We start from the raw sequence: 57671 nt of genomic DNA, 5'->3' as shown, positions 1-57671 counted from the left end.
CTTCGGGGTAAAACCGCAACGGCAAACACCTACATAGGTGGCGCTAACTTCGTAATTAATAAAATTGATCTTTTTGCCACCAGCCTTATAGCTTTCAAACGGAACCGTAAGGCTTACGCCGACAAACTTGCTCCATTTGGAGGTATCGGCCTCGGCAACCTTAGCGGTGTCTTCAACTTGAGCCACTTCAGCAACCGGAGCGGCCACCGGTTCTGCAGCTTTCACCGTATCGACCTTAGCCGTTTCTACAGCGGGAGCAGCCACTTTAGCCGTATCGGCAACTGGAGCAGCAGCATTTGCAGCTTCTGCAGCAGGAGCAGCAACAGGCGTTTCAGCCGGAGCTACAGTCTGAACACTATCCGTATTGGCAACAGGTGCCGGAGCAGCAGCCGGAGCAACAGCAGCTTCTTGAGCAAACAGAGCTGAGCAACAAATAGCAGCCGCACAGAAAATCATCTTTTTCATAAAGGTTCCCCTGGAAATTTTTAAAGATTTATCAGCTTGTATTACCTAGTATTAGCTAGTAACGGCAAGTAAAATAGTTTTTTTAGGGACTTTTGTCATTTTGTGCCAAAAAATCGATAGTATATTTGGAGCTCAGAGATGACATCAAAATAAAGGGTAAAGATGAAGCTAATCCACACGGCAGACTGGCATTTAGGCAATTCCATGCACGATATTGACAGGCTCGAAGAAACAAAGCAGTTTCTAAGCTGGCTCAAAGGACGCATTGAAGAATTCGGCGCAGAATGCCTTGTGGTTGCAGGCGACATTTTCGACACGACAAACCCGTCCGTCGAAGCGAGGCGCCAGTATTTCCGATTCCTGGCATCGCTTTTAGATACATGTTGCAAGAACATCGTGCTCGTTGGCGGCAACCACGACTCTGGAGCCATGCTAGATGCACCACGAGATTTGCTTGACGCGCTCAACATCCAGATGGTCGGTTCACTTGGCGATCGCCCTATCGATGAACTTGTCAAGGAATTAAAGGACGATTCAAACAACGTGATTGGAATTAGCGTTGCCGTCCCGTACGTGCGCGAGCAGGAGTTGCGCCGTTTTAAAATCGAAGGTGATGACAATTTTGTCCAAAGCACGTATAAAGGATTATATCAAGCCGTGTACGAAGCCGCAGAGAAATTGCGCAACGGCCGACAAATTCCAATGATAGCCACAGGGCACTTGTACGCCTCCAACTTAGAAGGCCGCCCCGAAAACGACAACGGCAGCGATGCCAAGGGGCACGGCATGCGCGACATCGTCGGGAACTTGGGGACTGTCCCCGCGTCATCATTTCCGGAAGGATTTGACTACGTCGCGCTCGGGCATATTCATTACAGTACCAAAGTTGCAGGGAATCCGAAAATCCGCTATTCCGGTTCGCCATTCATCCTCGGCTTTGACGAAGCCGAAAGAGCGCACCACATTTTGGCGATTGACTTGCAGAAAGGCGTGGAACCTTCTGTACAAAAAATCGAGACGCCACAATACTACAGTTTCAAGCGCATTTCGGGATCGATCGAAAGCATCACAGCCCAACTCAAGCAATTGCGGAAAGAGGCCTCCCCCAAGCCGTTAATGATCGAAATCGAGTACGATTACACTCCAGGCGTAAACATCCACGAAGCGCTCTTGCCTGTACTCGAAAAAGCACCGTTTGAAGTCGTAAGCTGGAAAGTCAACCGCAATAACGCTCTTGGCGCCAACAGTTTCTCGGACGAGACACTCGAATCCGTTGACGTGCTTGACGATGAAGAAATTTTCAGGCGCCTCCTGATGAGCAAAATCGGCATCACAGAAATGAACGACGACATCAAGAAAGATTTCGAAAACTACCTCCCGCTTTTTAGGCAAGTGGTTGAAGAAGTGAAAAGCGAGGAGGCATAACCATGAAGATCCTAAAAGTCGAATTTGAAAATATCAATAGCCTCGCCGGTGAATGGTGCATAGACTTTACCGACCCTTCATACAAGGAACTGGACCATAGCCTTTTCGTCATTAGCGGAAAAACGGGCATGGGAAAGACTAGCATTCTCGATGCCATCACGCTTGCCATTTATGGAGCCACCCCTCGCCAGGAATTAATTTACAATGGCGGCAACGGCAATGCCGTCATGACTTCGGATAAAGGCACATGTTACGCACGAGTCACTTACAGTTGCAAAAAAGGGACTTTCGTATCGGAATGGAGCCAGCGCAGAGCCCGCGACAAGGCCGACGGGAAATTGCAAAATGCGCAGGGTACAATATACGCCATCGACAATCCGCACCATTACATCTTTAACGGAAATACCGGTGCAAAAGGAGAACTGGGCAAGGCAAATGCAGAGCTCATTCAACTCGACTATTCCCAATTTTGCCGTTCGATAATGCTTGCACAAGGGGAATTCAGCAAGTTCCTGACAAGTAACGAAAGAGAACGCGCCGACATTCTCGAAAAGCTGAACGGGACGGAAAGATACCGCCGCATCGGCCAAAAAGTTGGCGAGCACAGAAGCCTCGCGAACCGCGCAAAAGAAACCGCACAGACGGCATTCAACACCTTGAGCGAAGCACTCCCCAAGGCCGAAGAAATTGCAATTGACGAAACTTTGCTTAAAGATCTCGCCGACAAGCAAAAGAACCTTGCTATCCAAAAATCAGATTTCGAAGCGAGAATCAACTGGCGGAATTCACTGAACAGCAGCCAAGATCGCTTGAACAAAGCCGAAGCAGAACTATCAAAGGCAAGTTCAAACAAGTCTAGCTTTGCGGAAAAAGAAACGCAACTTGCTCAAGCGGAAAAAGCTAGGGAATGCGTATCGCTCTACACGGAGCTGCAAGGTTTACGCGCCCGCAAAAGCGCCGATGAATCCGCACTTGTCAAACTGCAGGGTGAATTCAAGACATCGACAGAAGCATTGAGCCTTATTCGCGAGAAAAAAGCAACACTCGAAAAGGCCAAAAACGATGCAGAACAATTTATCGTTGAAAGCGAACCTCTCTGGAACGAGATTCGCAAGCTCGACGAGAACTTGAAAAACGCAGCAGGAATCAAATCAACGGCGGAAAGCCGCAAGAACCGCGCCGCCCAAGAACTCACCAAAGCAGAATCTGGCTTAAAAAAAGTCCAAGCAGAAATCCTCACTCTTGAGCCCAAAGTAACAGGCCTCAAAGAAATCCAGGACAATAACGCCAAGGATGCAGAACTGCGCGGGATTGTACCGCAAAGCGAGAATCTTGTCTCCACAATTCGAAAGCAACTTAAGGACATCAGCGATGCCGTAAATGCGAAAGTTGCCGCCGAAAAAGACTTCACAAAAGCGGACGACAAGTTAAAGGCCGCCACCAAGCGCAAGCAGGAACTTTTCGAGGAACAGCAGAAGCTGTTTGAAAACGATATTTTGGTACTCGCCGACATCATCCAGAAGCACCTCGTTGAAGGCGCCCCGTGCCCGGTCTGTGGTTCCAAAGAACACCCTGCCTGCAACCAACAAGCAGGAAGCATTTCCATTGATGAGTCTAGCGCCTCGAGCGTTGCCGATAAAATCCGCGATTTGAATCTTCGATTGCAAAAAGCAGACGCGTTCATGGCACAATGCGAAATCGACAAGAACCGTGCAACGACTGCCCAAAACGCAGCCATCGAAAGCATTGATGCATTGAACCATCAAAAGAACGAAACCGCAGAACAAATTGCAGCTCTGTGGAAGCCATGGGCCGAATTCAATATTGAAACCGCAACTGCAATTCTAAACGATTTAAAGCAGAGACAGCAACAATTCGAGACGCGCCAAGCCGAACTAGACGATTTGTCTAGCAAGCTCGCCATAGCACGCAACAATGCGACCATTTTCGAAGACGCTGTCAAGCAAGCCAAAGAAAATCTCGCATCCGAATCTAGCGCCTTTGACAAAGCGGGCGACGAGTTTGAACAAATTCAGAAAACGCGAGCAAGTAAATTCGGCGACAAGAACGTAGAAACCGAAGCCAGCACGGCTGCATCCAAAAAGAACGAAGCGACGGCCGCATACACCAAAGCGGACAATGAGTTCCGCAACGCCGAAAACCATTGCATCGATTTGGAATCCAGAATCAAGTCTACGAGCGAAAGTATTGCAGCAACCGCAGAAAAAATCGTCAACGCCTCTGCAAATTTCACAAGCGCCATCACGTCCAAAGGCTTTACCGACGAGGCAGCCTATCTTGCAGCCTCCATGCCAGAAGTGGAATTTTCACAGTTGCAATTGCAAAAGAAATCTATTGACGAAGCATTAGCCTCTGCAACACGATTGCGAGAAGAAGCTATTGATGCCATCGAGAAGATAAAGTCTGAACGTTCCGACGACATTCCGCTCCAGGATTTACTCGATCAAAAGAAGGCCGTCGAAGATGAACTGAATGCGCTCCAGCAAAAATCAGGCGCCGCACAAGAAAGAGTCAACCGTTATAAAATGAACTTGGCAAAACTGCAGGAACTCGAAAAAGACCTGAACGAAAAGAAGGCCGAAGCAGCCCGCTGGGATGCTATGGGCGACTGGTTCGGTGTCAAGGACGGCAGCGACTTTGCCACATTCGTTCAGGGGCTCACTTTCAAGTCGCTCCTCAAGCTTGCCAACAGGCACCTGCAAATCGTCAAGGACCGTTTCAGGCTCGTTGCCAAAGGAAACCTGGGCTTCGAAGTGGACGATGCTGAATTCGACACACCGCGCGGAATTTCCAATCTCTCGGGTGGTGAAAAATTCCTGATTAGTCTTTCGCTTGCGCTCGGAATTGCAGACTTTGCCAGCAGAAACGTCCGCGTCGAATCACTCTTCATGGACGAAGGTTTTGGAACGCTCGACGACGTGACCTTGGAAGACGTGATGAACTGTCTGAGAAGCCAGCAGCGCGAAGGAAAAATGCTCGGCATCATCACGCACGTTGAATCGGTCGTGAACAGCATCAATCAAAAAATTGTACTTGAAGCGGCACAACACGGTCATAGTATCATCAAAGGACCTGGCGTTAGCCAAAAACGTTAAAATATGTATATTATACCCTGAACATTTTTTTAGGGTTTATCCAGTGGGGAGCTTTATGGATATCAAAAATATGTCGTCCTGCAGTTTCAGGTTTCCTAGCCTGTCTAAAACGATAGGAATAACAGCTGTATTATGTTTATCTATGACACTTGCAGGCTGCAGTGACGGCAATTCTTATATTGCACCGGAAGAATCAAACAACACCCCCCTCGCCGAAAATACCGCCCCCACCTTCCTCAAAAAAGGAGACAAAGTCGCACTACTTTCCCCCGCTTACACGACAACAGAAGATGTTGTCCAAACGACCGCAGACATCCTCAAGGACTGGGGCTATAAACCGGTCATCGGCAAAAGCGTAGGTAAGGTTGAAGCAGGCAAATATGCAGGCACGGCAGAAGATCGTGCCAAAGACTTTGAAGAAGCGCTCAAGGACACAAGCATCAAGGCGATTCTTTGCAACCGCGGTGGTTACGGGACCATCCAGCTTGTCGATTTGATTGATCCGAAGCTTGTAAAAAAGAACCCCAAATGGGTTATCGGCTATAGCGATGTGACCACGCTACATGCCATGCAAACAAAAGCAGGCGTCATGAGCATCCACGGCACCATGAGTTCCAGCATGGCTAAAAGCGAAGGAAAGGACATCAACAGCACGCTCCTACGCGATTTGCTCAAAGGCGAAGTCCCGACATACAAAGTACCAAAACACAAGTACAACCAGAAAGGCAAAGCCGAGGGTATTCTTGTTGGTGGCAACATGGCGACATTCGTACCGCTCATTGGCGCTAGCGATATCGATGTTTTCAGGAATGACGGCATCATCCTCTTTATGGAAGAAATCGGCGAGAACCTGCGCAACATCGACCGCATGTTCAATTCCATTCAACTTCACGGCGTGATGGAAAACGTGAAAGGCGTTATCCTTGGCGAATTTGTGGATTCGGGAACAGACCTTGATTACGAAAGCACCGAAGCCATGCTCTCCCAATATTTGAAAGAGTACAACATTCCCGTGATGTGCGGATTCCCGGCCGGGCACGACGATATAAACGTGCCGATTGTAATGGGCGCCAAGGTGAACATGGAAGTAACGGACAAGGGTGCAACACTATCCTTCAACATCAAGGGCAAAGAGAAGAACGTCGAGACAGACAAACTCACAGCAATAACGAAACTTTCGAAAGCATTGCTGAAAATGTTTGCCGGCAAGACGTTTAATGTTGAAGAATAAGTCTTGAGGGTATTTTATGTTTTACAGGAAACATGTTATTTCGAGCGTCATTGGGTGTGCAGCGACCGCACTATTTCTAGCAGCGTGCGGGAACGATTATTCGAGCGAGCCCTCGGCAGAAGATTCCGCCATCCAGAAGATGTCCCTCCGCGAGAAGGTCGGGCAGATGTTCTTTGTGCGCCCCGAAGCGCTAGATACAAGCATCCATTGGAACGAATACGCTGAGCTCCCCGATTACAAGCTCCAAAAAGTCAACAAGACCATGCGTGCGGTCAACAAGGACTACCCCATTGGCGGCATGATTCTTTACGCACATAACATTGTCGATGAGACCCAGCTTGGGAAATTCATCGATGAAATCAGGGAACTCAACGGTTCACCGCTCCTTGCGATTGACGAAGAAGGCGGTCGCGTGGCGCGTATTGCAAATAATGAAAATTTCGATGTTCCCAAATACGAAAGCATGGCCGCTATCGCAGAATCCAGCGATCCGGATGACGCTTACGAGGCAGCATTCACCATCGGAAGCTACGTCAAGAAATACGGATTCGATATTGACTACGCGCCAGTCGCCGACGTAAACACGAATCCAGACAACATCGTCATCGGCCCACGCGCTTTTTCGGACGATCCAAAGACTGCTGCAAAATTTGTAGTGAGCTACCTGAACGGTCTAGAATCCGCAGGCGTTATCGGCACGCTCAAGCACTTTCCGGGACATGGCGACGTGAGTACAGATACGCATTATGGCTACGCCTCGACCGACAAGACCTGGGACGAAATGCTCAAATGCGAAATGATCCCGTTCAAGGCAGGCATCAAGGCTGGCGCCCAGATGATTATGACCGCCCACATTGCCGCCCCGAATGTTTCAGGCGACGATTTGCCAGCAACGCTTTCGTCAGTGATTCTGCAAGACAAGCTCCGCGGAGAGCTCGGTTTTGACGGTGTTATCGTGACTGACGCGATGGACATGGGAGCCATCACCAAGCAGTTCAGCAACACCGAAGCCGCGATCAAGTCAATTCAAGCTGGCGTTGACGTGGTGCTTTGTTCCAGAGAATTCACGCAAGTATTTGACGCCGTTGTTAAAGCGGTCGAAAAAGGCAAAATCAAGGAATCGCGGATAGACGAAAGCGTCAAGCGAATCTTGAAGCTTAAGAAGAGCAAATAAGGGTGATGCACGCTTCCTTCGACTGTGCTCAGGACAGGCTCTGGCGGGAATGACATACAATACAAAAAGAAGCCGTAGATGCGGCTTCTTTTTTGCTTAATGACGAGAGGGAGATTCCCGCTCGGAGGCGGGAATGACAAATGCGCGGGAAAGCCCGCGCATTTTCAATTACTTCACGATTTCAGCGTCCTTGACGTTCTTGCCCTTGAGCTTGGAAGAAGCGGCGGGCTTGTTGCCGTTAACCGGCGGGAACTTGCTGTAGATGTACTTGTACTGAGCAATGCTCCAGATGTTACCGATAATCCAGTAGAGCACGAGACCAGACGGCATCACGGCGCTGAACAAGAGCATCATGGCAGGCATCATCCACACCATCATCTTCTGCTGGGCAGGATCCATGCCGGCGTTGGAGCTCATCGTCACCTTGGTCTGGAAATAGGTCGTTGCCACCATGAGCCACGGGAGGATGGCAAGGCCAGACGGCATGATGATAGGAATGCTGATACCGTTCCAGACAACGTCACTGCGGCTGAGGTCAGAGATCCAGAGGAAAGCCGGAGCGCCACGGAGTTCGATTGCACGGCCAAGCACAAAGAAGAGGCCCATGAAAATCGGCATCTGGATGAGCATCGGGAGGCAGCCACCCGTGCAGCTTGCGAGCGGGTTGATGTCGTTCTTGCTGTAGAGTTCCATCATAGCGGCCTGCTTCTTCTGCGGGTCGGTACGGTACTTCACGTTGATTTCATCGAGCTGCGGCTTGAGAGCGGCCATGCCACGCGTAGACTTGATCTGCTTCACGGTGAACGGAGTCGTGATACCGCGAACGATGAGCGTCACAAGGATAATAGCAATACCGTAGTTCGGAATGATGCTGTAGAAGAGGTTCAAGAGCTTGAGGAGCATCTTGCAAATCCAGACGAACCAGACGTCTGCACCGCACCAGCTCCAACCACTCACGATAATCTTTTCGTAGTCCTTGTCGAGAGCAGAGAGTTCATCCCACTTGAGCGGGAGAATCATCAAGTCGTAGCTGAGGGACTGAGCACCGCGGAAATCGTCGGCAATCGTAAGCTTGTACGTACCCGGATCGACTTCGCTATCTTCGACCTTCATCGGCTTTGTCTTGAGCACAGCCGGAACAGCTTCGTCGAACTGGACCGTCATGGCCACGTACTTGCGACGCAGCCCTGCCCAAATGACCTTGCCTTCAGTTGCGTTGAAAGAAGCCTGTTCGCGCGGCATTTCGCGTTCCACAGAATAGCGGTCATTGAAGACGACTTCGCTGAAGTAGTAGGTGCCACCACCGCCGATGCCCATGATGCCCTTGGACTTCGGAATATCTTCAGTTTCCTTGAGGCCGCCCTTCCATGCGAGTTCGTAAGCATTCGGTTGGAAGCCGATAAACTTGTTTTCTTGACGGACTGCCGGGCCTTCCTTGGTGAAACCGTAAGAACGGATGACCTGGTTGCCGTTTGCGTCCTGGAATGCGAACTGGACCTTTGCGCTGTCGGTCACGACAATCTTTGCAGGCGCGTTGCCGAGTTCGAACATCGCTTCGCTCAAGTCTGCGTTGTCGAGCTTCAAGTCAAAGGCGCCAAGCGTCGTATCCTGGATGAGTTCCGGGAACTTGCCGGTAGAATCCGGAAGAGCCTTCACGATAACACTCTTGACCTTAGCACCCTTGTTGGTGAGGGTCATGATGAACTTGTCAGTTTCGACCGTCACGGAGCGTTCTGCAATTTCAGCCTTCGGGGCGACCGGAGCAGCGCTATCGTTTGCCACAGCCGTAGCGGCAGCGTTTTCAGAACCACCGAGAACCGGTGCAGCCTTGATTTCAGGCGTCTTGCTCGGAATCACGAGCGACTTTGCAGAATCTGCAGCGACCTGCTTTTCGGTTTTAGCCTTAGCCTGTGCGGCACGGGCAGCGGCCTGCGCCTCGGCGTTAGCGTTATTGACAGCCATCCACCAAATCACGATAACCGCGATAAGGATGGAACCAATGAGTGTATTCTTGTTCATTTTTTATCCTTAGGGGGCGGAACCGGGTCATAGCCGCCCTTGCAGAAGGGGTTGCATCTTAAGACTCTAAAAACCGCAAGATAGAAACCTTTGATGGGCCCGTGGAGGCGTAAAGCTTCAATTGCGTAGTTTGAACACGTAGGCTGGAATCTACAGACCCCATGAAAAAAATAGGGGTGTACCAGTTGGTATAGACGGATGGGGGCAATCAAAGCCGCCACCAGAGCATTTTTAAGCTTCTGCCACATCCGGTTGCTTGTCCCATTCCATCTTGTGGAAAATTTTCTGGGCGGATTCACGGAAACGTTCAGAGGACATTTCCTTGGAATTGTCGCTCACGATAATCATTGCCCAGACGGGCTTTTTGATATTCGGGACAATACCATAAAACAGTGGACGTAGGATCCTACGGCACTTATTGCGATACACGGCATTTCCGTTCTTCTTCTTGGCTAAGAAGCAGAAACGACAAAAACCGTCCGGAGCTTCAATCCATCGCATGCTAAAAGCAGGTGCGCGGAGGAACTTTCCTTGGACGGCTACTTGCCGGTAAGCGGGCTGATTGGGCAGCCGATAAGAACGCAGAGTGGCTATAAGCCAGCCCCGACTTACTTCTTATAGATTTCGTCGCTAACGGTGAGGACCTTACGGCCCTTAGCACGGCGACGGCTCAAGACAGCACGACCCCAACGGTCTTCCATACGGGCCATAAAACCGTGCTTGTTAACGCGCTTACGATTGTGAGGCTGGAATGTTCTTTTCATGATAAAAACCTTTCTATGAAAACAGAATTTTTTTGAGACTCAAATTTAGTAAAATGTCGGTATTTATCAAGGGGTTACAACCGACCTAAAGGGTAATTTTTCACCCTTAACGGGACTCAAACAAAAAGCGTTCAACGAAAACACAGCGTATTAACAAGATGTAAACAGATATTTTTAAAGAGCGATGCATGTCATTCCCGCCTTGAGCGGGAATCTCCATTCCATATTGTCAAAAGGAGATGCCCCGTCAGGCGGGGCATGACAGCGCACAAGGCATGACAACATGCATCCTTTTTATATCTTTTACTTATATAATAGATTATAGCGTAAAAGCAGGATTTTATGGAACTCACTCCGCTTGATATCAGAAACCAGACATTTCATAAAAAATCTTTTAAGGGGTACGATCCGGAAGAGGTGAAGGCTTTTCTGGAAACCACGGCGACCGCGTTTGAAAACATGTTCCGCGACCGCACAAACCTGACCGAGCGCCTGAAAGTTGCCGAAGAACGCGTGAACTACTACCGCCAAATCGAAAAGACGATCCAGGACGCCGTTGTGACGATGCAGCGCACGATTAACGAGGTGAAGGCATCCGCCGAAAAGGAAGCGGAAATCATCATCGCCGAAGCAAAGGCACGCGCCATGCGCGAAGTCGAAAGCATCAAGCGCGAAAGCGAAAACCTCCGCACCGAAATCGAACAGCTCCGCCAGCTTCGCACAAACTACTTTATCCGTTGCCGAGCCCTCATCCATAGCCAGGACGAGCTCCTCTCCGCTATGGAAAACGACCAGCAGAGAGAATTCGAAGCGCCGGCTGCGATACAGAACGACGGCATCGCTCTCACTTAATGCGCCATGAGAATCAACATCAAGGTCCACGCGCGCAGCAAGCGCGAGAGCGTCACGCCACAGCCTGACGGAAGCTACAAAGTCGAAGTCAAGGCCCCGCCGGTCGACGGCGCCGCAAACGAAGCCATTTGTGAACTGATTGCCGATTACTTTCACGTCCACAAGCGCGATGTTTCAGTCGTCATGGGGTCAACAAACAATAAAAAGGTCATCGAAATTTTGGGGAAATAGATGAGACGCCAGTTTAGAGCAACGATACAGACAAAAGTACTGACATTCGCACTTTCGGGTCTAGTCCTTTGCGTACTTGCTCTAGGCGGCCTTTGTTTGTATACCACAAATAAAGTTACGCACGACAACACCGAGCGCAATCTCCACAACCTCACCAATACCGAGACCATTAAAATCAACAACCGCCTCAAGAACGTTGAGCAATACGTCAATACGCTAGAAATTGCGATTAGCGGAATGCTGGACAGTCTCGGGCAATTGACTGACGAAAAACAGCTCGACGAATTCACAGAAAAGAGCCGGGAACTCATCAGGCTCACCATCGGCAATACCGAAAAAGCAGTAGCGGTCTACTTGCGATTCAATCCGGAATTGACTCCGCCGACTTCCGGCATTTTCATGGCGAAAACGGCGAGAGACAACGAGCTCAAGTTTACAGAGCCCACAGACTTTTCGAAATACGATCCAAGCGATATCGAGCATGTCGGCTGGTATTACACACCGATCAAGACGAAAAAGCCGACTTGGATGATGCCCTACCTGAACAAGAACATCTCTGTCTACATGATTTCGTATGTCATTCCGTTGTTCAAATTCGATACGGAAATAGGAGTTGTCGGCGTAGACATTGACTTCGATTACCTCACCCGGGAAATCGCCTCGATCCGGCTTTTCGACAACGATTATGCTTTCCTCGCCGACAAGAACGGCAACATTCTCTTCCACCCCAGCATTCCTAAGGGCCATCCATTTACATTACCAGAAAACAGTTTGTTCATTCATAACAAACTCGAAAACGGGATGGACTTGACATTTGTAATCCCCAAGGAATCCATAACCGCAGACCGAAATAAACTTATTCAGAATCTTATTCTCATCACGATGCTGATTTTAGTGGTCTACATTTTAGCATCGCTCATATTTGCAAATTCGATTACAAGATCGCTCAAGCAACTCACCGACTACGCCAACAGACTCATCGATGGCAAAATGGGTATCGAACTCAACATCAAACGGAATGATGAAATCGGCGATTTGGCGACAAGCTTTGTCAAGGCCAAGATGCGTCTCGCCGAGACGATGGGTCACATCAAGGGGCTTGCGTTCAGGGACCCGATCACAAGCGTACGCAACCGCAATTCATTTGACCATTACATTGGCGAATTCAGCATCAGAGTTTCTACAGGAGATATCAAATCTTACGGGATTCTCGTCGCAAGAGTCGACAACCTTTTCAAAATCAAGAATAAGTTCGGAAATTCCAAGGCCATCGCATTGTTACAGGTTGCAAGCAAACTCATTTGTACCACATTCGATCATAGCCCTGTATTCAGAATCAACGAAGATGAATTCATCGTGGTGCTCATGAATAGCGATTTAAAGAATTGCAACGGGCTTCTGGAAAAACTGGAAGAAGGCGTAAAGAGCTCCGCTCAAGCAGAAAATCCTTGGGAATGCGTCAAGCTCGCTGTCGGCATTGCCATTTGCAAAGATTCAAAATCTTCGTCGCTATCCGAGCTGCTTTCTAGCGCCGAAAACAACATGTTGAAAAATCGAAACGATATTGAGTAGGTGACCATGAGATTTTCGATTCAATCAAAAATTTTAATTCTGTCGTTATCGACCACGCTCATCGGAACGCTTTCACTCGGCGTTCTTAGTACGTTGTTCATCAGCCGGACCACCCAGCGCAACTCCATGCAGTACATGAAGGACCAGGCGAACAACGAAGCCGCCAAGCTGAACTACCTGTTCGAATCCCATGAAAAATACACGATGGCAGCCGCCGCGGGAATTTATTCGCAAATCAAGGACGACTCTACCTTTTTGACGGATCCACAAAATTTATCCAGGAACATTGATGGCATTAGGGAACGCCTCAAATCCACCATTTACAACCTTTCAAATACCAAAAGCGTATTCGTCGTATTTAATCCAGACATCACACACTCTAGCGAAGGCGTTTACCTCGTTCGAAATACAGCAGACGGATTGTTCGAAAATCACGCTACGACAAACATCAAGCAGTTCAGCCCTTCTGACGTAGAACATGTAGGATGGTACTATAAGCCCATTATGACCGGGAGCCCGGTCTGGCTTCCGCCTTATTACAACAAGAACATCAACGCATACATTATTTCTTACGTTATCCCAATGTTCCTGGACAACAAGGAAATTGGCGTCACCGGCATCGATATCGATTTTGACCAAATGACAAAACAGCTTTCACAGGTGCACTTTATGCAAAGCGGTTTTGCATTTTTGGAAGACGCAGAAGGGACCGTCGTTTACCATCCGACCCTCCCCAACGGTCTAACATTCAAGCCAGAAGAAGACCAAGTCAAGATTTTCATCCCGCTCATCAACGGCATGACTCTTGTGACAATCGCGCCGGTTCTAGAAATTAATGCCCAGAGAGACAGGCACCTCAAACAAAGCATCATCTTTATTTTACTCCTCCTTGCATTCACGACCGCCATCACGATTTTCTTCTCGAGAAGCATTACAAAGCCGCTCAAGGAGCTCACTAAAGAAGCCAAGAAGATGATTACGGGCGATATGAATGCAGAATTCAACATTCGCCAGAACGACGAAATTGGAGAACTTGCCAAGAGCTTTGCCGCAGCGAAATTCCACATCAGCCAGCACATGAAGCAGATGCAGGGGCTTGCATTCCAGGATTCACTTACCGGCGTACGCAACAAGATGGCATACGACAATTACCGTGCCAAGCTCAGCGACCGCATTGAAAGCGGCGAAGTAAAATCGTACGGGATTGCCATTTTCGACACGAACAACCTCAAGGAAATCAACGATACGTACGGTCACGAAAACGGGAATGCCTACCTTATAAATTCTTGCAAGTTGATTTGCCAAATTTTCACACACAGCCCCGTCTTTAGAATTGGCGGTGACGAATTCCTAGTCGTCCTTACCGGCAGGGATTTAGACAACCACCACGAGCTTATGAGCCAGCTTAAAGAAAGCATGGACTTGACCAAGAAAGCATCGTTCCCATGGAAGCAAATTTCGATTGCATGCGGTCTTGCAATAGCATCTTACGCCAAGGCAACGACAATCGCAGACACGTTCAACAAGGCAGACAAGAACATGTACATCAACAAGCGCGAAATCAAAATCGCAGAACACAGACCGCTTAGCCGCGATGAAGAAATGCACGAAGAGAAACACGCCGCAAACGAAGCCCAGGAACCGGGAACAACTGACGAAAACGCATAACGAGATGCGCTAGCAAAACGCTGCGAGTGTTGCGAGATGCGTCGCAAAATATGCGCAAGAAGCGCCGCAGACTAGATCTTGTTTTTGTATTCCTTAGGCGAGCAGCCAGTGTATTCCTTGAACGCTTGCGCAAACTTGCTGGAGTTTGTATAGCCCACACGGCTTGCGACTTCGGCGACATTGAATTTGCCATCTAGCAAGAGCTGGGTGGCTTTTTTCATGCGGTACGTTTTGAGGTACGAATAAATGGAATCACCGTACGCCAGCTTGAAATACTTTTTCATTTGCGTCGGGCTCATTTCAATTTGCTTGGAGAGCTGTTCGAGCGTCAAATGCTCTTCGACATTTTCGCGGAGGATTTCGCGCAGGAGTTCCATTTTACCTTTATAAGCGCTCGGGATTTGCGCAGCGGTCTCATACTTGGCTTCGGAATCAAGGCGGCTCAAGAAGAGGATGAGTTCAAGCACCTTGATTTTAAAATACGGCAAACGGATGTTTTTCGGGAGCCTGTAGAGTTCCGAGAAAATGTGGCTCACGTGCTCGCTAGACGGAAGCTTTAACGGGAGTGTAAGCGGCTGGATTTTTTCGATAAGGGCCGCAAAGTCAACACCGACCGCCTTGAACATGTTCATGAGTTCGCACTGGCAGCGTTCCATAGAAAACACGACTGAAATCCCGTGATAGCAATGCACCGGGAATTTAAACGTCTTGCTTGCCGGCATATTGTCGAGCAAAACGAGGCCATTCTCTTCCATGGATTTCGGCATGGATTCCGAATTCAGCCATTCTGCGCTGCCGTTATGGCAATGGAGCACAATCAAGTTCTTGCCTTGATTCTCAAAATTGAAGGTAAATTCCTTGAGATGGAAATTGCTGTAGAAGACTTGCAGCCCAGGCAATACGTTATATGTTAGAAGGTGTCCCGTCCCCGTTTTATTTTGTAACATATAATGGGAAAAGAAATCTGTATTCTGAATCAAAATCAGATTTTTATCGGGTACGGGTTTAATCATAATATCACTCTCAAAAAATTAGACCAGACCAAGTATTTTAGTTCAAACCAATTTAATTAGATTAAACTAACTTAGTCTAGCCTAAATTTAGGCAATTTTATTTAAAACGGCAAGTGACTCAACTAAAAGAAATACTTACCTTTTACCCATATTTGCGTATTTTTCTTGTAAGTTTTAAACGTACCGCGCCTTCCGCCAAGCCAATCGCCGCCTAACGAAATCGTTATTTGGTCATTCAGGAGGTAATCTGCCGCCGGACGCACATAGAAACCGACATTATCGACATCGAACATCCCGTAAACAGAAAGTTTAAGCGTATTGTTCAGGACTTCCTTAGAGATACGAGCCGTAAGCATAGAGGTATTCTGTTCCATGCCAAGCACGCTCTGGTAATCCATGATAATCTTATGCATGTACTGGAACATGAAAGTCCAGTTATCGCCAGCATACCAGTCAACACCGAGCAAACCGTTGAAAGTCTTTCGCAACCAGTAATCGCGAGAATTTTTCAAGGCAATGGGCTCGCCAAAGTACGCCGCCACCTCGCCACGAATCACAATTTCGCCCACCGGGATGGAGACATCGCCACCGACAACATTCATCGGCTCGTAGATGCCCTTAATCACGGCAGATTTCGTTTCCGGATCGAAGCTCGCAATCGTGACAGGCGACTTGTTGAAAGTTCGTAACGCGGTAAGCGAGAAGTCGAGATTTTCAAGGAAGAATCGCAAGCGGCCGCCCACTTCGCTGTTCTTGAGGCGCTTTTCGGGAGTACCGCTCAAATCCATGCTCGTATTCGCAGGTAACGGCATGGTCCACGGATTGTCTTCACCCGAGGGCATCACGAAATACTCCGGAACCGGCACAAAGACGAGTTCGGCGGAGAAGCTTTCGCCAGGATACTTGAGGTTGATGGCATTCACAGGCACGCGAATGTCGTCGTAATCGTTCGCCATGAATTCCGTGTAGTCCATGGGCGAAATCAAGTCCGTAATGCGGAGCCCATCGGCAACGCCCCACGTGATAATTTGACGACCCGCCTTGACTTCAAGGTATTTGCCGGCGTAGTCGAAATACGCTTCACGAAGGAACGCTCCCGACTGGTCTTTGATGAGGCTGTTGTACGCGAGATTGACACTCGAGAAAAGCGAAGCCTCGCCGTAATTCGCACGCATTTCAAGACGGAGACGCGTCCGCGAAGACATGATCTTATGCGGATGTTCCACCTGCAACGCGTGATACGAATCCACAAAGCCGTTCAGTTGCAGAGAAAGCTCGTCTTCCTGGGCGTGTGCGGATAAGGCGAACGCTGCAGACAACGCCAATGAAATCATAGATTGCTTCGTCACTTTGTTCCTCGCAATGACGTGTTTTATCATTTTTCCTCCTTAAAGGGAGATGCCCGCGCAATGGCGGGCATGACATTCAAGACTTAACTGGATCCTTCGTCCCTACGGTCCTCAGGATGACGTAGAATGCGTCTCCCCCTAATTATTACAACCCACGTTCCAACTTGTTCACAGAGAAGATCTTGGAATCGAGCTGGATGTTGTATTTCGGATCGAGGAAGAGGAGTTCCGTGGAGTGTCCCGTCTGCACGTTCTTCATTTCCATCTTGCCGACAGTCCAGAAACCGTCAACCTTCTTGATGTCCGAAGAAACCATCTGGCGATGGAGCTTGCCGAGCTTGTCGTAGAATTCGACCTTGGCGACGACATCGCAATCCTTGCGGATCCAGACGAGTTTCTTGGAGAAGATTTCGCCTTCCTTCTTGGGAGTCGATTCGACGACGTAGTAATCGAAACCGTCTGCCGATTCTTCGCGCAAGAGCTTGTGCGTATCTTCATCGACATTGCGCTTACCGATATCATCGTACGTGAAATCGGAACCCATGAAGTAATCAGTTTTGGAACTCTTTCCGCTGATGCGGCGGGTCTTCTTCAAAGCCGGGAGATAGAGCCACTTGTCGTCTTCCTTGTTGACGTCATCGTAGTTCACGGTCAAGAAACCCGTGCCTTTCACGTCGTTCGGGTAAAGGAAGAACATGATGGTCTTGGTATCTTCGCCCACGTCCATTGCATACGAAGTAATCTTGCGGACACGGGTGTTACCGCTCTTATTCACGAGCTTCATTTCCATCGAGGAAGAACGCGTGTCGCCATCCGGGCGGTTCTTGACCTTGACCATAATGTCACGGGCATTCGTCTGAGCCATAGACATTGCACTGAGAGCGATAACGAGCGTCGCAGCAATTTTTGAAATTTTCATAATATCCTCCTATTTTCCGAAAATTTTAAACTTCTTGATTAAAAGCGGTGTCACGAACAGGTCGGCAAGTAAAGCCGAGACAAGGCCCACAAACACCACAAAGCCAAAATTGAACATCTGCGTTGCCTGCGAAGTCGTAAAGCCCGCAAATGTCGCCACCATGATAATCGTCGTCATCACAAGAGCCGGGCCCGCAGCGCGGAACACCTTGAGAATGGAATCCGTGTAGTTCTTGCTACGGTCAAATTCCACATGACCGTGGTTGATGAAGTGGATCGTATCGTCCACGGAAAGGCCGATAATCATCGGGATAAGCGTTGCCGTCATCATGTCGAGCGGGATGTTGCTAAAGCCAAGATAGCCGCCCACGAAAATACCCGGAGCGATGTTCGGAATCATGCCAATGAGACCCGTACGAACGCTGCCGAAGACAATCATCAAGAGCACCGCAACAATCACGACAGAGATGAGGAAGGACGTCATCTGACCTACTTCCAAATACTGCTGCATAGCGGTAAACTGCGGCAAGTTACCCACAGCCGTCACCTTCGCATTCGGATAAAGTTCACGAGCGAAGTTCTGCAAATCTTCGATTTCCTTCTGGAGTTCGTTGGAGTTGTAGCTAGAGATTTCGACCATCAAGCGGAGCTTCTTGTAATCGTAATCCATCCAGTAGCTTGCTTCGGAACCACCGGCATTTTCGTACAGGAGCAAGAGCTGGGCCACCTGTTCTTCCGTTTCCGGGATAGCGTACATTTCCTGGCGGTTTTCATTCAAGGTGCGGTCCAAATCCTTCAGGATGTCGAGAATGGAAGTGGAACGTTTTGTCAGCGGATACTTTTGAGCGTGATCCTGCAGCTGTTCCAACTTCTTGAGATTATCGACTTCCTTAGCCTTGTCATTTTCGCCAAAGTCAATCACCAAGTCGTAAGAGTAGAAGCTACCGATTTCAGATTCGGCAACGTAAAGCATCTTGTTCACGTATTCGACCTTGCGGCCCATCGTGCGTTCCACGTCAAACGCGGGTTCCATCTTGGTGACGCCATAAATCGAAATTGCGGTAATCACAGCAAAAATAATGGCAATCGGCTTTCCGTGAGTCAGAACAAACTGACCAAGATTATTGAGGATGAGGCCCATACGCGTATCGCCCTTTTCGAGCACCTTGGCGTTCGGCTTTTTATCCTTGCCAAAGCTCAGGAGAATCGGCGAAACTGTAAGAGCCACAAGGAGAATGAAGCCAACAGCGATAGAAGAGAGGATGCCCACGGAGCGGATAGGCTTAAGCATCACCGACAGGAACGACAGAAGTGCCACAATCGTTGTGAGTCCCGAGAACAGCACTGACCAGCCGGTTTCTTTCATGGCGTAAAGCACAGATTCCTTGCGCTTACCCGTGAGCATCATATTCTTGCGGAAGAAAGAATGGATATGAATGTTATACGCAATGGAGACGGCAAACGCCAAGATGACAGGCACCATGATGTTGGTCGCATCCATATAAAGACCGAGATAGCCGACCAAGCCAAAAGTCATGATGACGCCCGCAAACGTGGTAATCAGCGGAGAAACGATTCCGCGGAGAGAGCGCGTCACGAGGAACATCACGATGATGGAGCAGAGAATCGTAATGAGGAAAATACGGCTCATTTCTTCGCCGATGTACTTGAGTTTCTGATGGCTCAAGTAAGGCATACCCGTTGCAAGAGGGTGCAGCGGAGCGTACTTTTCCTTGGCGATGATTTCAGAGGTTTCGCGGCCCGTCTTCATGTCCGGAGCTTCAGCTTTAACGCCCTTCGCTTCGCCTTCAGCCTTCCACACAGAATCTTCCGGGAACGGACGGAGCTTCACGTTAATAAAGGCCTGCTTGCGGTCCTTAGAGATGAGCTTTTTTGCAAGTTCCGGCTTTGCGGCGAGGCGCTTTTCAATTTCGGCAAGGCCCGCTTCATCTGTCGGGATTTCTTCCGGCACGATCTGCACGATTTCCATGCCTTCATCCGTGCCGAGCATGTATTCCAAATCGACAATCGATGTTGCCTTACCGTCAGAATACGAGAGGCTATCGCGCAATTCGTTCGAAAGCTCGCGCAAAAGCTTCAAGTTTTCCGGCGTTAAAACAGACTGTTCCGTTTCGACCATCACGCCTACGAAATAGTCATTGCCGAACGTTTCCTTGAACTTGTCCGTTTCGACAAGCATCGGGTCGCCTTCAATAAAGTAGCTATCCCATGATGCTTCGACGTAAATTTTTTTCATGCCCACGATAGAAATCGCAAGCAAGGCTATAAACGAAACAAGAAGCAAGGCCCTGTGCGAAATCAGGAACCTTGCGAAGTTTTCAAATTTTTCGTTCACCTTTTCGATATTTATTCGAATACGTGACATCTTCTCACTCCTTTTTTAATTCATTGACGAATTGTATGTTGTAAATCTTTTCCATCTGGAGAACATCCAAGACTTCTGCGACTTTTTCGTAAGGAGTCTTTTTGTCGATTTTCAAGGCCACCGGCGCTTTTTTGTTTTGCACGGCGGCACTCTTGTTCTTCAAAATTTCAACTGTCGCCAATTCACCGTTGATGGCGATTTCGGTTTCTGAAAGTTCTATAAAGAATCCTTCAGAAACTTCCTGCTTGACTTCGCTCGAAGTTTCGGGCAATAAAAGCTTGAGGACAGATTTGTCCTGCTTAAAGACAGACGTCACCAAGAAAAAGACGAGCAGCAAAAATACGCAGTCAATTAAGGGCGTCATGTCCAGCGATATGCGACGACGTCTTTTAGCCATTGCGGGACTCCGTTCTCTTTGCGTCACGTTCCTGCAAAGTCTTGCCCAAGTGCAAAAGCACCTGGTTTTCGACTTCGTCCTGTTCCTGCTCCATGCGGGCATTCAGGTAGTTGAACGCAATCACGTGCGGGATAGCGACCACAAGCCCAAGGACCGTTGTCACGAGGGCAAACTTAATGCCCGTCGCAAAAGCGGATGGATCATCAAGGCCAGAGGCCGCTATCACCGTAAATGCGTTGAAAATGCCCACCACCGTACCGAGGAGGCCAAGCATTGGAGAAATCGATGCGATATTTTCGACTGTCGTAAGGCCCTTCGTGAGCGGAGAGAAGGCAAGGCCGATTTCAGTGCGGATACTTTCTGTAATGATGTGATGGTCGGTATTGCAGGTCACCACGCGATGGATAACTTTATCTGTCAAACGCGGCTGCACGGTTTTATTAAAGACAATTAGCGAAATCACCTTCCAGATAATGATGGCGTAACCGATAAAGTTCAGTGCAACCAGGATGTAGCCGATGTAACCGCCCTGTTTGACAAAGTCGAGAATGAAGTTCATTACGATCTCCCTGCATTAAGTTTGTACTGGATTGGAATTTCGATTCTCCAGCGTTCTTTTTCTAAAAGTTTTGGAATAGGTTGAAATTTGCCCATGTTGGCAACGGCTTCCAAGGCACTATTGTCCAGCGACGAATAACGGCTTGATTCCGAAACTTCGATTTGTTCAATCTTGCCATCGGCGAGGATGGTAAACCGCACACGTACCGTGCCTTCCTGCTTTAGGCGCTTAGCCGTCGCAGGGTAATCCTTGATCTGTTCCAATTGCTTTTTGAGCGAGCGCAAGTACGTGCGGGTCACCATTTTCACAGAATCAGCCGAAGGTTTGGGCGGTTCCTTGACCACAGGGGGCGCAGGAGGCGCTTCGACAACAGGTTCCGCAACTGCGACTGGTGCCGTTTCTGTTACCGGTTCCGGAATCGGTTCCGGTTCAGGAGGCTGTTCTTCAACCGGTTTTTCGACCACCTTCGGGATAATTTTAGCACGAACGACCTTTTTCACGACCGGAGGCGTTTCTGGAGGCGGAGGGGGCGCGATATAGACCTTTTCCGCATGCATTACGGGAGCATCTGGACGCTGAGTCGAGATTTCTTGTTTCTTGAAATACGGGTTTAAAAGTGTGGCGATATGGATAAGGATTGCAACTGCAAGCCCTATATAAAAGGCCTTGTTGAAAGACAAAGCTGAATAGATTCGTTTCTGAGTCATTTGAACCACACAATTGGACGGACAAAAATAAATCAGAACACCCCCTATATTCTACTCTAAACGGTTTAAAAAAGCTCCAATTAGACTAGAGTAACATTTTTAAAATTTTGAACAAAGCGAGATAAAAAAATATGACGCACCGCATGAATCAACAATTGGCACGCCATACTTTTTCTTCTATGGGAGTCTGGATCAGAAGAGTAGGAGTCTTAAATCCTAAATTAATTATTCCTTAATCGGAACGATGTAGTAAGCAGTTCCCGTCTTAACGCTCATTTCCTTTTTGACCTTGCCAGAAGCAATGTCGTAGCGGTAGATGGCACCACCCTTGCTGTCAGCATGGCCAAGCAAAACGCTCTTGCCATCGGCATCCAAGTGGATAGACGGTGCAAACCACGGAATCGTCGGGCTCAAGTCAAGCTTCTTGATGGTTTTCTTGTAAACATCAACCACCACAAAGTACCATTCATAGTTATTGAAGTTCGTCGGATCTTCAAAATTACCAAAGAAACCCATGAACTTACCGTCACCCATATAGGTTCCGCCAACCATCAAATGATTGTCGTTCGTCTTCTTGCCATCGTATTCAGCTTCATTCATGCGGAAAATCCAATCCTCGTCAAATTCGGATTCGCCCTTCTTAATGCGCACCCAACCTTCCTTATAGCCTTCAACAAAGCCGTAAGAAGCATTGGAGTAGAAGTAGACATCGCCCTTTTCATCAACAAAAGAAGCCGTGCCATTCATATCGTCCATGCCACCGACAGCAGAGACCTTGTCGCTATAGACAACCTTCTCGACCTTGTCGGTCTTGGTGTTAATAATAGCGACGGATGCACGCGGGCCAGCAATCATGTTTGTAAAATCAACAAACTGGTTCAAGCAAACATACATCTTGTCTCCGCTAATCACAGCAGAACCCGGAACCGTACTCAAAGCACCGCTTTCTTCATCGATGTAGCTAGAAAGATCAATATTTGCAGTTTCCTTGAGAGTCGTCGGATCCAAAGCGGTAATCACGTCACCCAAAGCCTGTTCAACATACATCTTATTCTTGTCGACAAACTTCATTGCAATAGACTGCGTTCCCGTGAACTTAGCCGTAGCAGAAGCTTTGTCAGCCATCTTGCCGTCCTTAACTTCATAGCGGGAAAGCGTACTATTCATGGCATTGTCAGCAGCGAGCACATAGACAGAGCCATTGAAATACATGACAGAACCAGAATTCGTTGCTTCAACAAAGTTCTTGACAACCTTGGACTGGTCATCAGAAAGCGAAGCAATACCCACATACTGAGAAGTTTCCATCATGAAAGAAAGAACGTACTTCTGATCTTCAGATTTCTTTCCTTCCTTAGAAGAGCTGCTAGACTTAGCCGAAGAGGAGCTCTTTGCAGACGAAGAAGAACTCTTGTTTTCTTTCTTGACAGAAGAAGAGCTCTTTGCCGTCTTTTCTGAAGACGAAGAGCTTTTCGGTTCATCAGCTGGAGCATTGGAACCAGAATCATCGCCGCAACCAGCAAGCATCAGACCGAGTGCAGCTGTAAGAATAAGGGACTTGTAGGATTTCATTTTTATTCCTTTTTGTTATTTGTTAAATCTTTCGTCTTGTCATGCCTGCGGGCATTCCATTAAAGCGAGAACTTCACCTTCGTCGCAAAAGCGCGACCCGGCTTAGATTCTCCATACTTGTCATAGACAAGTTCATCCGTAAAGTTCTTGACTTCAAAACTCCAAGAGAGCTTATTTGCCATAATGCAGTATTCAACACCTAAATCTTGCGAGAACGAACTCGGGATTGTACGATCTTGTTTTGCCGAAACTTTCCAGCCGTAATAATATTCATCCGTATAATTTGCAAACCAATAAAGCTTGAAAAAGTCATCGCGGAAGAACAAATCACCAATATGGAATTCTGCTCCAAAATTCATATAGAACGTCGGCGTATTCGGAACAGTAAGACCTTTCGCAATACCAAACGACATATCCGCTTCGCGGCTTTCTGCATCCTGCTTCGTCAAGTTAAACGAGAGCGCAACATATTCGTTCACATCAATCGCAGCGTCAATTTCAAATCCTGAAGTTATCGTACCGACGCTATTATAATACGGGCGCGGAATAGAGGCATAATTATTCCAATAAATCCGATCTTCCATCAGCAAGTAGAACCAGTTGAATTCCAAGTGCATTTTAAGCAAAAGGGGAATCTTATCCAAATCAAGTTCTGCACCGGCAGTAAAATTATCCGATTTTTCAGGTTTCAAATTCGGAGCACACTGCACATACATTCCATCGCCAAAAATTTCTTCACGAGTCGGGAAACGCAAGCTATGCTGGTATCCACCTTTAATCGCAAACGGTTCAAAAATCTTGATACGTAAGTTTTCGCTATAGCCAACATCCTTATTTGTGGCATCGTCATCCGTTAAACGTTTCAGTTTTCCGTCAACATTATCGGCAGTAATGGAGTAATAATACACCTTAAATCCCGCCACATTCTGGATTCGCTTATTCCAGAAATTATTTTCAGAAGAAAGACCAACCACCAACGAATTGCTATTTCCAGGGAATCCCGCATTATTCAGGAGTTGTCCCTTAGCCGCCAACTTGTCTTTCGGTTCCTGTGATTCATAGCGATAAAGTCCGCTAAGCAAAAGAGAATGATTATCATCGAAATCGTAACCGATATTCCAAGGCATCGTCAACGTATAATTTTTGCGTTCAACGAAAGTGGCGCTCCCCATGGACATTTCACCGGAAGAACGTTTCATCTCCTTATAATTATTCTTATCCCATCCAAAGTAATACACATGGCTTGTGTCAACGACACGATCCTTGCTGTAATTAAAACCGACAGACAATCCAGCAGAAAGCCCCTTCACAAAAAGATCTTTCTTCTCAAGCCCTAAAGAAACGCCATAGCCCCAAGCCTCGGCAAACGCATCTTCAACACGATGCGCCGTTGACTGAATTTCTTTATTCATTCCACCAAAGCTTGCGCCCAACGAAATACGCTCAAACCAAAAACGGTTCAAGTTCACAAACGGAGCAATGCTATAGCTGTAATAACGATCGTGTTCACGCGTCACCGTCGTATCCATATACGGCGTGGTAAATTCATAATCGTTATCGGAATAGTTGTAATAAGCCGAAATGCCCGTTTCTACAGAGCGCTGATTTGCAGAATCGACCGCCCAAACATATTTCGCATCTAACGAAGCCTTGTGCGTATTGAAACTTCCAATGGAATACGACCCAGCAATGGAACTTTCGGGCAAGTTATGCGTCACGATATTGATGACGCCGCCCACGCCATCCGTCGCAAAACGTTCTGGCACATAGCTCTTGTAAACTTCAATGCGGTCAATTTTATCTATCGGGATATCATTTACAGACAGGCTTCCATTACCATTATCGACAGGCACGCCATCGACAAGGACTTTTACGTTTTTGCCTTCCATGCCGCGAATATTGATTTTACTTTCGCAGCCAAGACCACCTGATTGACGAACCTTCACGCCACTTGAGCGATTTGTTGCATCGGCAATTGTTGCACTGGAGCCTTGCAATTCCTTTGTATCCAAAACTTTGACGGATTCTGCTTTCGTTTTTGTATCGACAGGAGTAGCTTCAGCTTCGCTTTCGTCTTCGACAGACAAACCATCAAGAATCGTAACATCAGAGGACTTTGAGGAATTCTTGGAAGGCGTTTCTGCAGCACCTTCAGTTTTCGCTGCAGTTGGAGCAGACGTTTCGCTCACTGCCGCGGGTTCATCGAAAAATGCATCGTCGTAGCTTGTAACTTCATCGCTCTGCGCAATCGCACAAGCAGAACATAACGCAACAGAGAACGCAATTTTCTTTTTCATTTTTGAATGCCCCAATTCCAACATAGACGAGTAAAAATAAATTAAGCACCTATAAAGGTTCTACTCTAAATAGTTTTAAAACAATCCAATTAGACAAGGGTAACTTTTTTCGTGCGTCATCCTGAATGCGTAGCATGAAGGATCCAGTTAAGTTCTGCACTGGATTCTTCGCGTTGCTCAGAATGACGAGACGCGAAAACAAGTATGGCGCACCGTTCGGCACGCCATACCCGCTTCTATTGTAGTCTGGGTTTTGTGAAGAAGTCCTAAAGCACCCACAGCGCAATGTGGTAAACGATAAACGCCAAGCCGAGCGAAATTGCAAAGTAGTAACCCGCAATCGCAAGCATCCACTTAAGGGAATGCGTTTCACGATACGTTGTACCCATTGCTAGTACACAAGGGATATTGAACATGGATGCAAAAATAAATGCAAGAGCTTCCGGGATTGTCACCACGGCACGCATCATTTCGCCAAGATTTGCACCCGCCTCATTACGGGCAACAAGCGAGAACGCATCCGTTGTACTCGAGAAGACAACGCTCATCACGCCAAGCGACGCTTCCTTACTAAAGATTCCGCCGATATACGAAATAAACAGTTGCCAGCGCATACCGAAAATCTGCGTAAATGGTTCAATCGCATTGCCAATGGTGTAAAGTACGCTATGTTCCACATTTCCATCTTTCGAATACGAAATAAGCCAGAACAAGAGGGACACAAACCAAATAACTGCAATCGCCTTCTTGAAAACCGCCCAGACATTGCGAGCAACCGTCTTGAGCAAAATTTTCCAATGTGGCTTGTGGTACGGCGGGAGTTCCATAATCATGCCCACGCGTTCATTCACCGGCATCAGCTTATTTCCGAAAAGTTTAGACGAGAGCCAGAACGATGCAAAAATCATCGCTACATAAACCAAGCCAAACAACGGAGCCGCCGAGCCAAAGAAAACAGAAGCAAGGAAAAGCACTACGGCAACTTTTGAGCCGCACGGGATCGACCACAAAAGCACCATCGCAAACAAGCGCTGTCCACGTGTATCCAACACGCGCGTACCGCAAACGGCGCCGCCCGTGCAAGCAAGCCCAGAGAACAGCGGCATAAATGCCTTGCCATGCAAGCCAAGCCTTGAAAGCCACGAGTCAAACACATACGAAGATCTCGCCAAGTAGCCTGTATCTTCCATCAGGCCAAATGTCACGAGAATCGCAAAGACAAAGCTCATCATAGCGACAGTCACAGATAGACCGCCAATGATAACGCCATTGATGAACGACGCTACAGAAGGCCACCAGCCAAACTTTTCGCACATTTGAACCACAAGCGGTTCTGCAACATGCTGGAGTCCAAAGCAGCTTGCAATAATCGGGACTGCAATCATCATGCTCACGGCAAGCGTAAGCACGAGAATAAAGAACGCGACAATTTTACCCCAGATGCGGTGCGTCGCAATTTTATCAAAGCGAGAAAGCTTCATCGACTTTTCTTCGCCTTCAGACGCATCACGGAGAACTTCAGAGACAAAGCGGTACTTCGCTTCACCCGTCAAAAGTCCGCCATCAGAACCTTCAGCATCCAGAATTTCCTTGATTTGCTTCCAATGTTCCGGTGTCACCGCCGTTTCGACTTCCGAACGCACGAGCGAATCATTTTCCAAAAGCTTTGATGCAACCCAGAATCTTTCGCGATTGTCAAATTTTAGAGATGCAATCAAATCTTCAAGCTTTTTCAGATTTGTAACACGCGACTTTTTGCCATCGCGTTCAACAATATCACGAATTTTATCCGACGAAATCGTCGCCTTCTTTTCAAGCGCACGATTCAGCGTTTCAAAGAATTTCGGATAGTCGTCCAAATTTGCTGCCGTAAAGCCAAGCACCGGAATGTTCAAAAGTTTTTCGATTTTCTGGACGTCAATCTTTTTGCCCTTCTGCTCGGCAACATCCATCATGTTAAGCACAAGCATCACCGGGCTTTTAACGCCTGCAAAATCTGCAAGCATGTAAAGGCTGCGTTCCAGCTGCGAAGCGTCAACGATAATGCAGACAATGTCGGCATAACCGTGTTCAATGTAAGTGCGCGTTACAACTTCTTCGGCAGAGTTTGCCGTAAGCCCATAGCTACCCGGCAAATCAACAACGCGATAAAGTTCTTCGCCCTGCGTGAAAAAGCCTTCCGCCCTTTCCACCGTTTTCCCAGGCCAGTTACCGACATGCTGATGCGAGCCCGTCAATGCATTAAAAAGAGTGGACTTGCCGGAATTCGGCTGTCCCAGCAAAGCAATCGTTCTCATGCCATCTCCACGTCAATCTGCATGCATTCTTTGCGGTTAATCGCAATCATCGTATCGTGCGAATACACGAGAACCGGAGTACGCCCATCATTTTGCAGCACCAAGAACGGACTGCTCGGCGGAAGTCCCATCGAAACCACGCGAGAAATAAAGCGGGAATCCCCGTTAATCTTTTGAATCAAGCCCTTTTGATTTTCCTGTAATTCAGACAAACACATTCTTACAAACTCCTTCTATTTAAAACTGTAGCGAATCTTTGTTGCAAAACTTCTACCCGGTTTACTTTCACCAAACTTATCGAACGATTCGCTATCCGTGATATTATCGACTTCAAAGCTCCAGCCCAGTTTATTATCCCAAATGGAATATTCAACGCCCACGTCTTGCGTGAACGAAGCTTTAATTTTACGGCTCTGGCGGGAGCTAATCTTCCAGCCGTAGAAATATTCATCCGTATAATTTGCAGACCACCAGACTTTCAAGAAGTCTTCTTTGCCAAACAAATCACCAATATGGAATTCCGCGAGATAGTTCATAAAGAATCGCGGAATATTCGGTACAATCGCCTTCTTGGGGACGCCCTGTTTTGCCGTATATTTCATGTTACGCAAGTCCTGGAAAGTCCAGTTCGTTCCGAGCAAAACCCATTCATTGACATCCAGCTTTACGTCGCCTTCGTAGCCCCAGGCACGAATCGGATTCATGTTAAAGTAAGGCGTAGACATCTGTGCAGAACTCATGTAATGGATTCTATCTTTGTAGTACGAATAAAATACATCACCGTCAAAGCGGAGTCTTGTTACAAACGGCAGTTCCTGCAAGTCTACAGAAATTCCAAAGTTGAAATTATCAGCCTGTTCAGGTTTCAACTTTGTCGCCGCACTCACGCGAATGCCATCGCCAAAGAGTTCTTCAGGAGTCGGCAAACGTACAGCATGCTGATACGAAGCCTTCACAGAAAGTTGCTTTGCGACCTTGAACATCAAGCTTTCATCGTAACTGAAATCATGGTAATCATTCGATTCTACAGCAGGTTCAATCAGAAGGCTTGTCGGCATATTCGAAATTTCAGCCTTCATGTAATGGAACTTGAAACCGAGAAGATTCTGGAGTCGCGAATCAAAGAAATTATTTTCAAGAGAAAGCCCCGTCGTTATCGAGAAAACTTCTCCCGGAAGCCCCGCTGTGTTAAACTGAGCCTTTTCAGAGCCGTAATCGTCTTCAGGATTTTCCCTGTGGTACTTGACGAGCGTATTCCAATAAATCTTTTGATCCTTAATAAACTGATAATCAAAATTCAGTAAGTTATTGAAATCGTACACCTGCACCGTGCGTAATCTCGGGAGTCCCATAGACACGAGTTCGCCTACATTCTTTTGCGCTGTATCGCAGCTAAACCAGTTGCGGCAATGGACTCGGCTCGTATCGGTAATTTTATTTTCAGCATAACCGAACGAAAAATAATCGCTAAAATTCAAATTTTTCGCAAAGAAATTTTTCTTATCCAGTCCAAGAGAAGCACCGAAATTATAGCCTTCGGAGGTTGATTCCTTAATGCGATTTTCAACGCCCTGAATCTGCTTGTCAAAAGCACCAAAACTTGCACCCAACGAAATTTGGTCAAACCAGGCGTTCATCAAATTTGCAAAAGCCTGCACATTGTAAGAGGTGTAATGATCGTGATCGCGAACAACGCTCGTATCTTCGCCCGTAGAACTTTTCATATACGGCGAAGTGAATTCGTAATCATTATCGGAATGGTTAAAGTAACCGGACACACCAATTTCAAGGCTTGCAGTTCCCGCAATGCTATCAATCAAACGGCTCGCGGCAACTGAAGCTTTATGCGTGTTGAAACTCGAAAAACTATAAGAAGCGTCCACAGAATTTGTCGGACGTTTTTTAGTCACAATGTTAATGGCACCGCCCGCGCCATCCGTTGCAAAACGCGCCGGAATATAGCCCTTATAAACTTCGATATCTGCAATTTGGTCGATAGGAATATCGTCAAGTCCCAAATTTCCCTGCGTTTCGACAGGAACGCCGTTGACAAGCACCTTAATGTTCTTGCCTTCCATGCCGCGAATATTGATTTTGCCTTCGCTACCCATTCCGCCAGACTTACGCACTTTCACGCCAGACGCAGAATTAATCGCCTTAGAAACGCTCTTGCTCGTATTTTGCAATTCAGCGGCATCAATCGTTGAAACCGTTTCAACCTGTTTTGCAATAGCAGTCTGCTCCGCTTCAGATTCCGTCTCGACCGAGAGTAAATCCAACTTCGTCACATCTTCGGAACTTGCGGAACCGCTCGCAGCATTTACTTCAGAAGTGCCACCATTGGAAGCATCAGTCGCATTACTTTCCGCGACCGGTTCATCAAAATCTTCGAACGAAGTAACTTCGTCATCCTGCGCATAAGCAGAAACAACGGCAAATGCCGCAAAAGCGGCAAAAACAATATTTTTCATTTTACGCAAATTCATATTCTACACGAATCGTCATTCTGAGCCTATAAAGGCGAAGAATCCAGGGCATTACTCTCAACTTTAAAATGCACTGGATCCTTCGTTTCACTCAGGATGACGTAGAGGGTTTACTTCAGCGGCACAATCCACATCGGGATCTGTTCAGCCTTCGCAATTTTCTTAGCCTTATCCGTCTTCGGATCATAGCGGAAGTATGCATTGCCATTTTCTTCAGTAGAGACCGCAAAAATTACGTTGCCATCATCTTCCACATACTTGCCGTAGCTTGCCCAGCTCGAAGAATAACCAATCGGCAAAGCCTTGATCTTCTTCTTGGCAAGGTCAACCTGCACCGGCTTGCAAGTGTTATTGTGATAGCTATCCATGTCCGTCCAAGTCTGCTGCAAATCAACCATCACGTTCAAGAAAGCATAGACATAGCCATCTTCCGACGGGTACGTTGCCGGAGAGAGGTACTTGAAGTTACCCTTTTCCGTAAGGTTCTTAATGCCAACTTCTTCGCTGACCTTCCAAACGTACTTTTCGTCGAACTTGGTTTCACCCACCTTAATGCGGAGGAAGCCATCAACCTGGCCAGGAGCGTAGCCCCAAGAAGCGTTACTGTAGCAGTAAATGTAACCGTCAAGCACAATAAATGCCTGGTTCTGGGAGTCATCCAAAGAACCCACAGCAGCAATGCGGTCGTCCTTGGCAACGTCAATTACTTTATCCTTCTTGATATCGATAATAGCGACCTGAGCTTCGTTACCCGTAGCATAGTCGCTCACGTTCTGCAAGAGACCCACATAAAGGCGATCGTCAACAATCACGCCAGTTCCCGGGCTCACCACGAGAGCGTCCTTATCCTTGTACTTGGAAAGATCAATTGCACCAGTCTTCTTCATGGTTTTCGGGTTGATGATGATCAAGGAATCGAGCATACCGCCCAAATAAGCCTTTTCATCGTTGACAAAATAAATGTGGTTTACCCAAGTTCCCGGGAGAGAGAGCTTTGCGGTCACCTTGCCAAGTTTGTTGTTTTCAGCCAAGCTGTAACGGGAAATAGAGCCAACATCCAAATCAGCGATGAACAGGGAATTATCGTAATAGACAACACCTGCACGCGTACCGACTTCAACAAAGTCCTTGCCCAAATCATCCGTGTGATCGAGGGACATTGTGCCGATAAACATCGTTTCGCCGGTCGAAATGGAAGTCGCAAATTCGCGCTTGTAATCATCCGAATCAGAGCTTGCGTTGTTCGAAGAATCGCTACCGCAGGCGGCAAAAAGGCTTGCAGCAAAAGTAAGTGCAATAAGTTTTTTATTCATACAGTTCTCCTAGGGTTATACACCTTTTAAGTTTCGCCCGCATTTTAGAAATCCCAAAAGACCGCCTCAACTCCAAATGGACTCAAACCAATCCAAAAAGTTAGATATGACTAATATAACCTTTAAAACAAGACCTCAATAAATTAAAATTGGTGCGAAAAACAAACAGAAGGTAACTATGAGTGTTTTCAAAAGACTAACACCTTATATGCAATCGCGAAAAATTTTATATCCGTTTGCACTTTTATTTTCATCATTGAGTTCCATCGCTGGGATCGCTCCCTTTATATATGTATGGCTCATCGTCCGTGAATTATTCGCCGACACAGGTAATATTTCATACGACATGGTCAAGCATTACGCATTGATGGCGGTCATTTTCTCGGCAGCAAGCGTCGCACTTTACTTTTCCGCCCTCATCTGCTCGCACTTAGTTGCCTTCCGCATCGAAGGCAACATTCGCAGAATCACCATGAAAAAATTACTCAAGCTCCCGCTTGGCTTTTTCGACAAGAATCCCACCGGACGCATCCGCAAAATCATCGACGACAACGCAGCCATCACTCATACATTCATGGCGCACGAGCTTCCGGATTTGGCAGGAACCATCGTCGTTCCCATCGCCTCGCTCGTATTGTTGTTCATTTTCGATTGGCGTCTTGGCATCGCATCACTCGTCCCAATTGCCTACGCCATCATCACGCTCGGCTCCAAGATGAACAAGAGCAAGGACTTTATGCAAAAGTACATGAAGTCTCTCGAAGATATGAACACCGAAGCCGTCGAATATGTGCGCGGCATTCCCGTCGTTAAAGTTTTCCAACAAACTATTTTCTCGTTCAAGAATTTCTATAAAACGATTGATGATTACCATCAAATGGTCACTGCATATTCCAGCAGCTGGAAGTTCATCATGTGCTCTTACACGACGCTCATCAACGGCGTCGCCCTCATCCTTGTTCCCACGGCATTCCTGATTGCAACAAGTTCAGGCAACATCGCCGCAACGATTGTAGACTTGATGCTCTATGTTCTCGTGACCCCCGTTTTCTCGCAGTGCGTCATGCGCAGCATGTACTTGAGCCAAGCAGTCAACCAGGCAAAACTCGCCATTGGTAGCATTGAATCGTTGACAGATTACCCGGAACTTGCTACACCGACAAACCCGCAAGAAGTCAAGCATTTCGATGTTGAATTCAAGAATGTCAAGTTCACCTACCCCGGCACAGAAAATGAAGTCCTTCATGACATTTCATTCAAAATAAAGGAAGGCGAAACAGTCGCACTCGTTGGTACATCTGGCGGCGGCAAGAGCACCATTGCAAAACTCGTCCCGAGATTCTTCGATGCCAACGATGGTGAAATTTTAGTCGGCGGCGCGCCCATCAAGGAAATACCCCAAGAAGTCCTCATGAAAAACACATCATTCGTTTTCCAGAATACTCGACTCTTCAAGAAGAGTATTTTGGAAAACGTCCGTTACGGAACTCCTGAGGCATCCATTGAAAGCGTCAACAAGGCGCTTGATCTCGCCCAATGCCGCGAAATCATTGACCGTCTGCCCGAAGGCATCAACACCATCATCGGCAGCAAGGGTACATACCTCTCCGGCGGCGAACAGCAGAGAATCGTCCTTGCCCGCGCCATTCTCAAGAATGCACCGATCGTCGTTCTTGATGAAGCGACCGCATTTGCAGACCCCGAAAACGAAAGCCTTATCCAGCAAGCACTGCAAACGCTTTCGAAGGGCAAAACAGTCTTGATGATTGCACACAGACTCACAAGCATCGTGAATGCCGACCAGATTCTCGTCGTACAAGGCGGCCGCATCGTGGAACGCGGCACGCACAAGGAACTCGTTGAAAAAGGCGGCATATTCGCCAAGATGTGGCAAGATTATCAGCAGTCCGTCAGCTGGACTATCGGAGGCAAGAATGTATAACTGGATTAAAAATCGCTTTGTCCTCTCTGATGAAGGTACAAAAACATTTATCAAAGGTGTATTTTGGACAACGTGGCATTATCTTTCGTTAATGCTCCCGCTTTCGTTCGTATTCCTGTTCCTCAAGGAATTCATGGCGAAAATGCAAAATCCGTCGGCAGAACCGCATAATTTCTGGGTTTACATAGCAATTGCGGTCGTCATTTACCTCGTCATGTACTTCATCTACGCGCTTTCTTACGACAGCACGTACGAATCCGTCTATTCGGAATGTAAAAAACGTCGCATCACGCTCGCCGAAAAGTTGCGCAAACTCCCGCTATCATTCTTCGGCAAAAAGGACCTTTCCGACTTGACTTCGACTATCATGAACGACGTGAACGCCCTTGAAATGATTTTCTCGCACGCCGTTCCTGAAATTTTCGCAGTCGCCGCGATGCTCGTTATCTGCGCAGTCGCACTCATCATTTACAACCCGTTGATGGCGGCAGCACTTTTGTGGGTTGCACCGTTTGCAGGATTGCTCATTTACCTGTCCCGCAAATTACAGTTCAAAAACTTCAAGCACACCTACAATGCGGCCCGCGTCATCACCGAAGACATTCAGGAAAGCCTTGAAAATATTCAAGAAATCAAGTCCTACTGCGAAGAAGAAAGCGTCTGCAAAGCATTGGACGATCACTCCAAATTCTATGAACATTCCCAGATTAAAGGCGAATTCATGTCAGGAGTCATCCTGAACGGTGCACAAATTTTCCTGAAACTCGGCCTTGCTTCCGTTCTCATTTTCGGTTCTATCCTCCTTGCACAAGACAAATTAAGCATATTTGATTACCTCGTGTACATCGTCTGCGCATCGACGATTTACAGCCCCATCTATCTCGTTCTAAACAACATAACGGAACTTTTCTTCTTGGATGTCCGCCTCAAGCGATTCAAGGAAATGGACGATATGGAAGTCCAGCGCGGTTCCACAAAGTTCGAACCCGCCGATTATGACATCGAATTCAAGAACGTCGATTTCTACTACAACGAAGAAAAGCAAGTTTTGAAGAAGGCTTCGTTCACCGCCAAGCAAGGCGAGATCACCGCACTCGTGGGCCCGTCTGGCAGCGGAAAGACAACCGCTGCAAAGCTCGCCGCCCGTTTCTGGGACATTCAAGGTGGCACCATCACGCTCGGCGGCCAGGACATCTCGAGAATCGATCCCGAAACGCTCCTCAAGAACTTCTCCATCGTCTTCCAAGATGTCGTGCTGTTCAACACCTCCATCCGCGACAACATTCGCATCGGTAAGCGCGACGCCACCGACGAAGAAATTCTGCGAGCCGCAAAACTTGCAAACTGCGACGACTTTGTCCAAAAGCTCCCGCAAGGCTATGACACCGTCATCGGCGAAAACGGCGATACACTCTCCGGCGGCGAACGCCAGCGAATCTCCATCGCCCGCGCCATTCTCAAGGACGCCCCCATCGTGCTCCTTGACGAAGCCACCGCAAGCCTCGACGTCGAAAACGAATCCAAGATTCAGCAGAGCATTTCGGAACTTGTGCAGAACAAGACCGTCATCATCATCGCCCACCGCATGCGCACCATCGCCAATGCCGACAAGGTGGTGGTCCTGCAAAACGGTCAAGTTATCGAAACCGGCTCCCCCGCAGAACTCAAAGCGAAAGGTGGCCTCTTCGGCAAAATGCTCAAGCTCCAAGAAGTAAATTAGAACTCATTCAATAACCACCTACTAAATTGCCCCGGAGAAGTCCGGGGCAATTTTCTTAACATATTCTTGTCATTCCCGCCTCCGAGCGGGAATCTCCATTTTTGTTCAGCGCCCCACTCAAATGTATTGCTTTTGTACGGACAAATATGTATATTAAATAACATGAACAAAACCGCAAATTTATACGCCCGCATAGAGCCCGATGTCAAAGAACAAGCTGAAAACATCCTAGAAACTCTCGGTATATCCGTTTCCAGCGCTATCAACATGTTCTATAAGCAGATTATTCTGCAACAGGGAATTCCCTTCGATGTGAAGCTGCCTAAAGCTCCCGAAAATGCCGCTAAATGGTCAAAAGAGCGCCTCGACACGGAACTCGAAAAAGGATACAATGACATGCTGAAAGGTCGCACCCGCCCTGCAGCGATGGTCCTTTCCGATGTCAAGAAGAATCACAAGATATGAATTTATAGAAGCGAAATAATCTTTATTTCCTGCATTCCACATACGCTAAATCAATCCGCACTTTAATAACGCAATTTTCCGTTATCGTCCAGCCATTTCCTTTCAAAAAAGACTTGTATTCGTCTTCCGTCCATTCGTGCGCAAAGCGGACACCGACAAGACTCAAAAGCTTTTGCCACAAGTTTCTTTTGCCGTCAGCAGGGAATATAAAGTTCGGTGCAATGAGTATACCGTCATCTTTCAAGACGCGGCGGATTTCCGCAAGCGCCTTCGAGGGCTCCGGGATAATGTGGAGAGCATTCGCAATCACGACCACATCAAAAGCGTTGTCCATAAACCGCAACGAAGTTGCATCGCAAATTCATAAACCGGCGCAAAGATATCCCAAATGTTCTTACTCATATTTTTCTCCTAAAAAACGCACTCCCCTCATGACAAGGAAAGTGCGCTAACCGATTAAAACAAAATCTAATAATTAAAAGTTCTGCGCAACGACAATTTGCTTCCGCAAAATGGCACCATCCAAGAATTCAAACATCGTGCGGTATGCTTTATCGCGGACATCCTTGCGCGAAAGGAACAAGTCGTGCATGCCGTCCTCAATCGTTACGGTCGTGACATCGTTACCCAATTTCGGAGCCCACTTTTCGAGGAGATTCACATCGAGCATGCAGTCGCAGCGCATGTAGTCTTCATCCCACTTGACCGTATTCACCGTGCAGCCGCTACGCATCATGAGAATCGGAGCCTTAATCTTCATTCCCGCATGGATCCACTTGATGCCGCGAGTTGTCGCACGGAGGTATCCAAAATACTGTTGTGGCCATTCATCGCTTTTCAATTCACGATTGAATTCCCACTCGCCCTTTTCACTTTTCAAAAGAGATATGTTGTACTTAGGGGCTTCCTGTTTCGGAGCGGGTGCATCGGGCAACAACAGCGCAATATCCGAGAACACAGGGAAAGCCACATTGCGGACAAACCAGCTATTTTTATAATCTAGGAACGGGCTATTCAAAACGAGAGCCGCAAAATCTTCGCTATTGCGTTCATTCAGGTAATTCGGCGTAATCAGCCCACCCTGCGAATGGCCGAGAATGACAAATGGCAATTTTGCATTTGAGCCTTTCGCAGCAATACTCTTGCTAAGCGCAATAGCTGCATCCAATTCAGCATAGTATTCTTTGACGCTACGCATATCCGAGCGCGGCTCGCCTTCACTATACGAACGACCATTGTAATGCAAGTCTATCGCAAAGAACGCAAAACCCGCGGAATCCGATTTTTCCGCAAGCTCTTCCTGGAAGAAGTAATCATTGTAGCCATGCACGTACAAGATAATTCCACGCGAATTCGGTTCATGCGTCAACGCACGCGGAGAACTTCCGTAAGGATATTCAATCAGCGTTGCATGGAAAACCTTATCATACGGTTTTACGTCAATCGGGTAGACCTGATAAGGTTCGCCAAGTTCCGGGTCCACAGCCTTCTGCGGCAAAGCGTTATCAATGATAGTCTGCAACGTAGCTGCCGAGAGTTGCTTACTGTAAGCTTCGTCCCGCTTCTTTTCCTTGCAGGCAGCAAGGCGCGCATTTGCAGAAGTTGTAAAAAGCAATACGGCAGAGGCCGCGACAACAAAAGACTTTAACTTATTCATGCATCTACGATACAAAAATGCAATCGTTCACGCTACTCCAATTAGACCTTCAAAACTCCAGCGCGTTTTTTGAAATTGTCAAGTTTTAATACTATCTTTTTTCGTATGACTCAACCCATTTTACCCATTATTCAAGGTCTCACCATCCCGTTTTTAGGGACGGTTCTCGGCGCAGCCTGCGTATTCTTTATCCGCGGGCAAATGAAGCAAAATTTAAAGCGCGGACTTTTAGCATTTGCGGCTGGCGTCATGGTAGCGGCATCCATCTGGAGTCTGCTCCTCCCGGCCATCAGCGCCAGCGAGCATTTGGGTAAATTATCATTTGCACCCGCCGCAGTTGGGTTTTGGGCTGGTATTTTATTCTTATATATTTTGGATAAAATCACACCGCATTTGCATTTGGGCAGCAAAACGCCCGAAGGTCCGAGAGCAAAACTCAAACGCACTACGATGCTCACGCTCGCCGTAACACTTCACAACTTGCCCGAAGGCATGGCCGTTGGCATCGTTTTCGCAGGGTGGCTTTCCGGAAACGTCGCCATCACACTCTCGGCCGCATTCGCTCTTTCCATCGGCATCGCGATACAAAACTTCCCTGAAGGAGCAGTCGTTTCTCTCCCGCTAAAAGCCGAAGGCGCTTCGCGCAAAAAAGCATTCGCACTCGGAGCGCTCTCCGGAGCCGTCGAACCCATCGGTGCCTTGATTACCTTAATCGCCGCCGAAATCCTTTCGCCGTTTATGCCCTACCTGCTCTCGTTCGCGGCAGGCGCAATGATTTACGTTGTCGTTGAAGAAATGCTCCCCGAAGTGAGCGAAGGCGACCACTTTGACGCAGGCACTATCCTCTTCGCCGTCGGCTTCACACTCATGATGGCACTAGACAGCGCACTTTAAAATCAAGCAAACAATTCTTTTATCGAAATAACCTTGTAATTGCCCAGATTTTTTATTTTCTTCTTGACTCCAGCAGTAACACCCTTTCTGGAAAAAATCCAAAAATACAAATTGTCGCGTTTAATACACGGTGCGCACGCCTGCAAGTCAGAAAGTTCAGTCTCATCAAACGCCTTTTCAGTGTATTTACATTCGCAAAGAATGGCATTATTCTCATCTTGGGCAACAATGTCTATTTCCTCTTGACGTTTCGCAAGAGGGTTATTACCCCACCAGCGTCCAACTTGTTCAGCAAAGAACGGAAGCTCGCCATTATAGGATTTTTCCATAATAAACTGCGAGCACACTCTTTCAAATCGATGCCCAATATATCCATTTAAGCTTTCAGTTGTAAACTCTCTATCGTAATAAATTTCAGGTGAAATAAGCCCATTCAACATATTCAAATGTTTATAAATAAACCTGAAATAAAAAGCAAAGTAGTTATCGTCAATGGAATAAAGCGTATTGCGAGCCTTGCCTTTTTCGCCAACAGGGATTTCTGTTTTGATAAATCCCAAATTTTGAAGGACGTTCAGGTATTTTGCAATCTTCGCCCCATCTTCTCCAACCTTCATCTTTATATCATTAAGCGCCGAAGCACCAGAATTGATAGCAAGCAGAATATTCTTATAAAAAAGCGTTTCTTTGAGTTCCATGCGAAGCAACGTATCAATTTCATTGTATAAGTAGCCCGTTGTAGAAAGGCAATTTTTGATGACGTTCTCGCGAATAGAAACGGAATCGTCAAAAAGAGAAAGGTATAGAGGAATACCGCCAAGAATTGAATAAACCGTTAGGACTTCTTCGTCACTATATTTGGGGAAAAATTCTTTAGATTCTTTATATGAAAATGGTTGCAATTTCAAATCGGCAGTCTTGCGACCATATAAAGGTTTGGTCGAATCATCAAACAAGTTCTCAATAACAGAAACTTCAGAACCGCACAAAATTAAAAAAATGTTCTTTTTTTTCAGAATTCGGTCAATCGCATTCTGCAGTCCCGAATCGTATGCAGGATTTGAATTGTACAAATAAGTAAATTCGTCAATAATGATATTCACACGTTTAGAAAAAGCGGCTCCATCGATGAACGAGTAGACCTCTTGCCAAGTCTCAAGTGAATTCAAAAAATCGCCAGCATTTAAGACCCGCTTCAATTCCGTACAAAAATTACGAACATTATTAGCTTCGCTCCCTTTGTCAGCAGTAAAGAACACAGTATCCTTTTCATGAAGCGAGGCAAAGTGAGCCAAAAGAAAACTCTTGCCCACGCGCCTACGACCATGCATGATTAGCATTTCAAATTTCTTAGACTGATAAAGATCTTCAAGAAGCTTTAATTCTCTTTTACGTCCGACAAACATCTTATTTACTCCAAAGTTATTAACTCTAAAGTTATTTACTCAAGAGTTAATATAAAAATTTTATTTTAGAAAGTCAATAGACCTATCCAAAAGCGCTCTTTTTTTGCAAAAAAAATCACTACAGTTCAATATAGTGCGGGATGATGTCCTCGTAGTTCCCGTCCTTGAGCAAGAAGCCTTTGGGAATCACGCCGAGCTGCGTAAATCCGAGCTTCTTGTAGAGTTTGAGCGCAGACGTATTTGTCGCGACAACCGCATTAAACTGCAAAATTCTGAAGCCGATTTCCTTGGCCTTCGCGAGGCAATCCTTTACGAGAAATTCACCGATGTGCTGGCCGCGCTTGTTTTTCTTGACGGCGTAGCTTGCATTCGAAATATGCCCGCAGCGCCCGACATTGTTCGGGTGGAGAATGTACAGCCCGACCACTTCGCCGGAGTCCGCATCGATAGCGATGCCCGTAAACGACTGAGACTTGAAAAACTCGTCTCCCGTCTGCGAATTCAGCAAATCCATTTGCGGAAACGCGACACCGTCTTCGACGATATCGTTCCAGATTTCAACCGCATCGCTGATATACTTTGTACTATATTCTTCAATTTTAAGCATGAGAATAGTCCTCTAATCTTTTCTATTCCCCCAGCACGTGCCGGAGCGTGTCGAGGAAAAGTTCGCCCGCCCGCGTGAACTGCTGGCCCCGCCGCCAAATGATGTACATGTTGGTGGTGAGCTCGGGCATGAGCGGCCTGAAACACAAGCGCGAACTGCGGCTCGTATCCACCAGGCCGTCGAAAGTGAGCAGGTAGCCCGAGCCCTCTTTGGCAAGCACCGAACCGTTGTACGAAAGATCCAGCCCCACAATCACGTTCAGCTTCGAAATATCGTCGCCGAACCATTTCGGCAAATCCGCCACCATCGCCTGGCGCGATGCCATCAGCGGCTTGTCGAGCAAGTCCTTCGGCTCGATGAAATCCCGCTTGGCCAAAGGGTCGTCGCGACGCATCACCACGCCCCAGCGGTCCACCGAACGCACCGCAAGGCAGTTGTACTTTTCCAAATCGACGTTGTCTACAACCACCGCGAAATCGAAAATGCCCTTGTCCAACTTTTCCAGGGCGCGCTCGCTGTCGCCTGAATATAAGTTGTACTTAATCTTCGGATAGTCGTCCCGGAGAATCGCGATGCACTTCGAAAGAAAATTCACGTTCCGCGATTCCGCGCAGGCAATGGCGATTTCACCCACCACCTCGTCTTCCTTCAGCGACTTGAAATCCTGTACCGTCCTGTCCGCCATCGAAAGGATATCCTCCGCACGCTCCCGCAAGAGTTCCCCCGCAGGCGTCAGCCGAATCGCGTAGTTCGTGCGCTCGAAAAGCTTCTCGCCCAGTTCCTCCTCCAGCTCCTTGAGCTGGCGACTCACCGTCGGCTGCGTCACGCAAAGATTATCCGCCGCGCGCGAGACATTCCCCAACCGCGCCGCCTCCAGAAAATACCGTAAAACTCGAAGTTCCATACCCGAAAGCTAATAAAATTCAAGCCCCGCGGGTATGAAATCGCAAAAACAATGCCCAAAAGGAATAACTGATTACAATCCCAAAATCCTCAGATAGTCCATCCGGCTATTCAAAATTCGAATGACAAAAACTTTATCACGTTCGTTCCGGTAAAAGACCAAATACCCGCTGACAGAAAGGCAACGATACTTCGTCAAGCTATTTACCTTACCTCTTGACGAAGGGCCGATCTCGGGGAAGACGGCTAAGTTGTCAATGGCATCAAGAATTTCAATGAGTTTTTCGTTCGCCGCCTTGGGACTTCCCAGCTCGGTTTCGATATAAGCTTTGATGCCGTCTAAATCTTCGACGGCTTTTGGCGAAAATACGATGGAGGGCATCTAGACCTCGTATTTTTTCCGCACATCAGCGGCGGAAAGCCATCGTCCCTGTTCGGCGGAGCGTTCGCCTTCGACAAGAGCCTTCTGTAACTTCAGTTCGGCGACCATGCGTTCGTATTCCTTGATGTCTATTACAACGTAACAACCGCGACCGTTCTTGGTCAAAAAGACTGGAGAATCTTCGGTCACGTTCTGAAGAACTTCGTTATAATTGCGCAAATCAGAAACTGGCAAAATACAGGGCATGGGGAACCTCCTTTCCTAAAATACAAAATTTTAAGAATAATTGCAAGTAAAATTCAACGAAGTATGCGTCGTATTGCGAATTTTCCGCCCTAAATCTATGCCTAATAAGCATATCTAGTTATGATAGCAAAGTATTTGCAATATCTGAAAAATGAAGGTATATTTGAGCATGTAAAGACTTCAACCGAGAGGAACCTATGAAAAAAGTATTGGTCTTGTCCAGCAGCTTGCGCAAGGGGAGCAACTCCGAAACCTTGGCGCAGGAGTTCGCGAAGGGTGCCGCCGAGGCGGGCAACAAGGTGGAATTCGAGTCGCTGCGCGGCAAGAAGATCGGTTTCTGCATGGGCTGCCTCGCTTGCCAGAAGAAGGGCAAGTGCGTCATCAAGGACGACGCTCCCGCCATCACCGAGAAGATGGAATCGGCTGATGTCATCGTATTCGCGACGCCGATTTACTATTACGAAATGAGCGGCCAGCTCAAGACGATGCTCGACCGCGCGAATTCCCTGTACTCTAGCGATTACAAGTTCCGCGAGATTTACCTGCTCACGTCTGCTGCCGACACCGACGCGAAGGCCATGAACATCGCGAAGCGCGGCATTGGCGGGTGGATCGCCTGCTTTGATGGCGTGAAGCTCAAGGGCGCTCTCTGCGCCACAGGTGCCGAAAGCGCGGGCGATGTCAAGAAGAATTCCGCGCTCCTGAAAAAAGCGTTCGCCATGGGAAAAAAGGTTTAACAATAAGGAGATAAATCATGAAATCCAGATTCTTAAAAGCGGCGTTCGCCGTGGTTTCCGCATGCACCCTGATGGCATGCTCCCCCGAAAAAGCCCCTTCGACAAGCTCAGGGACCTTGTCGACAACAAAGCAGGCAACAGAAACAGCCTCCGCAGCACAACAGACAAAGGACGAAAATATGAACAAGCTCACGCTCACCGCCGAATGGGACAAGGTATTCCCCAAGAGCGACAAGGTCGAACATTCCAAGGTCACTTTCAAGAACCACTTTGGCATTGAACTCGCCGCCGACATGTTCGTGCCCAAGGACACAAGCCTCAAGGTGAACGGCAAGTTTCCCGCGATCGCGGTCTCTGGCCCGTTCGGAGCCGTCAAGGAACAGTCCAGCGGCCTTTACGCCCAGCAGATGGCGGAACGCGGATTCCTGACCATCGCTTTCGACCCGAGCTTTACCGGCGAATCGGGCGGCGAGCCGCGCTACATGAACAGTCCGGACATCAACACCGAAGACTTCATGGCGTCCGTGGACTTTCTCTCAACCCGCGACAATGTTGACCCGGAACGCATCGGCATCATCGGCATTTGCGGCTGGGGCGGCATGGCGATTAACGCTGCCGGCATCGATACCCGCGTAAAGGCGACGGTCGCCTCGACCATGTACGACATGAGCCGCGTAACCGCGAACGGCTACTTCGATTCTGCAAACAACGCCGACGCCCGTAACGAAGCCCGCAAGGCTCTGATGGCCCAGCGCACCAAGGACTTTAAGAACGGCACGTACGACCTGGCCGGTGGTGTTATTGACCCGCTCCCGGACGACGCACCTTACTTTGTCAAGGATTACTACGCCTACTACAAGACCCCGCGCGGCTACCACAAGCGTTCCCTCAACAGCAACAAGGGCTGGGCCGCCTCCGCAGGCACCTCGCTCATGAACACGAAGCTCCTCGCATACGCCGACGAAATCCGCAACCCGGTGCTCATCATCCACGGCGAAAAGGCGCACAGCCGCTACTTCGGCGAAGGCGCATTCGAAAAGATGACCGGTAAGAAGGCGAACGTCCCCGCAAAACTCGACGCCACCAAGAACTGGAGCAAGACCGTCGGCAACAAGGAACTCCTCGTTATCCCCGGAGCCTCCCACGTGGACCTCTACGACAACCTGGAAAAAATCCCCTTCGAAAAGCTGAACGAATTCTTCAAGACGAACTTGAAGTAAGCAAAAGCCATCTAACCGCGACGATTATTTGATTAAGTTTGGAGGTCACAACTGGAGATGCGGACAATAATTTAGATAGGTTGTTTGTCCAAATATAGTTTCCGGTAATCCATTGGACTCATTCCATTGAGTCTGACCTTTATCCGTTTCGTGCAAAACCATTCCAAATATTTTTCAAGCTCAACTTTGAACTCTTCCTTGTCAACTTTTCCCCAGTTCCTGCTGTAGAAAAACTCGTTCTTGAGTATACCGAAAAAGCCTTCACACGCGGCGTTGTCGGGCGTGTAGCCCTTTCTTGACATGGATCGTGTCAAGCCATACTTTTTCATTCTCTCGATCCATCCGGGCCACCTGTAATGACTTCCTCTGTCCGTATGGATTATCGGGGTTTCACCCTCATGGAGTGTCGCAACGGCCTTATCCAGCATCTCGTCGACAAGGGTCGCATCAGGTGACTCTCCGATTGTCCAACATACTGGCGCTCCGTCGAAGCAGTCGATAATCGGTGATAGGTACACTTTGCCGTCGTGTAGAGGAAATTCCGTTATGTCCGTCAGCCATTTTTGATTGGGTGCATCGGCGTGAAAATTGCGATTGAGAATATTGGGAACGGCGGGTGTGATCTCGCCTTTATACGAACTATATTTCAGTTTCTTGGGTTTGTAGACGATGAGGTTGCCAAGTTTCATTGCGCGTCTGACAACCTTCTCGGAAACTTTCTTTCCGGTCTTTGAAAGTTCACTGTGGATTCTTCTGTAGCCGTAAGTTTTGTTGGACTCGTCGAATATTGGGACAAGTTCTTTTAGCAACTGAAGGTCCTTATTGTTCCGGTCATTCAGGTGTTTTACGTTGTAGTAATAGACGCTTCGGGACATTCCCAATGCAAGTAGGATATCCCTTAATTTGTAGCGGTTGCGTAAGGCGTTGACAAGCTGTGTTTTTTCCCTGTTGCGAAGGGCAGACAAGTCAACGCCTGGGTCTTTTTTTATTATGTTCAGCGTCTCCTTCAATATGTCAACTTCTAGCTGGAGACTTCGGATTTTCTCGTTCAGCGCCTTCGCGTCTTCGGAAGAAAGATCCTTTTCCTTCTCCAGTTTCCGCTTCGTTGGTCTTGGTTTGTTCTGCAGTCCCATAAGTCCTTATTTTTTATAGTCCTGATACCAATAATAGATACTTGCGTACGTATATCCAATATCTTTGGCGACAGAAATCATAGGTTCGCCCATTTCGTAGCATCTGCGGATGGCCTCTAGCTTAACATTGAAAGGAGCGTGTGGCGGATGTTCTGGAGTGTTTATAATCCTATGGTGTTTTCTTTCCTGATGCGGTTGGCCTTCCTTTTTTATCCACTTGTACAACTGTTTTGTCGATGGATATCCGAGTTTTCGAACGACCTTTGTTGCCGACTTTAAATCATGAAATGTTTCTAAAGCCTTGGCGATTTGATCTTCGGTAAAATGCATGATGCGTCCTCTAGTTGTGTCCAACTATTCGTCCGCATCCCCACTTGTGACCTCCATTCCACTATGCGCAAAAGGCATAGTGAGTCATAGCAAATAAGTATTTTGAATTGCGTGTGCAATTATTTATATTGTGAGTATGCGAAACTTTATCCTTATAGCGTTATTCTTTCTGGTAGCCTGCAGCGATGCGGCGAGTCATTCGACGCAACCCGAAACCCAGACGCCAAGATCGTCCGCCAGTAAAACGCCCGGCGCAGTGCCAGCAAGTTCATCGGCCGGTTCTTCATTAAAAGTGGGGGAGGCTCCCGTGAAACTCAAAATCCATGTGAACGACACCACCTTCACGGCAACGCTCGAAGAAAATTCCTCGGCCAAGGCCTTCGCCGAATTTCTCGCGCAGGGCGACCTCACGCTCGACATGCACGACTACGGCAGTTTCGAGAAGGTGGCCGACCTGCCGCGCAGTTTTCCGCGCAACGACAAGCAAATCGACACCGACGCAGGCGACATCATCCTTTACCAGGGCAATTCCATCACCATCTACTACGACAAGAATTCCTGGAATTTCACGCGCCTTGCCCGTATCGACAACGTAAACAAGAAACGCCTCCAGCAAATCCTCGGCAAAGGGAACGTGAAGGCTACTTTCTCGGTGGAATAAACGTTTTTCCTGTCACCTCAAGAAAAATACAATTATTCCCTTGCTTTTCAAAAATAATGTTTGTACATTTACGAACAACAAACAGGAACCGAAATGGCCAAAAAAAGCAAATACTGTGAAGAAACTGAGACCTTGGCGAGGTATGCCAAGGCTTTGGCGCATCCCGCACGTATAAGTATCATGCAGTTCTTGGCCAAGCGCAATACCTGCTATTTTGGTGATATCCACGAAGAACTGCCCATTGCGAAGGCCACGGTTAGCCAGCATTTAAAGGAGCTAAAAGAGGCCGGTTTGATCCAGGGTGAAATCGAAACGCCCAAGGTCAAGTACTGTATAAACAAAAAAAACTGGAAAAAGGCCCAGGCATTGTTCAGTGATTTTTTCAATAAAGATTTTTGCAATAGGGAATGCGACTGCTAAAAAATTTTGCCATATATGTTCGTTATTCTACGAACTACAAACAAAAAAGAGGAAAAATGAAAAACATAAAAATACTCATGAGCCAGTGTGACTGCAACATTGCTTTCGCCGAATCTGTCGAAAAAATCGTTAAGGAATCGGGCCTAGAAGCTTCAGTTTCCCGCATTGACGATGTTGTCCAAATGCTTCCGTACAATGTCATGACTTTACCCGCGCTTGTTGTTGATGAACGGCTTGTGTCCACAGGTAAAATTAGCGAAGATAAAATAAAAGAACTTATCAAAGGTGAAATATGAAGATACTCTTTCTTTGTACAGGCAACAGGTGCCGTAGTCAAATGGCCGAAGGATTTCTCAAGGCTCTGGATTCGTCGTTGACCGTATGTTCTGCAGGAACGTTTCCGGCAAAGAACGTGCATCCGACTGCAATCGAAGTGATGAAGGAACGAGGAGTTGACATTTCCCTTAATAAGCCAAAAAATGTATCGCAGTACCTTGATACATCGTGGGACTACGTTGTCACCGTCTGCGACAAGGCGAAAGAAAGTTGTCCGATTTTTTTGGGGGGTGTCAAGAACAGAATTCATCTTGGCTTTGATGATCCTGACGCGTTCAGAGGGACTGAAACCGAAATTCTGCAGGAATTTCGTCGTGTAAGGGATGAAATCGACACGGCAGTAAGGGCTTTCTATGATACAATCATTCACCGATAATCTTGTTTACAACATCATTGGATTGGATGGCTCGTCTCCTTTAGGCTCGACGATAAATTTCTTCGTTTACGACAGCCTCAAAATTATCCTGATATTGCTTTTTATTAGTTTTCTGATGGGGCTGCTGAATACATTTTTCCCGATTGAGGCGATTCGCAATTTTTTGTCGTCGCATCGTTTGTACGGAGTCCAATATTTCCTCGCCGCAATCTTCGGAGCGATTACCCCTTTCTGCTCATGTTCCAGTATTCCCCTGTTCATCGGTTTTGTCAGGGGCGGCATCCCCCTTGGCGTCACGTTCAGTTTTCTTATAACATCGCCACTTGTAAACGAGGTCGCTGTTGCCATGCTTGCGGGAACATTCAGATTGAAAGTGACTGTGATTTATGTAGGTTCCGGCGTGTTTCTTGGAACATTTTTAGGGATGTTCCTGGAACGGTTCAAACTGGAAAGATTTCTAAGCGAATGGGTGAAAAATTTGCAGCGGACAAACGAATCCGTCAATAACGATTCAAAGCCATGTAGCCTTAAGCAAAGATTCGTTCAAGTACTGCAGAAAATACCCCAAGTAGCAAGGAATGCCCTTGGTGTAACGCGTTCGGTTTTGCCCTATGTGCTTGCTGGCATTGCAATCGGCGCATTAATGCACGGTTATGTTCCTTCGGGATTTTTTGAAGAATACCTGTCAAAAGACAAATGGTTTGCCGTTCCCCTGGCGGTAATTCTTGCCGTTCCCATGTACGCAAATGCAGCTGGAGTTATTCCCATTGTCGAGGTTCTTGTTCAAAAGGGTGTCGCTCTTGGCACGGCTCTTGCCTTTATGATGGCCGTTGTGGGACTCTCGCTCCCCGAAGCCATGCTTTTGAAAAAGGTCATGACACTTAAGCTGATATTTGTCTTTTTCGGAACGGTTACAGCGGCAATCATCGTTCTTGGAATCGGCTACAATCTTTCTATAAGTTCCTGATTATTTAGTTTGTATATTTTATAAGGATGTATTTACGGAATATAGCGACATTTAAAAAGATATTGGTGCTTGTGCTGTTCACGGCATTTGCAAGTTTCGCACATGCTGAAACGCCCGCAGCCGATTCGACAAGCGTGGATTCCGCAGCCATCGATAGCGCACAAAAGCTTTCTCCGCTCAACCATCTGGGCCATAACATGTTGCTGAGTGCGTTCGGTTGGCCGCTCGGGTTCCACATGCTCGGCGGTGCGCTTACGTACAAGTTCTCGATGAAAAACAACGACCTGATGGTGGCCCGTTTTGTGGCCCGCCAGGACCAGCTTGTTTACGGCATCGCATTTACTCCCGGCATGATGATGGGGACGTTTTTCCCGATTCTTGTTCCGGGCTACATGTACTTTATCAGCGACAACCGCGCGCTGAACAACACCGGTGCCGTCGCCGTGCAGGCCACCGCCGTGGCATTTCTCTACAACAACATCCTCAAGGCGATTTCGGCTCGCGAGCACCCCGACGCGGAACTCAACAGCGGCGAACGTTCCCGCGATTTCAAGTGGGGATTTTTTAGGCGCGGCGTCTTTTACGGCTGGCCCTCGGGACATTCCATGACCAACGCGGCCATGGCCATGAGCATCGCAAGCTAAAACCGCGACAAGCCTCTCGTCGTGGCGGGCTGCGCCCTGTATGCAGGCTACATCGCGACAAGCATGGTGCTCGGCGCAAAGGGGGAGGCCCACTGGTTCTCCGACGCCGTCGCAGGCACCCTGATGGGAGCCTCCATCGGCTGGTACATCGGCAGCGTGTTCTACAAGGAAAAAATCGGCGAAAAGCAGACCCCGCCCAAGGTCACCATCGCCCCGCTATTCTACGACGACACCAAAGGCGCCGTGCTCAGCGTGAGAATTTAAGTTTTCACTATGCGTCTCGCGCATACTGGGCATGAAAATTAAGCATTTTGCGCATACTCCGAAAATATTTATATTACATATGAAACATTTCGGAGTGGCAAAATGAAACTCAAATTTTTAACAATATTTTCAATCCTTGCGCTCGCTGCGAGCGTGTTTGCGGAGAGTGCCATGAGCAACATTACGGTAAACCTGCGTTATACGGGTAAGAACGGGGCGGCAAAGAAGTTCGCCGAAGAGATGGTTTCTAGCGGGACGGTGGCGAAAATCCGTGCCGAGAAGGGCAACATCCGCTACGAATATTTCCAGTCGCTAGACGATCCCGAGACTATCTTGCTGATTGACGCGTGGGAAAACCAGGCGGCCATCGACGTGCACCACGCCTCACCCATGATGAAGACGATTGCGAAACTCCGCGACAAGTACGACTTGAAAATGACTGTCGAACGCTACACGCCCGACAACACCAAGCCCAAGACCGACGAAAAGTTCATCAGGAAGTAAGTCGCGACAATGCAGCGCCCGCGCGCTATTTCATTAACTTCACCTTAAAAAATTCCACGTTCATTTCGCGGTCGGCGAGCGGTACAATCTTGCGGTCCTTGGGAATTTCGTAATCGAACTTCTGGTCCGAAACGAACGTCAACAGCGAAGACTGCTCGATGAGCTTTGAAATGCCCTTCGTGCTGTCGTGCTTGATGAAGGTGACGTCGGGAATCTTCTTGCGTTTGACCTGCTCCCAGAACCCTACGTTGCTGCGCTGGATGATGGTTTCGCCCTTGAGTTCCCGGAGTCGGATGGACTTGCGCTTGGCAAGCGGGTGCTTCTTGGGGAGCGCAATCGAGAGCCGCTCCTGCATGTATTTTTCGGCACGGTATTTCTTTGCACGGGGGGCCTTAAGCGTGATGCCGATATCCGCAGTGCCATCGTTCAGCGCCTTCAGCACTCCCGCCTCGTTGTCGATAATCTCGTAGGTGACCTGCGCGCCGGGGTATTTCTCCTGCAGTTCCTGCACCATCCGCATGGCGGGGAGAATGGCCACCGACGCGATGGAGAACGTGCGCGTGCCCGCTCCCTGCGGGTTCACCTTTTCCATCATCTCGCTTTGCAAATCCATGATGCGCTTCGCATATTCGGCAACCGTGCGACCCTTCTCGTTCAGCTCGATGCGGTTCTTTTTGCGCTCAAAGAGAGGTGCGCCTATTTCGTCTTCCAGCTTCTTGAACGCGCGGCTCACCGCCGGCTGCGAAGTGTAGAGCTTGTCCGCAACGGCAGAAAGCGTCCCGTATTCCAGGAACCCGGCCAGCAATCGCAAAATGTAGGTCTCGACAAACATAAAAAGCCCCTTTTGGGGGAGAATATAATAAATCTGCTATGCGTCACACGCATAGTGGGCATAAAAATTACGCATTACGCGGCCGTCCTGAAATTATTTATATTAAAGGCAACCGGTTCAAGAAAAAAAAGGCGGATCCCATGAAAAAAATCACCTTGATTCTTTTATCACTTCTTCTAGGAGTCTCTATGGCAGCAGAAAAGAAAATCCTCGTCGTTTATTATTCCCGCGCCGACGAAAACTACTCCGTCGGGAACATTTCCAAGGGCAATACCGAAATCATTGCCGAGATGATTGCGAAAAAGACGGGCGGCACGCTCCTGCACGTGGAGCCTGCGAAGGAATACCCCAAGGGTTACGACGACTGCATCAATGTGGCCAAGAAGGAACTTGCGCAGGACGCGCGCCCGGCCATCAAGCCGGTGAACGTGAACCCCGAAGAATTCGACGAAATCTACGTCGGCTACCCGGTGTGGTGGGGCGAGATGCCCATGCCCATGTTCACTTTCTTCGAGAAGTATAATTTGAAGGGCAAGACAATTCACCCGTTCGTGACCCACGAAGGCAGCGGCCTCTCGGGTGTAGCCCGCCTCAAGAAGGTGACCGGCGCGAACGTGACCCCCGGCCTTGCCATCTACGGACACGTGGCCCAGAACGAACGCGACAAGGCCCAGAAAGAAGTCGACAAGTGGGTGAAGTAGGCTTGCGCCTTATGGGCGGAATGTTTTAGAAAGATTGCCAGGAAACTCTTGGCAGTCTTTTCTTTTTAGGGGAAAGAAGATGTTTTACTTCAATGTTTATTTCCGCAGTTTCATAGGCAAAATTGTTTACAAAAGTGCGGTGCTTGATTGCCCAAACAGTCATGTATAACATCTTCCAGGCTATGTAGAACTTTAATGTTGAAGCACCGCCTGATGTTTAAAATTTTAAACAAAAAGGACTTTAAAAGGGCTTTGTGCAAATCGACAGGATTCAATGGCTCTTAAAAGCACGGTTCTTGTCAACATTCCATTAACAACAAAAAAGTTCTACTTATCCGATTCATCGTTATACATACGGGCACTCATCATACCGGTGCCATTATCCATGCCTGGAAACGTCATGGATGCAATCTCATTGAAATCTATGCGCATGTTCTCTTCCAAAAACTGGAAGTTATTCTTCAATATTCTTTATGATTTTTGCTGGGTTTCCTGCAATCACCACATGATCAGGAAAAGATTTAGTTACTACAGAAGCAGCAGCGATTACCGTGCTATCTCCTATGGATACACCCGGAAGAATCGTGACTCCACCGCCGATCCAGACATTATCGCCAATGGTGACCGGCTTAGGGATACCAATCTTTTCTCTTCTTGATTCTGCGTCCAACGGATGACCGATTGCATATATACAGGTTTTAGGTCCGATCATACAATGTTCTCCAATCCGAATCGGAGCTGCATCCAGGAACACGCAGTCAAAGTTTATGAACAAGTCATCGCCCGCAAAGATGTTATATCCGTAATCACAATGGAACGGGGGCTTGATGGCTATCCTCTCCCCGCAGTGCCCGAATAGTTGTTTTAACAATGCTTTTCTTAAGGACTCATCTTCCGGAGAACTATTAAAACGAGAACAGAGGATACGAGCGTTTTTCTTATCCTCCATGAGCTGCGGGTCATTTGTAAAAAAAGATTCTCCATTTGTCATTCTTTCTCGTTCAGTTTTCCTGCAATTTTCCATCATTCCCTCCACAAATCCCGATTTGTCTTAGTCTATTACTAGTCGATTATATTCAAGATTTTGTAATTTTAGTTACTTTTGTATGTGATACCCGCCGTCTGCAAATACAACACATCACTATCTTTCAGCATCTGCTTGAATTCTTGTGAAATCACTCGCATAATAGACCTCCAATAACAAATATATACTAATACTAATTGGCGATAAAAGGCAAGTCGCCGAACTCAAAGGCAAAGTCCAAAAGAAGGCTATAGAAGCATTCATCTGACAAATACTTTTTACAGAAAAAGATGTTCCCTTTTGAATCCATCTTTTCATATTTTACTCCAAATCAACGACAACTTCATCATTTTGATAGAATTTTAAAGGTTGAAGATGTTTTACTTCAATGTTTATTTCCGCAGTTTCATAGGCAAAATTGTTTACAAAAGTGCGGTGCTTGATCGCCTAAACAGTCATGTATAACATCTTCTAGGGGAATCAATCCCCTTGGCAGGCTTCACTATGCGTTTCGTGCATACTGAGCATGAAAAAATGGTATTTTGCGAGTTTTGCGCAATTATTTATATTAAAAGCGTAAATTTATAAGGAACAAACCATGAAACTAGGGACGATTATGACGATGCTTGGTATGGGTGCGGTGCTTGCCGCGTGTGACTGCTGCCCGCAGGGCGAGGCAAAGGCGCTTACGCAGGACAAGGAACTGCGTGCCGTGATGGACAACTTCACGCAGAACGAGGTTCCGGCGGCGACTCCGCTTGTGGAAAAGCGCGAGGTGGAGTTGATTCGCCTGGTGTCGTTTGTGACGCAGCAGTCGGGTGCACTTTTGCAAGAAGAAGTGGCGATGGCGCTTGCGCAGGGACTTGCTCCCGAAGAAATTCTCGAGGCGATTTACTGATGCACATTGTGATGACGGCAATGGTCAAACACTCGCGTTTAAAAGATCAGCCTTTACAGCATCATTAATCGTTTATTTGAAATCAATTCCTTCAAATACGATTTTGTCAACTTCCAAATAAGTTCCGCTTCTCATAAAAATGCTAAACAGACCGATTTCGTGAGAAATCTCTTTCCACTCCACTTGATAGGAGCTTTCTTCAAGAACTTCCCTACCGGGGTGCAAGATGATTTCATTCCAGTTTTCAGCCGCTTTGGCCTTCCATAACGATTTTTTAAAGGTATTTTCTCCAACTTCACGGTAATGTTCCAAAGCGATATTCAATTCACAGTCGCCTCTTACCGTAAGGCGAATCGCCGTGAGATTGCTCAGGTCGAAAAATCCTGTATCAAGTCCTAGATGAGTTCCGAGCAAAACGAAGCCTGTATCTATTGCGAATTTAACAGCGAGATACTTTCCATGATCTTTATCTTCTTTTAATACGGATGAGAAACTTTCAGCACTATCAGGTATTGCAAAATTCGCTTTGCCAACAGCATTAAAATACCATCCGTAGTTAGGATAAGTTTTGGCGAGGTTATTCAAACTATCTCCATCGTCAAAGTCTTCGAAAACATACTCAACAGACTTTCCTGGAACAGGAACGAGCGTATCTGCGGATTCGTTTGGCGCAAGCGCCACTTCTGCGACGGTCGAATCTCCAGCAACAATAGTAAAGGCCCCTGCCGGCACATGCGCAAACACATACTCGCTACCGAAGCGGTTTGCAAAATAGGGGGTCGATTCCAGTTGAACATTTTCTAACAGGCCTTCGATTTCTTGGGTCGAAACGCCTGTACGTACAATGAGCGAAGCCGAAGGCAACAATGCAATTTTCTGAACCGAGGTATCTGCAAAATCGACCGGCGACCAACTCATGAATGCGGAATCTTTGCCCGCAAGGGCTTCTACAAAACAGCCTTGGTCTGTGCAGATGCCGAGTTTGTCATTAAAAGAAACTCGTCCGTTTGAATCCGAAAGGGCGCTATCAATGACCGAGAAGGCATCTTTTGAATACACCTTCATTTGTGCGCAAGCGAACGGCTTATTTAAACTGTCAACAATCATGACTGCTATTCCGTTTGTCGTTTCACTTGTGGCACCTGCGGTGTTACTTTCTGAACAACCTAAAAACAGCGACAGGCAAAGCAAGGCGCAAAACGAAACACAAAACGAAGTTTCCATACCTTTTTTCATTGTTCTTCCTTTTTCATCATCGGAAACAACTGAAAGTTTAACTGATAAACGCTATCGCAAATTTGCGGAGGCATCGCATTGACTACGTTTACGATGGCTTTTCTCGTTTTGGCGAGGATTTCACGAATTTTATCAATTTGTCGCGAATCAAGAGCCATCGTGAGCGTGCTGATGTCGCGTTTTTCTTTGGGAGTATTCTGGATGGATTTGCCGGCCAGTTCCGCAATGCTGCTTTGGTAATCGCTGATACAGGCACTCAGCCAGTGTTCCATAGTCTTGAGATGAGCTTCGGTCGGAACCACGCGACCGTCATTGCGGGCATGCGCAAGTCCGAGCTGCAACAAAGCATCGACAGCGTTTTTTACTTGCGAAGCGGAAAGCTTTGGAATGCAGCATTCCCCAAGGGCGGCAGCATCTTGTGTACCGCGATAATTGAATACATCGAGCGCCGAGCGGATCATCGGATAATACCATTGCTGAAAATAGCGGTACCGGGCTTCGTCGAGTTCTCGGCAAGCTGCAGGTCGCATTTTTTGAAGCGTTTCAAAATGGCTACGCACATCCTCATCGTTTTTCGCCTTGCCGTAAGCAATCATTTCGCGGAAGTATTCCGCCTTGGCATCCTTGAAATGGAAAAAATTAACGAAAACATCTATGCATTTCGGAGAAATGTGGCGTTTACCCTGCAATATTTTCAAAAGCAGGCTTGCGTCCATGCCAACCGCCGCAGCAAACACTCGATAACTGAACGAGGAATCCAGCGATTTTTCGAGTTCATAGAACTCCTGCAAGAACTTGCGGTAGTCCGAATAGTCGTAGATGTTGATTTTGTTTTTTGCAAACATAAAGCTCTCGCCGGATATAAAATGACCCTATTTGAAAAATCGTTTCATTTCCTAGCGTCTCGTAAAAAAAATATACAATTCGTGGACATTTTTGTCCACACCATTCGAAAAAAATAATTGATAAATATACTTGGGGAATATAATTTCGTAAAATGGAGGAACCCTAATGATTATAAGAAAAAACTTCCTTATTTTGATTCTTGCTCTTTCGAGTATGGCAATTGCAACTAAGTACGAAGCTGAAGCAGCGACTCTTTCCGGAGGAGCAAAAAATGTCAACGCCTCCGGAGTTTCGGGAACGGGTTATGCCGACTTGCAAGAAGGAAATATTTCTTTTAATGGTGTCACCGCAGAGAGTGCGGGCAAGTACCAAGTAACCATCCATTACAAGGCTGGGGATTTCAAAGCAAACTACTTGAAAGTAAACGGTGCAACCGCAGGCACCATCGACTTTAACGCCACTACTTCATGGGCGGATGTCACGACAGTCGCTACACTTAAAGCCGGGACAAACACAATCTCTATTGAGAAATACTGGGGCTGGATTAGCGTGGACTATATTGAGGTTGAGCCTTATCAATCCTCCCCTTTCAAAATATCCGCAACACCGGTTACCCCGAACGCCACCGAAAGTGCAATCAAGCTCTACAGCTTTTTGCGTGAAAACTTTGGCAAAAAGACGATTAGCGGCATGATGACCGGCGATATGAGCGGTTACACCATGGGAGCCGACTTCAAGACGCACGACGACGTGAAATACACATTCACTCGTACGGGAAAGTACCCGGCTCTTGTCGGGCTTGATTTCTTGTTTGCGAGTGGCCCGAAGGCAAATGAAAGTTGGAACAAGGAATACACGGACAAAGCAATTTCCATCGCGAAAGGCCTTTGGAAAGCGGGCGGCATCCCGGCATTCACTTGGCATTGGAAAGATCCGCTAGACAAAAAAGACGCCTTCTATATCCAAAGTGCAGCAAACGGAGGCGAATACACCGATTTCGATTTCTCTACAGGTTTCAAGCCAGGCACCACCGAATGGAATACCGAAAGTGCTGCTTACAAAGGAATCGTAGCCGACATTGACCACATCGCCGATTACTTCCTTGAATTGCAGAAAGAAGGTGTAGCGGGAATCTTTCGCCCCTTGCATGAAGCTGGCGGAAAGTGGTTCTGGTGGAGTATTAATTCCGGAGAACAGTTTGCAGCCCTCTATCGCCTCGTCTATGACCGCATGGTCAAAGTCAAGGGTGTAAGAAACATGATTTGGGTCTATAACCCTGAAGGAAGCACTGTCACCTCTTGGGATCCGGGTACTGAATACTATGACGTCCTCTCCATCGACATCTACAACAGCGCAAACGACCATTCCAGTAACGCAAGTGCCTTTGACAAATTCAAAAACGCATCGAAAAGCACGAAAATTATCGCACTCAGCGAAAACGGCCCCATTCCCGATGTGAACAACATGCATACCGACGAAGCCGTATGGAGTTGGTGGATGCCGTGGTACAGCACTTGGAGCGGAACTTGGCCCGGCCAAACAAAAGATGGTGTATGGAAGAGCAACATGAATGACGAGCGTATCATTACTCTCGAAGACATGCCAGGTTGGGACAAGTACATAGCAATAATCAAGCCTGACACAAGTACCACCAGTATCGCAACCATGCCACGCATGGCCGGGACTGCAACCACCGTTGGGATTTTTGATATGAACGGCCATTATTTGGGCATCAGCATGCGAGAACTTTCGCAAGGGCACTATGTTGTACGTAGAAAGATTCAAGGACACATTGTGAATACGGTGTATTTCAAGAAATAAAATTATTGGGCGTAGGGCGGCGCGACAAAAAAAACATTACGCATTCACGCTAAATCGGATGTCGAAAACTCGGCATCCGTTTTCATTTTTCCGCAACCGTTCTGCTTACCGGCCTGTCGCCGTCAAGTACGCACAGACAGCGGTGTAATACCCCGTAACGGCTTCGGTGTAGGAGTCCGCAGCCTGCTGCCGCAAAGTTTCAGCTTCAAGCAGATTGCTGAGCGTCGCAGTGCCCGCATTGTAAAATTCACGTTGTATGCGCAAGTTTTCTTCGGCCTGGGCAATGGCATCACGACTGATTTCTATTTGTTTGAAGGATTCGTTCAGCGTGTTCCATTTGGCATCAATATCCACCTTGATCAAGTTCTTGTTTTCTACCTCGTCAATCGCCGCCTTTTGCGCCTTCAAGTCAAGCTTGGCGGTAGAATAGCTATTGCTCCACCAATCCGAAATCGGCACTGTAAGCGATGCAAAAAGCACACCATTTACAGCATCGTCATCAAGCAAGTTTTGATACAAAAGGCTCGCGCCCACAGCAACCGTAGGCAGCACCTTGCCGCGCTCCATTGAGCGTTCCTTTTCGGCAGCTTCGCGACTGATGGCAAGCAACTTGCTTTCGGCACGGCGTTCAACGGCGTCATCAGCAGAAATTGCGTAAGATTCAGGCGGAGTAACTTGAGAAAGATCA

At 47.5% G+C, this 57671-nt stretch carries 56 protein-coding genes and 2 pseudogenes (2 of these 58 only partly in view); 26 read left to right on the top strand and 32 right to left on the bottom strand.

The window, feature by feature from the left end:
- Nucleotides 1-465, bottom strand: partial view of a hypothetical protein gene (locus CRN95_RS11305; RefSeq protein ID WP_097020942.1) — the 5' portion only. Its footprint begins 462 nt before the window's first position; only the first 465 of its 927 coding nucleotides appear in the window; its start codon is at nt 463-465; the stop codon falls past the left edge of the window.
- Between the two features lie 162 nt (nt 466-627).
- On the opposite strand from CRN95_RS11305, the gene sbcD reads away from it, so the two are divergent.
- From sbcD to CRN95_RS11285, 4 genes are all read left to right on the top strand, one after another.
- A complete protein-coding gene (gene sbcD / locus CRN95_RS11300) occupies nt 628-1890 on the top strand; it encodes an exonuclease subunit SbcD (protein WP_097020941.1) in 1263 nt (420 codons plus the stop codon).
- A 2-nt stretch (nt 1891-1892) separates the two neighbouring features.
- A complete protein-coding gene (locus CRN95_RS11295; RefSeq protein ID WP_097020940.1) occupies nt 1893-5006 on the top strand; it encodes an SbcC/MukB-like Walker B domain-containing protein in 3114 nt (1037 codons plus the stop codon).
- 142 nt (nt 5007-5148) lie between these two features.
- Entirely contained in the window at nt 5149-6237 is a 1089-nt protein-coding gene (locus tag CRN95_RS11290; RefSeq protein ID WP_235003004.1) for an LD-carboxypeptidase, read from the top strand.
- 16 nt (nt 6238-6253) lie between these two features.
- On the top strand, nt 6254-7411 hold the full coding sequence (locus CRN95_RS11285; protein ID WP_088630447.1) for a glycoside hydrolase family 3 protein: 1158 nt from the start codon (nt 6254-6256) through the stop codon (nt 7409-7411).
- A gap of 168 nt (nt 7412-7579) precedes the next feature.
- Here the strand turns inward: CRN95_RS11285 and CRN95_RS11280 are convergent, their stop codons facing one another.
- The 4 genes from CRN95_RS11280 to rpmH are packed head-to-tail and all read right to left on the bottom strand — an operon-like array spanning nt 7580 to nt 10194.
- Nucleotides 7580-9430: a YidC/Oxa1 family insertase periplasmic-domain containing protein gene (locus CRN95_RS11280; protein WP_097020939.1), complete on the bottom strand. Its 1851-nt coding sequence runs from the start codon at nt 9428-9430 to the stop codon at nt 7580-7582.
- Nucleotides 9427-9678: a membrane protein insertion efficiency factor YidD gene (gene yidD / locus CRN95_RS11275; protein WP_088630449.1), complete on the bottom strand. Its 252-nt coding sequence runs from the start codon at nt 9676-9678 to the stop codon at nt 9427-9429. Before yidD ends, CRN95_RS11280 begins: the two co-directional genes overlap by 4 nt.
- On the bottom strand, nt 9662-10000 hold the full coding sequence (locus CRN95_RS11270; RefSeq protein WP_073423802.1) for a ribonuclease P protein component: 339 nt from the start codon (nt 9998-10000) through the stop codon (nt 9662-9664). Before CRN95_RS11270 ends, yidD begins: the two co-directional genes overlap by 17 nt.
- A 38-nt stretch (nt 10001-10038) precedes the next feature.
- Nucleotides 10039-10194, bottom strand: coding sequence for a 50S ribosomal protein L34 (gene rpmH / locus CRN95_RS11265; protein ID WP_014546417.1), 156 nt, complete (start codon nt 10192-10194; stop codon nt 10039-10041).
- 342 nt (nt 10195-10536) lie between these two features.
- Between rpmH and CRN95_RS11260 the strand changes: the two genes are divergently transcribed.
- From CRN95_RS11260 to CRN95_RS11245, 4 genes are read left to right on the top strand one after another with little or no spacing between them, the layout of a single operon-like run.
- Nucleotides 10537-11046: a DivIVA domain-containing protein gene (locus tag CRN95_RS11260; protein ID WP_088630450.1), complete on the top strand. Its 510-nt coding sequence runs from the start codon at nt 10537-10539 to the stop codon at nt 11044-11046.
- A 6-nt stretch (nt 11047-11052) separates the two neighbouring features.
- Nucleotides 11053-11277, top strand: a complete 225-nt coding sequence (locus CRN95_RS11255; protein ID WP_097020938.1) for a DUF167 domain-containing protein — start codon at nt 11053-11055, stop codon at nt 11275-11277.
- A complete protein-coding gene (locus CRN95_RS11250; RefSeq protein ID WP_088630452.1) occupies nt 11278-12849 on the top strand; it encodes a diguanylate cyclase domain-containing protein in 1572 nt (523 codons plus the stop codon). It begins immediately after the preceding gene.
- Between the two features lie 6 nt (nt 12850-12855).
- Complete coding sequence (locus tag CRN95_RS11245) at nt 12856-14517, top strand: diguanylate cyclase domain-containing protein (protein ID WP_088630453.1); 1662 nt, start codon at nt 12856-12858, stop codon at nt 14515-14517.
- A 71-nt stretch (nt 14518-14588) separates the two neighbouring features.
- Here the strand turns inward: CRN95_RS11245 and CRN95_RS11240 are convergent, their stop codons facing one another.
- The 13 genes from CRN95_RS11240 to CRN95_RS11180 form a co-directional block, all read right to left on the bottom strand.
- Nucleotides 14589-15464, bottom strand: coding sequence for an AraC family transcriptional regulator (locus tag CRN95_RS11240; protein WP_235003003.1), 876 nt, complete (start codon nt 15462-15464; stop codon nt 14589-14591).
- Nucleotides 15465-15652: 188 nt separating this feature from the next.
- Entirely contained in the window at nt 15653-16909 is a 1257-nt protein-coding gene (locus CRN95_RS11235) for a capsule assembly Wzi family protein (RefSeq protein ID WP_235003002.1), read from the bottom strand.
- Nucleotides 16910-17024: 115 nt separating this feature from the next.
- Nucleotides 17025-17798 (bottom strand): outer membrane lipoprotein-sorting protein, encoded by a 774-nt coding sequence (locus tag CRN95_RS11230; RefSeq protein WP_088630455.1) that lies wholly within the window; start codon nt 17796-17798, stop codon nt 17025-17027.
- 9 nt (nt 17799-17807) lie between these two features.
- Nucleotides 17808-20183 (bottom strand): RND family transporter, encoded by a 2376-nt coding sequence (locus CRN95_RS11225; protein ID WP_088630456.1) that lies wholly within the window; start codon nt 20181-20183, stop codon nt 17808-17810.
- Between the two features lie 4 nt (nt 20184-20187).
- Complete coding sequence (locus CRN95_RS11220; RefSeq protein ID WP_014546408.1) at nt 20188-20580, bottom strand: biopolymer transporter ExbD; 393 nt, start codon at nt 20578-20580, stop codon at nt 20188-20190.
- Nucleotides 20573-21139: a MotA/TolQ/ExbB proton channel family protein gene (locus CRN95_RS11215; protein WP_014546407.1), complete on the bottom strand. Its 567-nt coding sequence runs from the start codon at nt 21137-21139 to the stop codon at nt 20573-20575. The genes CRN95_RS11220 and CRN95_RS11215 overlap by 8 nt, the downstream gene beginning before the upstream one ends.
- Nucleotides 21139-21846, bottom strand: coding sequence for an energy transducer TonB (locus CRN95_RS11210; protein WP_088630502.1), 708 nt, complete (start codon nt 21844-21846; stop codon nt 21139-21141). The genes CRN95_RS11215 and CRN95_RS11210 overlap by 1 nt, the downstream gene beginning before the upstream one ends.
- A 225-nt stretch (nt 21847-22071) precedes the next feature.
- Complete coding sequence (locus CRN95_RS11205; protein WP_097020937.1) at nt 22072-23418, bottom strand: hypothetical protein; 1347 nt, start codon at nt 23416-23418, stop codon at nt 22072-22074.
- A 59-nt stretch (nt 23419-23477) separates the two neighbouring features.
- The gene (locus CRN95_RS11200) at nt 23478-25715 is read right to left on the bottom strand and encodes a TonB-dependent siderophore receptor (protein WP_159462310.1); all 2238 of its coding nucleotides are present in this window, start codon (nt 25713-25715) and stop codon (nt 23478-23480) included.
- Between the two features lie 266 nt (nt 25716-25981).
- The gene (gene feoB / locus CRN95_RS11195; protein WP_097020935.1) at nt 25982-28012 is read right to left on the bottom strand and encodes a ferrous iron transport protein B; all 2031 of its coding nucleotides are present in this window, start codon (nt 28010-28012) and stop codon (nt 25982-25984) included.
- Complete coding sequence (locus CRN95_RS11190) at nt 28009-28230, bottom strand: FeoA family protein (RefSeq protein ID WP_097020934.1); 222 nt, start codon at nt 28228-28230, stop codon at nt 28009-28011. The genes feoB and CRN95_RS11190 overlap by 4 nt, the downstream gene beginning before the upstream one ends.
- Before the next feature lie 15 nt (nt 28231-28245).
- On the bottom strand, nt 28246-30483 hold the full coding sequence (locus CRN95_RS11185) for a TonB-dependent receptor (RefSeq protein ID WP_235003001.1): 2238 nt from the start codon (nt 30481-30483) through the stop codon (nt 28246-28248).
- A 125-nt stretch (nt 30484-30608) separates the two neighbouring features.
- Nucleotides 30609-31811: a hypothetical protein gene (locus CRN95_RS11180; RefSeq protein ID WP_088630461.1), complete on the bottom strand. Its 1203-nt coding sequence runs from the start codon at nt 31809-31811 to the stop codon at nt 30609-30611.
- A gap of 178 nt (nt 31812-31989) precedes the next feature.
- On the opposite strand from CRN95_RS11180, the gene CRN95_RS11175 reads away from it, so the two are divergent.
- From CRN95_RS11175 to CRN95_RS11165, 3 genes are all read left to right on the top strand, one after another.
- On the top strand, nt 31990-33753 hold the full coding sequence (locus tag CRN95_RS11175) for an ABC transporter ATP-binding protein (RefSeq protein WP_088630462.1): 1764 nt from the start codon (nt 31990-31992) through the stop codon (nt 33751-33753).
- Nucleotides 33746-35473 (top strand): ABC transporter ATP-binding protein, encoded by a 1728-nt coding sequence (locus CRN95_RS11170; protein ID WP_088630463.1) that lies wholly within the window; start codon nt 33746-33748, stop codon nt 35471-35473. The genes CRN95_RS11175 and CRN95_RS11170 overlap by 8 nt, the downstream gene beginning before the upstream one ends.
- Before the next feature lie 162 nt (nt 35474-35635).
- Nucleotides 35636-35938, top strand: coding sequence for a type II toxin-antitoxin system RelB/DinJ family antitoxin (locus CRN95_RS11165; RefSeq protein WP_088630464.1), 303 nt, complete (start codon nt 35636-35638; stop codon nt 35936-35938).
- Nucleotides 35939-35960: 22 nt separating this feature from the next.
- On the opposite strand, the gene CRN95_RS11160 is transcribed toward CRN95_RS11165, so the two are convergent.
- Nucleotides 35961-36272, bottom strand: a complete 312-nt coding sequence (locus CRN95_RS11160; protein WP_235002999.1) for a class I SAM-dependent methyltransferase — start codon at nt 36270-36272, stop codon at nt 35961-35963.
- Between the two features lie 141 nt (nt 36273-36413).
- Nucleotides 36414-37595 carry an alpha/beta hydrolase gene (locus CRN95_RS11155; protein ID WP_235002998.1) on the bottom strand — a complete coding sequence of 394 codons (1182 nt, stop codon included), beginning with the start codon at nt 37593-37595 and terminating at the stop codon, nt 36414-36416.
- A 105-nt stretch (nt 37596-37700) separates the two neighbouring features.
- On the opposite strand from CRN95_RS11155, the gene CRN95_RS11150 reads away from it, so the two are divergent.
- Entirely contained in the window at nt 37701-38489 is a 789-nt protein-coding gene (locus CRN95_RS11150; RefSeq protein WP_200816205.1) for a ZIP family metal transporter, read from the top strand.
- Nucleotides 38490-38491: 2 nt separating this feature from the next.
- On the opposite strand, the gene CRN95_RS11145 is transcribed toward CRN95_RS11150, so the two are convergent.
- The 5 genes from CRN95_RS11145 to CRN95_RS11125 form a co-directional block, all read right to left on the bottom strand.
- A complete protein-coding gene (locus CRN95_RS11145; RefSeq protein WP_097020932.1) occupies nt 38492-39895 on the bottom strand; it encodes an ATP-binding protein in 1404 nt (467 codons plus the stop codon).
- A gap of 118 nt (nt 39896-40013) precedes the next feature.
- Nucleotides 40014-40502 (bottom strand): GNAT family N-acetyltransferase, encoded by a 489-nt coding sequence (locus CRN95_RS11140; RefSeq protein ID WP_097020931.1) that lies wholly within the window; start codon nt 40500-40502, stop codon nt 40014-40016.
- A gap of 22 nt (nt 40503-40524) precedes the next feature.
- Nucleotides 40525-41406, bottom strand: coding sequence for a LysR family transcriptional regulator (locus CRN95_RS11135; protein WP_097020930.1), 882 nt, complete (start codon nt 41404-41406; stop codon nt 40525-40527).
- A 72-nt stretch (nt 41407-41478) separates the two neighbouring features.
- Nucleotides 41479-41787, bottom strand: a complete 309-nt coding sequence (locus CRN95_RS11130) for a type II toxin-antitoxin system RelE/ParE family toxin (RefSeq protein WP_097020929.1) — start codon at nt 41785-41787, stop codon at nt 41479-41481.
- Nucleotides 41788-42033 carry a type II toxin-antitoxin system prevent-host-death family antitoxin gene (locus CRN95_RS11125; protein WP_097020928.1) on the bottom strand — a complete coding sequence of 82 codons (246 nt, stop codon included), beginning with the start codon at nt 42031-42033 and terminating at the stop codon, nt 41788-41790.
- A 197-nt stretch (nt 42034-42230) separates the two neighbouring features.
- On the opposite strand from CRN95_RS11125, the gene CRN95_RS11120 reads away from it, so the two are divergent.
- Nucleotides 42231-42770 carry a flavodoxin family protein gene (locus CRN95_RS11120; protein ID WP_097020927.1) on the top strand — a complete coding sequence of 180 codons (540 nt, stop codon included), beginning with the start codon at nt 42231-42233 and terminating at the stop codon, nt 42768-42770.
- Nucleotides 42771-42787: 17 nt separating this feature from the next.
- Nucleotides 42788-43990 carry an alpha/beta hydrolase gene (locus tag CRN95_RS11115; protein WP_097020926.1) on the top strand — a complete coding sequence of 401 codons (1203 nt, stop codon included), beginning with the start codon at nt 42788-42790 and terminating at the stop codon, nt 43988-43990.
- 71 nt (nt 43991-44061) lie between these two features.
- Here the strand turns inward: CRN95_RS11115 and CRN95_RS11110 are convergent, their stop codons facing one another.
- The gene (locus tag CRN95_RS11110; RefSeq protein ID WP_200816204.1) at nt 44062-45123 is read right to left on the bottom strand and encodes an IS3 family transposase; all 1062 of its coding nucleotides are present in this window, start codon (nt 45121-45123) and stop codon (nt 44062-44064) included.
- 6 nt (nt 45124-45129) lie between these two features.
- On the bottom strand, nt 45130-45453 hold the full coding sequence (locus CRN95_RS14945) for a hypothetical protein (RefSeq protein WP_200816203.1): 324 nt from the start codon (nt 45451-45453) through the stop codon (nt 45130-45132).
- 307 nt (nt 45454-45760) lie between these two features.
- On the opposite strand from CRN95_RS14945, the gene CRN95_RS11105 reads away from it, so the two are divergent.
- From CRN95_RS11105 to CRN95_RS11070, 8 genes are all read left to right on the top strand, one after another.
- Nucleotides 45761-46114 (top strand): cyclophilin-like fold protein, encoded by a 354-nt coding sequence (locus tag CRN95_RS11105; RefSeq protein WP_097020925.1) that lies wholly within the window; start codon nt 45761-45763, stop codon nt 46112-46114.
- A gap of 93 nt (nt 46115-46207) precedes the next feature.
- Nucleotides 46208-46534, top strand: coding sequence for a helix-turn-helix transcriptional regulator (locus CRN95_RS11100; RefSeq protein WP_073055806.1), 327 nt, complete (start codon nt 46208-46210; stop codon nt 46532-46534).
- A gap of 56 nt (nt 46535-46590) precedes the next feature.
- A complete protein-coding gene (locus CRN95_RS11095) occupies nt 46591-46830 on the top strand; it encodes a thioredoxin family protein (RefSeq protein WP_159462309.1) in 240 nt (79 codons plus the stop codon).
- Entirely contained in the window at nt 46827-47246 is a 420-nt protein-coding gene (locus CRN95_RS11090; protein WP_072813023.1) for an arsenate reductase ArsC, read from the top strand. The genes CRN95_RS11095 and CRN95_RS11090 overlap by 4 nt, the downstream gene beginning before the upstream one ends.
- Nucleotides 47224-48213 carry a permease gene (locus CRN95_RS11085; RefSeq protein WP_097020923.1) on the top strand — a complete coding sequence of 330 codons (990 nt, stop codon included), beginning with the start codon at nt 47224-47226 and terminating at the stop codon, nt 48211-48213. The genes CRN95_RS11090 and CRN95_RS11085 overlap by 23 nt, the downstream gene beginning before the upstream one ends.
- Nucleotides 48214-48239: 26 nt before the next feature.
- Complete coding sequence (locus CRN95_RS11080) at nt 48240-48857, top strand: hypothetical protein (RefSeq protein ID WP_145993992.1); 618 nt, start codon at nt 48240-48242, stop codon at nt 48855-48857.
- 123 nt (nt 48858-48980) lie between these two features.
- Entirely contained in the window at nt 48981-49121 is a 141-nt protein-coding gene (locus CRN95_RS14840) for a hypothetical protein (RefSeq protein WP_159462308.1), read from the top strand.
- Nucleotides 49122-49292: 171 nt separating this feature from the next.
- Complete coding sequence (locus CRN95_RS11070) at nt 49293-49625, top strand: putative quinol monooxygenase (RefSeq protein ID WP_097021060.1); 333 nt, start codon at nt 49293-49295, stop codon at nt 49623-49625.
- A 25-nt stretch (nt 49626-49650) separates the two neighbouring features.
- Here the strand turns inward: CRN95_RS11070 and CRN95_RS11065 are convergent, their stop codons facing one another.
- On the bottom strand, nt 49651-50457 hold the full coding sequence (locus CRN95_RS11065) for a LysR family transcriptional regulator (RefSeq protein WP_097020920.1): 807 nt from the start codon (nt 50455-50457) through the stop codon (nt 49651-49653).
- Nucleotides 50458-50645: 188 nt separating this feature from the next.
- Between CRN95_RS11065 and CRN95_RS11060 the strand changes: the two genes are divergently transcribed.
- Together CRN95_RS11060 and CRN95_RS15155 are read left to right on the top strand one after the other, a co-directional pair.
- A complete protein-coding gene (locus CRN95_RS11060; RefSeq protein ID WP_088637357.1) occupies nt 50646-51158 on the top strand; it encodes a flavodoxin in 513 nt (170 codons plus the stop codon).
- Between the two features lie 458 nt (nt 51159-51616).
- Nucleotides 51617-51667 (top strand): annotated as a pseudogene (locus CRN95_RS15155) (hypothetical protein); the annotation flags it as partial.
- A 23-nt stretch (nt 51668-51690) separates the two neighbouring features.
- Here the strand turns inward: CRN95_RS15155 and CRN95_RS11055 are convergent.
- Nucleotides 51691-52149: pseudogene (locus CRN95_RS11055) on the bottom strand (sugar O-acetyltransferase); the annotation flags it as partial.
- Between the two features lie 631 nt (nt 52150-52780).
- On the opposite strand from CRN95_RS11055, the gene CRN95_RS11050 reads away from it, so the two are divergent.
- Nucleotides 52781-53080 carry a hypothetical protein gene (locus CRN95_RS11050; protein WP_235002997.1) on the top strand — a complete coding sequence of 100 codons (300 nt, stop codon included), beginning with the start codon at nt 52781-52783 and terminating at the stop codon, nt 53078-53080.
- A 72-nt stretch (nt 53081-53152) separates the two neighbouring features.
- Here CRN95_RS11050 and CRN95_RS11045 read toward each other — a convergent pair whose 3' ends face one another.
- Nucleotides 53153-54316: a hypothetical protein gene (locus tag CRN95_RS11045; protein ID WP_097020919.1), complete on the bottom strand. Its 1164-nt coding sequence runs from the start codon at nt 54314-54316 to the stop codon at nt 53153-53155.
- The gene (locus CRN95_RS11040) at nt 54313-55161 is read right to left on the bottom strand and encodes a TIGR02147 family protein (RefSeq protein WP_097020918.1); all 849 of its coding nucleotides are present in this window, start codon (nt 55159-55161) and stop codon (nt 54313-54315) included. Before CRN95_RS11040 ends, CRN95_RS11045 begins: the two co-directional genes overlap by 4 nt.
- Nucleotides 55162-55327: 166 nt before the next feature.
- On the opposite strand from CRN95_RS11040, the gene CRN95_RS11035 reads away from it, so the two are divergent.
- Nucleotides 55328-56983: a glycosyl hydrolase gene (locus CRN95_RS11035; RefSeq protein WP_097020917.1), complete on the top strand. Its 1656-nt coding sequence runs from the start codon at nt 55328-55330 to the stop codon at nt 56981-56983.
- A 105-nt stretch (nt 56984-57088) separates the two neighbouring features.
- On the opposite strand, the gene CRN95_RS11030 is transcribed toward CRN95_RS11035, so the two are convergent.
- Nucleotides 57089-57671 carry the 3' portion of a TolC family protein gene (locus CRN95_RS11030; protein ID WP_097020916.1) on the bottom strand. 779 nt of this gene lie beyond the right edge of the window, so only the last 583 of its 1362 coding nucleotides appear in the window; the start codon falls outside the window, past its right edge; it ends in the stop codon at nt 57089-57091.

The sequence above is a fragment of the Fibrobacter sp. UWB16 genome (assembly GCF_900215325.1).
Classification (GTDB): Bacteria; Fibrobacterota; Fibrobacteria; order Fibrobacterales; family Fibrobacteraceae; genus Fibrobacter.
The sequence above is the reverse complement of the archived record's forward strand: the minus strand, read 5'-3'. Positions and strand labels throughout refer to the sequence as shown.

What these genes read in the sequence shown, in the direction of transcription:
- CRN95_RS11140 (WP_097020931.1), bottom strand. Translation starts at nt 40,502, where the DNA reads ATGCTTAAAATTGAAGAATATAGTACAAAGTATATCAGCGATGCGGTT.
- CRN95_RS11040 (WP_097020918.1), bottom strand. Translation starts at nt 55,161, where the DNA reads ATGTTTGCAAAAAACAAAATCAACATCTACGACTATTCGGACTACCGC.
- CRN95_RS11045 (WP_097020919.1), bottom strand. Translation starts at nt 54,316, where the DNA reads ATGAAAAAAGGTATGGAAACTTCGTTTTGTGTTTCGTTTTGCGCCTTG.
- CRN95_RS11210 (WP_088630502.1), bottom strand. Translation starts at nt 21,846, where the DNA reads ATGACTCAGAAACGAATCTATTCAGCTTTGTCTTTCAACAAGGCCTTT.
- feoB (WP_097020935.1), bottom strand. Translation starts at nt 28,012, where the DNA reads ATGAGAACGATTGCTTTGCTGGGACAGCCGAATTCCGGCAAGTCCACT.
- CRN95_RS11225 (WP_088630456.1), bottom strand. Translation starts at nt 20,183, where the DNA reads ATGTCACGTATTCGAATAAATATCGAAAAGGTGAACGAAAAATTTGAA.
- CRN95_RS11090 (WP_072813023.1), top strand. Translation starts at nt 46,827, where the DNA reads ATGAAGATACTCTTTCTTTGTACAGGCAACAGGTGCCGTAGTCAAATG.
- yidD (WP_088630449.1), bottom strand. Translation starts at nt 9,678, where the DNA reads ATGTGGCAGAAGCTTAAAAATGCTCTGGTGGCGGCTTTGATTGCCCCC.
- CRN95_RS11285 (WP_088630447.1), top strand. Translation starts at nt 6,254, where the DNA reads ATGTTTTACAGGAAACATGTTATTTCGAGCGTCATTGGGTGTGCAGCG.
- CRN95_RS11155 (WP_235002998.1), bottom strand. Translation starts at nt 37,595, where the DNA reads ATGAATAAGTTAAAGTCTTTTGTTGTCGCGGCCTCTGCCGTATTGCTT.
- CRN95_RS11110 (WP_200816204.1), bottom strand. Translation starts at nt 45,123, where the DNA reads ATGGGACTGCAGAACAAACCAAGACCAACGAAGCGGAAACTGGAGAAG.
- CRN95_RS11080 (WP_145993992.1), top strand. Translation starts at nt 48,240, where the DNA reads ATGTATTTACGGAATATAGCGACATTTAAAAAGATATTGGTGCTTGTG.
- CRN95_RS11070 (WP_097021060.1), top strand. Translation starts at nt 49,293, where the DNA reads ATGAGCAACATTACGGTAAACCTGCGTTATACGGGTAAGAACGGGGCG.
- CRN95_RS11085 (WP_097020923.1), top strand. Translation starts at nt 47,224, where the DNA reads ATGATACAATCATTCACCGATAATCTTGTTTACAACATCATTGGATTG.
- CRN95_RS11060 (WP_088637357.1), top strand. Translation starts at nt 50,646, where the DNA reads ATGGCAGCAGAAAAGAAAATCCTCGTCGTTTATTATTCCCGCGCCGAC.
- CRN95_RS11125 (WP_097020928.1), bottom strand. Translation starts at nt 42,033, where the DNA reads ATGCCCTGTATTTTGCCAGTTTCTGATTTGCGCAATTATAACGAAGTT.
- CRN95_RS11180 (WP_088630461.1), bottom strand. Translation starts at nt 31,811, where the DNA reads ATGAATAAAAAACTTATTGCACTTACTTTTGCTGCAAGCCTTTTTGCC.
- CRN95_RS11245 (WP_088630453.1), top strand. Translation starts at nt 12,856, where the DNA reads ATGAGATTTTCGATTCAATCAAAAATTTTAATTCTGTCGTTATCGACC.
- rpmH (WP_014546417.1), bottom strand. Translation starts at nt 10,194, where the DNA reads ATGAAAAGAACATTCCAGCCTCACAATCGTAAGCGCGTTAACAAGCAC.
- CRN95_RS11120 (WP_097020927.1), top strand. Translation starts at nt 42,231, where the DNA reads ATGAAAAAAGTATTGGTCTTGTCCAGCAGCTTGCGCAAGGGGAGCAAC.
- CRN95_RS11185 (WP_235003001.1), bottom strand. Translation starts at nt 30,483, where the DNA reads ATGAAAAATATTGTTTTTGCCGCTTTTGCGGCATTTGCCGTTGTTTCT.
- CRN95_RS11170 (WP_088630463.1), top strand. Translation starts at nt 33,746, where the DNA reads ATGTATAACTGGATTAAAAATCGCTTTGTCCTCTCTGATGAAGGTACA.
- CRN95_RS11215 (WP_014546407.1), bottom strand. Translation starts at nt 21,139, where the DNA reads ATGAACTTCATTCTCGACTTTGTCAAACAGGGCGGTTACATCGGCTAC.
- CRN95_RS11145 (WP_097020932.1), bottom strand. Translation starts at nt 39,895, where the DNA reads ATGTTTGTCGGACGTAAAAGAGAATTAAAGCTTCTTGAAGATCTTTAT.
- CRN95_RS11135 (WP_097020930.1), bottom strand. Translation starts at nt 41,406, where the DNA reads ATGGAACTTCGAGTTTTACGGTATTTTCTGGAGGCGGCGCGGTTGGGG.
- CRN95_RS14945 (WP_200816203.1), bottom strand. Translation starts at nt 45,453, where the DNA reads ATGCATTTTACCGAAGATCAAATCGCCAAGGCTTTAGAAACATTTCAT.
- CRN95_RS11200 (WP_159462310.1), bottom strand. Translation starts at nt 25,715, where the DNA reads ATGAAAAAGAAAATTGCGTTCTCTGTTGCGTTATGTTCTGCTTGTGCG.
- CRN95_RS11240 (WP_235003003.1), bottom strand. Translation starts at nt 15,464, where the DNA reads ATGTTACAAAATAAAACGGGGACGGGACACCTTCTAACATATAACGTA.
- CRN95_RS11175 (WP_088630462.1), top strand. Translation starts at nt 31,990, where the DNA reads ATGAGTGTTTTCAAAAGACTAACACCTTATATGCAATCGCGAAAAATT.
- CRN95_RS11290 (WP_235003004.1), top strand. Translation starts at nt 5,149, where the DNA reads ATGACACTTGCAGGCTGCAGTGACGGCAATTCTTATATTGCACCGGAA.
- CRN95_RS11260 (WP_088630450.1), top strand. Translation starts at nt 10,537, where the DNA reads ATGGAACTCACTCCGCTTGATATCAGAAACCAGACATTTCATAAAAAA.
- CRN95_RS11130 (WP_097020929.1), bottom strand. Translation starts at nt 41,787, where the DNA reads ATGCCCTCCATCGTATTTTCGCCAAAAGCCGTCGAAGATTTAGACGGC.
- CRN95_RS11050 (WP_235002997.1), top strand. Translation starts at nt 52,781, where the DNA reads ATGAAACTAGGGACGATTATGACGATGCTTGGTATGGGTGCGGTGCTT.
- CRN95_RS14840 (WP_159462308.1), top strand. Translation starts at nt 48,981, where the DNA reads ATGGGAGCCTCCATCGGCTGGTACATCGGCAGCGTGTTCTACAAGGAA.
- CRN95_RS11255 (WP_097020938.1), top strand. Translation starts at nt 11,053, where the DNA reads ATGAGAATCAACATCAAGGTCCACGCGCGCAGCAAGCGCGAGAGCGTC.
- CRN95_RS11160 (WP_235002999.1), bottom strand. Translation starts at nt 36,272, where the DNA reads ATGGACAACGCTTTTGATGTGGTCGTGATTGCGAATGCTCTCCACATT.
- CRN95_RS11150 (WP_200816205.1), top strand. Translation starts at nt 37,701, where the DNA reads ATGACTCAACCCATTTTACCCATTATTCAAGGTCTCACCATCCCGTTT.
- CRN95_RS11095 (WP_159462309.1), top strand. Translation starts at nt 46,591, where the DNA reads ATGAAAAACATAAAAATACTCATGAGCCAGTGTGACTGCAACATTGCT.
- sbcD (WP_097020941.1), top strand. Translation starts at nt 628, where the DNA reads ATGAAGCTAATCCACACGGCAGACTGGCATTTAGGCAATTCCATGCAC.
- CRN95_RS11250 (WP_088630452.1), top strand. Translation starts at nt 11,278, where the DNA reads ATGAGACGCCAGTTTAGAGCAACGATACAGACAAAAGTACTGACATTC.
- CRN95_RS11280 (WP_097020939.1), bottom strand. Translation starts at nt 9,430, where the DNA reads ATGAACAAGAATACACTCATTGGTTCCATCCTTATCGCGGTTATCGTG.
- CRN95_RS11065 (WP_097020920.1), bottom strand. Translation starts at nt 50,457, where the DNA reads ATGTTTGTCGAGACCTACATTTTGCGATTGCTGGCCGGGTTCCTGGAA.
- CRN95_RS11235 (WP_235003002.1), bottom strand. Translation starts at nt 16,909, where the DNA reads ATGATAAAACACGTCATTGCGAGGAACAAAGTGACGAAGCAATCTATG.
- CRN95_RS11220 (WP_014546408.1), bottom strand. Translation starts at nt 20,580, where the DNA reads ATGGCTAAAAGACGTCGTCGCATATCGCTGGACATGACGCCCTTAATT.
- CRN95_RS11230 (WP_088630455.1), bottom strand. Translation starts at nt 17,798, where the DNA reads ATGAAAATTTCAAAAATTGCTGCGACGCTCGTTATCGCTCTCAGTGCA.
- CRN95_RS11165 (WP_088630464.1), top strand. Translation starts at nt 35,636, where the DNA reads ATGAACAAAACCGCAAATTTATACGCCCGCATAGAGCCCGATGTCAAA.
- CRN95_RS11115 (WP_097020926.1), top strand. Translation starts at nt 42,788, where the DNA reads ATGAAATCCAGATTCTTAAAAGCGGCGTTCGCCGTGGTTTCCGCATGC.
- CRN95_RS11100 (WP_073055806.1), top strand. Translation starts at nt 46,208, where the DNA reads ATGGCCAAAAAAAGCAAATACTGTGAAGAAACTGAGACCTTGGCGAGG.
- CRN95_RS11190 (WP_097020934.1), bottom strand. Translation starts at nt 28,230, where the DNA reads ATGTGTTTGTCTGAATTACAGGAAAATCAAAAGGGCTTGATTCAAAAG.
- CRN95_RS11205 (WP_097020937.1), bottom strand. Translation starts at nt 23,418, where the DNA reads ATGAAATCCTACAAGTCCCTTATTCTTACAGCTGCACTCGGTCTGATG.
- CRN95_RS11295 (WP_097020940.1), top strand. Translation starts at nt 1,893, where the DNA reads ATGAAGATCCTAAAAGTCGAATTTGAAAATATCAATAGCCTCGCCGGT.
- CRN95_RS11035 (WP_097020917.1), top strand. Translation starts at nt 55,328, where the DNA reads ATGATTATAAGAAAAAACTTCCTTATTTTGATTCTTGCTCTTTCGAGT.